The organism is Saccharopolyspora tripterygii (assembly GCF_054778355.1).
In genome coordinates this window covers 57,482-114,250 of record NZ_BAAGZP010000045.1, presented here as the reverse complement: position 1 = coordinate 114,250, position 56,769 = coordinate 57,482, and the positions used below count along the sequence as shown (strand labels likewise).

The 56,769-nt window shown below is 68.7% G+C and carries 51 protein-coding genes and 1 pseudogene (1 of these 52 running past the window's edge); 15 read left to right on the top strand and 37 right to left on the bottom strand.

Annotated features, from left to right (window positions below; all coding sequences use genetic code 11):
* The 3 genes from ACYVF3_RS30935 to ACYVF3_RS30925 all read right to left on the bottom strand — a co-directional run.
* Positions 1-304 carry the 5' portion of a hypothetical protein gene (locus ACYVF3_RS30935; protein ID WP_363795049.1) on the bottom strand. It extends 77 nt beyond the left edge of the window, so 304 of the gene's 381 nt are visible here — the first part of the coding sequence; the start codon lies at positions 302-304; the stop codon falls past the left edge of the window.
* A gap of 1,010 nt (positions 305-1,314) precedes the next feature.
* Positions 1,315-2,376, bottom strand: a complete 1,062-nt coding sequence (locus tag ACYVF3_RS30930) for a hypothetical protein (protein WP_363795047.1) — start codon at positions 2,374-2,376, stop codon at positions 1,315-1,317.
* 1,107 nt (positions 2,377-3,483) lie between these two features.
* Positions 3,484-4,275, bottom strand: coding sequence for an NAD(P)/FAD-dependent oxidoreductase (locus ACYVF3_RS30925; protein WP_461157822.1), 792 nt, complete (start codon positions 4,273-4,275; stop codon positions 3,484-3,486).
* Between the two features lie 139 nt (positions 4,276-4,414).
* Here ACYVF3_RS30925 and ACYVF3_RS30920 point away from each other — a divergent pair, with 139 nt between their 5' ends.
* Positions 4,415-5,248 (top strand): hypothetical protein, encoded by an 834-nt coding sequence (locus tag ACYVF3_RS30920; RefSeq protein WP_363795088.1) that lies wholly within the window; start codon positions 4,415-4,417, stop codon positions 5,246-5,248.
* Positions 5,249-5,393: 145 nt separating this feature from the next.
* Here the strand turns inward: ACYVF3_RS30920 and ACYVF3_RS30915 are convergent, their stop codons facing one another.
* The 9 genes from ACYVF3_RS30915 to ACYVF3_RS30875 form a co-directional block, all read right to left on the bottom strand.
* A complete protein-coding gene (locus tag ACYVF3_RS30915) occupies positions 5,394-6,188 on the bottom strand; it encodes a transposase family protein (protein WP_363795045.1) in 795 nt (264 codons plus the stop codon).
* A gap of 187 nt (positions 6,189-6,375) precedes the next feature.
* Complete coding sequence (locus tag ACYVF3_RS30910; protein ID WP_363795043.1) at positions 6,376-7,452, bottom strand: Rv2578c family radical SAM protein; 1,077 nt, start codon at positions 7,450-7,452, stop codon at positions 6,376-6,378.
* Positions 7,453-7,504: 52 nt separating this feature from the next.
* Entirely contained in the window at positions 7,505-7,825 is a 321-nt protein-coding gene (locus ACYVF3_RS30905) for a hypothetical protein (protein ID WP_461157817.1), read from the bottom strand.
* Between the two features lie 13 nt (positions 7,826-7,838).
* Positions 7,839-9,497 (bottom strand): FAD-dependent monooxygenase, encoded by a 1,659-nt coding sequence (locus ACYVF3_RS30900; protein WP_461157816.1) that lies wholly within the window; start codon positions 9,495-9,497, stop codon positions 7,839-7,841.
* Positions 9,498-9,656: 159 nt separating this feature from the next.
* Positions 9,657-10,811, bottom strand: coding sequence for a beta-ketoacyl synthase N-terminal-like domain-containing protein (locus ACYVF3_RS30895; protein WP_461157815.1), 1,155 nt, complete (start codon positions 10,809-10,811; stop codon positions 9,657-9,659).
* Positions 10,812-10,996: 185 nt separating this feature from the next.
* The gene (locus ACYVF3_RS30890) at positions 10,997-11,473 is read right to left on the bottom strand and encodes a (2Fe-2S)-binding protein (RefSeq protein WP_461157814.1); all 477 of its coding nucleotides are present in this window, start codon (positions 11,471-11,473) and stop codon (positions 10,997-10,999) included.
* A gap of 10 nt (positions 11,474-11,483) precedes the next feature.
* On the bottom strand, positions 11,484-13,751 hold the full coding sequence (locus ACYVF3_RS30885; protein ID WP_461157821.1) for a molybdopterin cofactor-binding domain-containing protein: 2,268 nt from the start codon (positions 13,749-13,751) through the stop codon (positions 11,484-11,486).
* 15 nt (positions 13,752-13,766) lie between these two features.
* Positions 13,767-15,002: an oxygenase MpaB family protein gene (locus ACYVF3_RS30880; protein WP_461157813.1), complete on the bottom strand. Its 1,236-nt coding sequence runs from the start codon at positions 15,000-15,002 to the stop codon at positions 13,767-13,769.
* A 43-nt stretch (positions 15,003-15,045) separates the two neighbouring features.
* On the bottom strand, positions 15,046-16,269 hold the full coding sequence (locus ACYVF3_RS30875; protein WP_461157812.1) for an oxygenase MpaB family protein: 1,224 nt from the start codon (positions 16,267-16,269) through the stop codon (positions 15,046-15,048).
* 128 nt (positions 16,270-16,397) lie between these two features.
* Here ACYVF3_RS30875 and ACYVF3_RS30870 point away from each other — a divergent pair, with 128 nt between their 5' ends.
* Genes ACYVF3_RS30870 through ACYVF3_RS30855 form a run of 4 tightly spaced genes read left to right on the top strand, consistent with a single transcriptional unit; the run spans position 16,398 to position 18,091 of the window.
* Positions 16,398-17,081: a TetR/AcrR family transcriptional regulator gene (locus ACYVF3_RS30870; RefSeq protein WP_461157811.1), complete on the top strand. Its 684-nt coding sequence runs from the start codon at positions 16,398-16,400 to the stop codon at positions 17,079-17,081.
* 32 nt (positions 17,082-17,113) lie between these two features.
* Complete coding sequence (locus tag ACYVF3_RS30865; RefSeq protein ID WP_461157810.1) at positions 17,114-17,431, top strand: dihydrofolate reductase family protein; 318 nt, start codon at positions 17,114-17,116, stop codon at positions 17,429-17,431.
* Positions 17,416-17,652, top strand: coding sequence for a dihydrofolate reductase family protein (locus tag ACYVF3_RS30860; protein WP_461157809.1), 237 nt, complete (start codon positions 17,416-17,418; stop codon positions 17,650-17,652). The genes ACYVF3_RS30865 and ACYVF3_RS30860 overlap by 16 nt, the downstream gene beginning before the upstream one ends.
* Before the next feature lie 49 nt (positions 17,653-17,701).
* On the top strand, positions 17,702-18,091 hold the full coding sequence (locus tag ACYVF3_RS30855) for a DUF6157 family protein (RefSeq protein WP_461157808.1): 390 nt from the start codon (positions 17,702-17,704) through the stop codon (positions 18,089-18,091).
* A gap of 143 nt (positions 18,092-18,234) precedes the next feature.
* On the opposite strand, the gene ACYVF3_RS30850 is transcribed toward ACYVF3_RS30855, so the two are convergent.
* Positions 18,235-19,626: a carotenoid oxygenase family protein gene (locus ACYVF3_RS30850; RefSeq protein WP_461157807.1), complete on the bottom strand. Its 1,392-nt coding sequence runs from the start codon at positions 19,624-19,626 to the stop codon at positions 18,235-18,237.
* Between the two features lie 73 nt (positions 19,627-19,699).
* On the opposite strand from ACYVF3_RS30850, the gene ACYVF3_RS30845 reads away from it, so the two are divergent.
* Positions 19,700-20,215 carry a PadR family transcriptional regulator gene (locus tag ACYVF3_RS30845; RefSeq protein ID WP_461157806.1) on the top strand — a complete coding sequence of 172 codons (516 nt, stop codon included), beginning with the start codon at positions 19,700-19,702 and terminating at the stop codon, positions 20,213-20,215.
* 131 nt (positions 20,216-20,346) lie between these two features.
* Positions 20,347-21,171, top strand: coding sequence for an SDR family oxidoreductase (locus ACYVF3_RS30840; RefSeq protein ID WP_461157805.1), 825 nt, complete (start codon positions 20,347-20,349; stop codon positions 21,169-21,171).
* 51 nt (positions 21,172-21,222) lie between these two features.
* Here the strand turns inward: ACYVF3_RS30840 and ACYVF3_RS30835 are convergent, their stop codons facing one another.
* Positions 21,223-22,080, bottom strand: a complete 858-nt coding sequence (locus tag ACYVF3_RS30835) for an SDR family oxidoreductase (RefSeq protein WP_461157804.1) — start codon at positions 22,078-22,080, stop codon at positions 21,223-21,225.
* Between the two features lie 95 nt (positions 22,081-22,175).
* On the opposite strand from ACYVF3_RS30835, the gene ACYVF3_RS30830 reads away from it, so the two are divergent.
* Positions 22,176-22,562 (top strand): winged helix-turn-helix transcriptional regulator, encoded by a 387-nt coding sequence (locus tag ACYVF3_RS30830; RefSeq protein WP_461157803.1) that lies wholly within the window; start codon positions 22,176-22,178, stop codon positions 22,560-22,562.
* A gap of 60 nt (positions 22,563-22,622) precedes the next feature.
* On the opposite strand, the gene ACYVF3_RS30825 is transcribed toward ACYVF3_RS30830, so the two are convergent.
* Positions 22,623-23,183: a TetR/AcrR family transcriptional regulator gene (locus ACYVF3_RS30825; RefSeq protein WP_461157802.1), complete on the bottom strand. Its 561-nt coding sequence runs from the start codon at positions 23,181-23,183 to the stop codon at positions 22,623-22,625.
* A 99-nt stretch (positions 23,184-23,282) separates the two neighbouring features.
* On the opposite strand from ACYVF3_RS30825, the pseudogene ACYVF3_RS30820 reads away from it, so the two are divergent.
* Positions 23,283-23,763 (top strand): annotated as a pseudogene (locus tag ACYVF3_RS30820) (DUF4188 domain-containing protein).
* 21 nt (positions 23,764-23,784) lie between these two features.
* Here ACYVF3_RS30820 and ACYVF3_RS30815 read toward each other — a convergent pair.
* Positions 23,785-24,456: a MerR family transcriptional regulator gene (locus ACYVF3_RS30815; RefSeq protein ID WP_461157801.1), complete on the bottom strand. Its 672-nt coding sequence runs from the start codon at positions 24,454-24,456 to the stop codon at positions 23,785-23,787.
* A 150-nt stretch (positions 24,457-24,606) separates the two neighbouring features.
* Here ACYVF3_RS30815 and ACYVF3_RS30810 point away from each other — a divergent pair, with 150 nt between their 5' ends.
* The gene (locus tag ACYVF3_RS30810) at positions 24,607-26,205 is read left to right on the top strand and encodes a YibE/F family protein (protein WP_461157800.1); all 1,599 of its coding nucleotides are present in this window, start codon (positions 24,607-24,609) and stop codon (positions 26,203-26,205) included.
* Between the two features lie 39 nt (positions 26,206-26,244).
* Positions 26,245-26,634 (top strand): hypothetical protein, encoded by a 390-nt coding sequence (locus ACYVF3_RS30805; RefSeq protein ID WP_461157799.1) that lies wholly within the window; start codon positions 26,245-26,247, stop codon positions 26,632-26,634.
* Between the two features lie 39 nt (positions 26,635-26,673).
* On the opposite strand, the gene ACYVF3_RS30800 is transcribed toward ACYVF3_RS30805, so the two are convergent.
* The 3 genes from ACYVF3_RS30800 to ACYVF3_RS30790 are packed head-to-tail and all read right to left on the bottom strand — an operon-like array spanning position 26,674 to position 29,273.
* On the bottom strand, positions 26,674-27,306 hold the full coding sequence (locus tag ACYVF3_RS30800) for a hypothetical protein (RefSeq protein WP_461157798.1): 633 nt from the start codon (positions 27,304-27,306) through the stop codon (positions 26,674-26,676).
* The gene (hisS, locus tag ACYVF3_RS30795) at positions 27,303-28,571 is read right to left on the bottom strand and encodes a histidine--tRNA ligase (protein WP_461157797.1); all 1,269 of its coding nucleotides are present in this window, start codon (positions 28,569-28,571) and stop codon (positions 27,303-27,305) included. The genes ACYVF3_RS30800 and hisS overlap by 4 nt, the downstream gene beginning before the upstream one ends.
* Positions 28,572-28,592: 21 nt before the next feature.
* Positions 28,593-29,273, bottom strand: coding sequence for an MBL fold metallo-hydrolase (locus tag ACYVF3_RS30790; protein WP_461157796.1), 681 nt, complete (start codon positions 29,271-29,273; stop codon positions 28,593-28,595).
* A 157-nt stretch (positions 29,274-29,430) separates the two neighbouring features.
* Here ACYVF3_RS30790 and ACYVF3_RS30785 point away from each other — a divergent pair, with 157 nt between their 5' ends.
* Positions 29,431-30,264: a peptidylprolyl isomerase gene (locus ACYVF3_RS30785; RefSeq protein ID WP_461157795.1), complete on the top strand. Its 834-nt coding sequence runs from the start codon at positions 29,431-29,433 to the stop codon at positions 30,262-30,264.
* Positions 30,265-30,445: 181 nt separating this feature from the next.
* On the opposite strand, the gene ACYVF3_RS30780 is transcribed toward ACYVF3_RS30785, so the two are convergent.
* The 12 genes from ACYVF3_RS30780 to pdxS all read right to left on the bottom strand — a co-directional run bounded on the left by ACYVF3_RS30780 (position 30,446) and on the right by pdxS (position 42,719).
* On the bottom strand, positions 30,446-32,761 hold the full coding sequence (locus tag ACYVF3_RS30780; RefSeq protein ID WP_461157794.1) for a RelA/SpoT family protein: 2,316 nt from the start codon (positions 32,759-32,761) through the stop codon (positions 30,446-30,448).
* Between the two features lie 218 nt (positions 32,762-32,979).
* The gene (locus ACYVF3_RS30775; protein ID WP_461157793.1) at positions 32,980-33,552 is read right to left on the bottom strand and encodes an adenine phosphoribosyltransferase; all 573 of its coding nucleotides are present in this window, start codon (positions 33,550-33,552) and stop codon (positions 32,980-32,982) included.
* The gene (secF, locus tag ACYVF3_RS30770) at positions 33,552-34,727 is read right to left on the bottom strand and encodes a protein translocase subunit SecF (protein WP_461157792.1); all 1,176 of its coding nucleotides are present in this window, start codon (positions 34,725-34,727) and stop codon (positions 33,552-33,554) included. The genes ACYVF3_RS30775 and secF overlap by 1 nt, the downstream gene beginning before the upstream one ends.
* Positions 34,724-36,277 (bottom strand): protein translocase subunit SecD, encoded by a 1,554-nt coding sequence (secD, locus tag ACYVF3_RS30765; protein ID WP_461157791.1) that lies wholly within the window; start codon positions 36,275-36,277, stop codon positions 34,724-34,726. Before secD ends, secF begins: the two co-directional genes overlap by 4 nt.
* Before the next feature lie 335 nt (positions 36,278-36,612).
* Complete coding sequence (gene yajC / locus ACYVF3_RS30760) at positions 36,613-36,993, bottom strand: preprotein translocase subunit YajC (protein ID WP_461157790.1); 381 nt, start codon at positions 36,991-36,993, stop codon at positions 36,613-36,615.
* Between the two features lie 163 nt (positions 36,994-37,156).
* Positions 37,157-38,224, bottom strand: coding sequence for a Holliday junction branch migration DNA helicase RuvB (gene ruvB, locus ACYVF3_RS30755; RefSeq protein ID WP_461157789.1), 1,068 nt, complete (start codon positions 38,222-38,224; stop codon positions 37,157-37,159).
* Between the two features lie 8 nt (positions 38,225-38,232).
* Positions 38,233-38,832 carry a Holliday junction branch migration protein RuvA gene (gene ruvA, locus ACYVF3_RS30750; protein WP_461157788.1) on the bottom strand — a complete coding sequence of 200 codons (600 nt, stop codon included), beginning with the start codon at positions 38,830-38,832 and terminating at the stop codon, positions 38,233-38,235.
* Positions 38,829-39,437 (bottom strand): crossover junction endodeoxyribonuclease RuvC, encoded by a 609-nt coding sequence (gene ruvC / locus ACYVF3_RS30745; protein WP_461157787.1) that lies wholly within the window; start codon positions 39,435-39,437, stop codon positions 38,829-38,831. The genes ruvA and ruvC overlap by 4 nt, the downstream gene beginning before the upstream one ends.
* A 193-nt stretch (positions 39,438-39,630) precedes the next feature.
* Entirely contained in the window at positions 39,631-40,098 is a 468-nt protein-coding gene (locus ACYVF3_RS30740; protein ID WP_461157820.1) for a DUF4262 domain-containing protein, read from the bottom strand.
* A 168-nt stretch (positions 40,099-40,266) separates the two neighbouring features.
* Positions 40,267-41,019 (bottom strand): YebC/PmpR family DNA-binding transcriptional regulator, encoded by a 753-nt coding sequence (locus tag ACYVF3_RS30735; protein WP_461157786.1) that lies wholly within the window; start codon positions 41,017-41,019, stop codon positions 40,267-40,269.
* 34 nt (positions 41,020-41,053) lie between these two features.
* Positions 41,054-41,698, bottom strand: coding sequence for a pyridoxal 5'-phosphate synthase glutaminase subunit PdxT (pdxT, locus tag ACYVF3_RS30730; protein ID WP_461157785.1), 645 nt, complete (start codon positions 41,696-41,698; stop codon positions 41,054-41,056).
* 118 nt (positions 41,699-41,816) lie between these two features.
* Positions 41,817-42,719 carry a pyridoxal 5'-phosphate synthase lyase subunit PdxS gene (gene pdxS / locus ACYVF3_RS30725; RefSeq protein WP_461157784.1) on the bottom strand — a complete coding sequence of 301 codons (903 nt, stop codon included), beginning with the start codon at positions 42,717-42,719 and terminating at the stop codon, positions 41,817-41,819.
* A gap of 201 nt (positions 42,720-42,920) precedes the next feature.
* Here pdxS and ACYVF3_RS30720 point away from each other — a divergent pair, with 201 nt between their 5' ends.
* Positions 42,921-45,029, top strand: coding sequence for an elongation factor G-like protein EF-G2 (locus tag ACYVF3_RS30720; protein WP_461157783.1), 2,109 nt, complete (start codon positions 42,921-42,923; stop codon positions 45,027-45,029).
* Between the two features lie 347 nt (positions 45,030-45,376).
* Here the strand turns inward: ACYVF3_RS30720 and pgsA are convergent, their stop codons facing one another.
* Positions 45,377-45,979 (bottom strand): phosphatidylinositol phosphate synthase, encoded by a 603-nt coding sequence (gene pgsA / locus ACYVF3_RS30715; protein ID WP_461157782.1) that lies wholly within the window; start codon positions 45,977-45,979, stop codon positions 45,377-45,379.
* 207 nt (positions 45,980-46,186) lie between these two features.
* Between pgsA and ACYVF3_RS30710 the strand changes: the two genes are divergently transcribed.
* Positions 46,187-46,711, top strand: coding sequence for a YceI family protein (locus ACYVF3_RS30710; RefSeq protein ID WP_461157781.1), 525 nt, complete (start codon positions 46,187-46,189; stop codon positions 46,709-46,711).
* A gap of 116 nt (positions 46,712-46,827) precedes the next feature.
* Here ACYVF3_RS30710 and ACYVF3_RS30705 read toward each other — a convergent pair whose 3' ends face one another.
* The 5 genes from ACYVF3_RS30705 to ACYVF3_RS30685 all read right to left on the bottom strand — a co-directional run bounded on the left by ACYVF3_RS30705 (position 46,828) and on the right by ACYVF3_RS30685 (position 54,895).
* Positions 46,828-47,385, bottom strand: a complete 558-nt coding sequence (locus ACYVF3_RS30705) for an HIT family protein (protein ID WP_461157780.1) — start codon at positions 47,383-47,385, stop codon at positions 46,828-46,830.
* Positions 47,382-49,418, bottom strand: a complete 2,037-nt coding sequence (gene thrS, locus ACYVF3_RS30700) for a threonine--tRNA ligase (RefSeq protein WP_461157779.1) — start codon at positions 49,416-49,418, stop codon at positions 47,382-47,384. Before thrS ends, ACYVF3_RS30705 begins: the two co-directional genes overlap by 4 nt.
* A gap of 200 nt (positions 49,419-49,618) precedes the next feature.
* Positions 49,619-51,733: a putative bifunctional diguanylate cyclase/phosphodiesterase gene (locus ACYVF3_RS30695; protein WP_461157778.1), complete on the bottom strand. Its 2,115-nt coding sequence runs from the start codon at positions 51,731-51,733 to the stop codon at positions 49,619-49,621.
* 114 nt (positions 51,734-51,847) lie between these two features.
* The gene (locus ACYVF3_RS30690) at positions 51,848-52,657 is read right to left on the bottom strand and encodes an SAM-dependent methyltransferase (RefSeq protein WP_461157777.1); all 810 of its coding nucleotides are present in this window, start codon (positions 52,655-52,657) and stop codon (positions 51,848-51,850) included.
* A 186-nt stretch (positions 52,658-52,843) separates the two neighbouring features.
* The gene (locus ACYVF3_RS30685) at positions 52,844-54,895 is read right to left on the bottom strand and encodes a putative bifunctional diguanylate cyclase/phosphodiesterase (RefSeq protein ID WP_461157776.1); all 2,052 of its coding nucleotides are present in this window, start codon (positions 54,893-54,895) and stop codon (positions 52,844-52,846) included.
* Between the two features lie 420 nt (positions 54,896-55,315).
* On the opposite strand from ACYVF3_RS30685, the gene ACYVF3_RS30680 reads away from it, so the two are divergent.
* Entirely contained in the window at positions 55,316-56,665 is a 1,350-nt protein-coding gene (locus ACYVF3_RS30680; protein ID WP_461157775.1) for an FAD-dependent oxidoreductase, read from the top strand.
* Positions 56,666-56,769 lie beyond the last annotated feature (104 nt).

Here is a 56,769-nt window from a genome sequence, read left to right as displayed (position 1 = left end):
GCAACAGGCGCTCGTCTTCCCCTGTGAGTTCGGATTCATTCAGCTTCGCTAGCAGCAGAAGCCCAGCTACTTGTTTGCCTTCGGCGTCATCCCATGTCAGTTCTGCCGCCCAGGTGAACCTCCGCCACCACTCCTCGCGCCGAGCAGCAAGTTCGCGCTGCTCAGTCTCGCGACGGGATGCGAGATCACGTTGGCCTGTAGCTCGGTCATTGCCCCTGACCGTAAATCGCACCCCCAAGAGCGCTCCGGTCGCCGTCAATAGCCCGACTACCAGTGACAACACGGCTTGGATCCAGGGGTTCACAACAGCCTGCCTCGGACCACGCACCAAATATTAGCGCGGGTGGGCGGTTCCGTGGGCGGGCTCATAGTGATCCGCACCCCCAGCTGGAAGACCGAGCGCACGATAGTCCTCGAAGGCCTCGTCACCGCCCCAGATATCCCGACTCTGCGGCGAGTGCGACCCGGTTGACTGTAGTGCTGCCCGATCCACACGAGCTCGCGGCGCTGACTTTCGCCGCGTCCGGCACAGCGGTTGTGACCGCGAACCTCGCGTTCAACTCCCGCGGTAAGAACGACCGCGGCGAGTGGGAAGACGACGCGGTGCACTTCCAGCGCTCCAAGGCTTCAGCCGGTTCACCGAGTACATCGAGCAATGGACCACCCAGCAGGGCGAAGAAGCGGTCCGCCGCCGTCCTGCTGCTCGACGGCGTCCGTACATAGGCCACCAGCGTGGAGAGCTGCACCCAACCCCCGGACGCTCTACAGCTTAGGGTTTTCGCTTCGCCACGTGTGCGCACGCGCAAGCACTTGTCGCCCCGCCGCAACCCGGCATCGCTTGACATGCAACGCGAGCTGTACGATTTACAGACGTTTACAGGTGTTGACTGCGAGTCATAACGTGGGACTCAGGTCTAACACCTCGAGCAGGGCGACGGCGGCTTCGAGTGCTGCCACACTCGTCGTGAACCAGCCGTCGCCCCGCCTTCTGAGACGCTGGTTAGGTCAGTGGCAAAGCGCCGCTGACCGCCAGCACCAGCCCATGTAGCAGCGATACGACCGCGATAATGGCGACGCGCATCGTGCGGTGCCACTCAACGCAGCACCCGCAGTGCCAATGCATTACAGCCAAGCCCTCCTTCCTTCTCATCGAGGATCTTGGCAGCAGAGGCTACCGACTCTGATCACACCAGTCGCCACTACCCCCGCTTTGACCTGCAGAAATGACAGTAAAGTGGCAAAACATAAGGACAGTGAAGCTGGTTATAGCAGGTCAGCCCATGAGCGCGAAGCTGGCGCGCGACCAGCGGGGGGTTATCCGACTTCGTCGTCCGGCTCCTCCAGGTCCGGCCGGTCGTCGATCTCGCACAGCACGGACGTGGCGATCGCCAACGCGATCACCGAGTTGATCCCGCTGTACTGCTGAAGGCTTACCCGGTGCGCGGTGTGGTTCCGGTTGTAAACCCTGGGATCTTCCACGTCCTTGATGTTGGCGAGCGCAGTGGGAACGGGCCAGTACGGCACGTTACGACGCAGAAGATCAATCGGATCACCGTGACTCTCCTCGATGGCCACCCTGACCCTCGCGTAGTAGCCGCGGGGTTTTTCTTCGGTGTGAGCTTTCCGTAGCAAGGTATCGAGGACGTTCGTTGCGAGCGCCTGCGCTGCTTCATGGTGTCCCGCTCTTGCGGATTCGAGAGCCCGCGCCAACAGAGCCGTCTCCTCCCCAAGCCAATCAACGTCGATGTCATCGACGAGCTGCTGCGCCTGCTGCAGGACACCGTGCCGGTGCTCGAACAGCACCCCAGAGCGGTCGTCATGGTCGGCGTCGATCAGGGCCCGAAGGATCGCTGCCTCCGGAATCCACGCGACCGGTATGCCCAGCTTCGCGATCTCCATCAGCGCCCGGTAGTCGGAGAGATCCTCCAGGTCTTGCCAGTTGGGAGGCGCACTTTTGCGCGCCAAGTTCCGAATGGCTTCCGGATCGACAAGGTGAGAAAGCATGTCCACCTGCCGAGCCAAGAATTCCTGTGCCCAGTCATTTGCGACGTGGGTGCTTGTGAGATACCGGATGAGCTGCTGGCGCTGCTTCGCCCGGGCTTCGAGGATCTGAGCAACGGGCGAGATCACGTGCTGCACCGACGTCATCGACTTCACCATGTCGTTGATCTGAGAAGCCACGGTGGGCACCATGCCCGTGATGAGGTCGAGCTTCGGCTGGGGCATCCCTACGTAGTCAATTGCCCTGAACCCAGGGTTGATTCCCAGAAAGTTTGCAGCGTTAATCTTCTGGCGCGGCGCAATTTCCTCAGGTTCCGGCTCCTGCTCGTCGTTTTCAGGTTCGTCGGGAACGCTAGAGGCGTTGAACTCGGGCATCTCAGCTCCGCATCTGGGCTAGAAGAGAAGGCACACGGAGTATCGCTGCGGGCGCCCCAAATGTGTCAATGCACCGTAGCGGCCTGATTCGGGCGCAGCTGGCGTAGGACGGCACCGTCACTCAGACCGTCGGCACCGACGTGGCTACGACACCTGCACCGTCGCGTCACTGCTCCGTTCCGGCCGGCTAGTCGGCTCCGACCACTGCCTCGGATGGTTCTTCGGCGCCCGGCAACGGCTGGGACAACACCGTCCGAGCAAGGGCGACGACGGCCCGTCCTGGGACCTCCGACGACAGCATCGACACCGGCCGTTACTCCAAGCCTTGCCGAGATCACAGCAGAGTGAGCTGGTGCTTCTGATGCCGGTCGGTATCAGTCTGCGGGACGTTGAGCCGGTTCTCCGGTCGATACGGATGCGTCAGCCCGTGACGACGCCTGGCCTGCTCCACCAGATCAACAACCTGCCGCTGGTAGGACTTAGGCGCATATGCATGCCGGGTGGGCGCCGCCTTCGCCGGCGGCCACGACCTCACCTGGCTCCCGGCAACCCGCGAACGTGGTGCAGCTCCCGGGTGAGGGGAGGGTTCAAGCAACGCGGCTACTGCACACGGAGTCTTCGCGACATCGTCTCGGCGCTGTTGCACGTCGACTGGGCCATGTTCGGCCAGCCCACCGACCCGGCCCCCCACCGTCGGTCGAGCGGCTCGGCAGTTTGGAGGGAATCGGCCGAGCCGCATCGACATTCGTCAAGGCTCGATCCTGCACCCCGGGTGGACCGGCGACCAGGCCGTTGACGAGGTCGACCGCGTCCACGCCGAGAACGCAAGTGAACCCGCTCCCAGCGGAAGTGAACCGAACAATCCTGGTAGCGAGCAGCTCTAAAGGCACCCGTACCCATCAAAGCTGAGCTTCGCGATCAGGGACGCCTGCATTTAACCCGCCGCTTGTGAACTCGGGTCGTCCCCGAGCTGACCTTTGATGCCGGAACGGTGGACCGCGTCAGCTGCGACAGCAAGATCATGCGCGCCACCACGGTCGTACACGTACCTGAGGAACGACAACCGAAGCGCGTAGGCGAACACGGAACCAACCACGCAAATCAGGGTTACACCCAGGACGAAGACGGCAAACACGACACACTCCAGCAGCCCCCGATCGGACGCGAGGCATGTCTGCACGAAGGTCGTTGCGTTCTTGCCGTTATTACCTCCCACTGGTCCGATCTGGGCAGCCAGCCCAGCAGTGGGGTCCCTGTTGAGAAGCCCACTCTACCGGCTCCATTTTTTGGCGGCTTAGCCCACCCCCCACCGCCAGACCTCCGAACCGGTTCGGGGTGATCTTGTGCCGACTGCCCCTTACTTCTTCCTACCTCGACGAAGTTGTCGCCACCGTCGCCCAGCTCGACCGCAAGGCCGAACCCGCGCTCGCCGCACCGATCGCCCGGCACCTCGAGGGCGAGGTCGTCGAACTTGTTGGTCAGCCACTTGATCTTGTCGTTGGCCCGCGCACGCTCCAGCATGATCTTGGAGGCGCGGAACTCCTCGCGGCGGTGGATGATGGTCACCGACTTCGCGAACCGGGTCAAGAAGGTGGCCTCCTCCATCGCCGAGTCACCGCCACCGATGACGGCGATGTCCTGGTCGCGGAAGAAGAACCCGTCGCAGGTGGCGCAGGCGGAAACACCGCGGCCGCGCAGGGTCTCCTCACCCGGGACGCCGAGGTAGCGTGCCGCGGCACCCATCGCGAGGATGACCGCGCGGGCCTTGTGCTCGACCCCGTTGGCGACGACCGTCTTGACCTCACCGGAGAGGTCGATGCGCTCGACGTCCTCGGTGCGCAGCTCCGCGCCGAAGCGCTCGGCCTGCGACCGCATCTGCTCCATCAGGTCGGGACCCATAAACCCGCCCTTGAACCCCGGGTATTCGGAATAGGTGGACGAAGGTGTCGTCAACGTCCTTATACCGCTCACTTGCGATGATGAGCGAAATATCCATATAGGCGTGGTTCTTCCAAGTCGCCACAGTATGATCATGAACATGCCCGAACTGGAGCCAGGCACTCTCTCATCGTGGGTCTCCGCATTAACGGCCCTTATGGCGCTCGCACTAACGTTTCTTACGGTGTTCATTGCCACCAGGCAATACAAAGTCATGAGGAGGCAGTACGAGATCGCGAGGGGGCAATACGAGGTTGCGCTCAATCAGATCCAACATCGAGACGAAAAGGACGACAAGGAGGAAGCAGCAAAGGTCGCAGCATGGCTTAATGTGCATGTCCAGGATGGATTTCCGAAAGTGTTCCTTCACTACGTAAACGACAATAACGTGCCTGTGTTTAACTTTGTAGCCAGCCTCGCACTGCGTCGGACTCGTGCGATTAAAATTCCAGTAGTCGAACCGACCGGTGATGATGTCAAAGTTATTCCGTTTGACGCGGCGTCCGAATGGGCGCGCAACTACATCGAAGCCGAGCTGACGACAGCGCTCAAACCTACCGAAACAACGATGCCACTTCCCCCAGTGGAAGCGGAGCAAGAAAAGGAATCACGGACACTTAGTCACCAGCTGCAATCCACCGGGGTTTTCATCCAGTTTCAGGACACCCGGAACGCAATCTGGCGTCGGGACCCTCGCGGGTTTCTCGACTACGCGGACATTAATACCGATCCAATCTGGAGAAAGATCTTCCTCTGGGAAGATAAGATGTACAGGTCAACGCCTCACTTAGAAGAGAGCGGGATTATTTGCGATATTTTCCATCCAGGCGGAGACGTTAAGGTCGATAGAATGAGCGCCCCCTACCGCAACAACCTGGCCGAGGAATCCAAAGCGAAACCATTGAAAAATAGCAACCACTTTCCACTTACCTAGCAGCGGCGTCCGATGGGGATTCGGCGTTCCGCTGTCGTGCTTCGACGGCGCTGCGGGAGGTGCACTGTGCGGCCTTGCCGCTGACACCGCTGGTCGCGGACCTCCAGAGGCCAGTACGTTGAGACTGAGCCTTTTCCACTTGGGTTCAGCCTGCGTGGATGAGGGTCTGCACCGCGTTGACGAGCAGTGTCGCGTGGTGCGGGCATCCGCGGATACGGCGGAGGATCTTCCAGGTTTTGAGCTGGGCGTTCGCGCGTTCGCCGGGGCCGCGTAGCCGGGCGTGCGCGACGTTGACGGCCTTCTGGTTCGCAGACAGGCGAGGACGGTCATCGAGTGTGTCCTGGCGTGTTCGGCGGCGTTGTGGGAGCTCGACATTCGCGCTTGCGCCGCGATAGGCGCTGTCGGCCACGGCACGGATCCCTGCGGTGTCAAGGGCGTCGATGATGCCGTGGTCTCGGGCCGCGCCCATGTCATGCCGGGCTCCGGGCAGCGCGGGTGAGGCCCAGATCAATCTCCCCGCCGGATCGGCGATGACCTGCACGTTGACCCCGTGTCTCTTGTGTTTTCCTGAGTAATACGGGCGATCCCGGCCGGTGGTCATCCCGACCCGGTCGATGCACAACAACGTGCCGTCGAGGGTGACGAACGCTTTCCGTGCTGCGACGGTGATCGCCTCGTCCAAGCTTCTCGCGCGGGCAGAAAGGACGCCCAGGGCTTCACGGATATAGCGGAACACCGTGGTCACGCCGATACCGAACCCGATCGCCAGGTCCGCGTAAGTTTCACCTTTGCGCAGGTAGGCCAGCACCAACAACGCCTGCTCGCCCGCGTCGAGGCGCCGCCAGCGAGTTCGGCGTGTTCGTCTTTCGTGCCGCAACGCTTCGGCCAGCATGTTCAACGCGCGATTGGACACCGACATCCCCGACGGGTAAGAAAGCACCCTGAAGCTCCTGGTAGTGGCCGAGTTGATCTAGTCAATCCACTCGTCTACCAGGAGCTTCACCCGTCTCCACACTCGGCCTCACCAGCGCCGAGGCCCTAACGAGCCAAGTGGAAAAGGCTCACTGTCGCAGACGGATCAGCAGACCTGGGCGAGTACTCTCCCTTCTGCGCGCAGCGCCCACCCGTCACAACAACGCGAGCTGGCGTTCTCGGTCCCGGTCTGCGTCGGACTGCGGCGGGTCATGCTGCTGAGTCCGGAAGCTCGTCGGCCGCTGCGGTGGCACCACGCCGTGACGCCGTTTGGCCTGCTCGACCAGATCAACAACCTGCCGCTGGTAGGACTTCGACGCATACGCACCGTTGCGGTACAGGCGTTCGTAGAGCGGCAGCAGGTCCGGACGCCGCGCACTCAGCCACTGGTGATACCACTCGCGCGCGCCCGAGCGCAGGTGCAGCACGATCGGTGTCAGGCTCACCGCACCCGCATCGGCGATCGCGGCCACCGTCGCGTCGATCTCCTCCGGCGAATCGCTGAGCCCCGGCAAGATCGGCGCCATCAGCACCGAGCACCCGATACCCGCCTCCGCGAAGCGGCGCACCACGTCCAGCCGCCGCAGGGGCGATGGCGTTCCCGGCTCCACCGCCCGCCACAACCCCTCGTCGACCGACCCGATCGACGTCGCGATCGACACCCGCGCCCGCCGCGCGGCCTGAGCGATCAGGTCCAGGTCACGCAGGATCAAGGTGCCCTTGGTCAGGATCGAGAACGGATTCGCCCGATCCCGCAACGCGGTGATGATCTCCGGCATCAGCCGGTAGCGCCCCTCAGCCCGCTGGTACGGATCGGTATTGGTGCCCATCGCGATCGGCTCACCCGCCCACCGCGGACTCACCAACTCCTTGCGCAACAACGCAGGCGCGTTCACCTTGACCACGATCTTGCTGTCGAAATCACTCCCCGAATCCAGATCCAAGTACGTGTGCGAGGCGCGCGCATAGCAATAAATGCAGGAATGGGTGCAACCCCTGTACGGATTGACCGTCCAACCGAACGGCATCCGAGACACCCCAGGCACACGATTGATGATCGACTTCGCGCGGATCTCGATCGCGTAAGCTCCATCCGTGCCCGCCTCAATCGGCACCGGATCCGGCAGACGCAGCCCCGCGCGCGGACGCTGCTCCGGCGATCCGGAGGCAGCGCGTTCGGGCAAGTCCAAAGGCAGTTCCGGCGAGCCCGCAGCTTCCTCCGGAGGCGTCACCCGCTGACGTTCCCACCGCATGACTCAAGCCCTCATTCCTCGGTAGCTGGCGTCAGTATTGACAGGCGTGGGTGCAGCCGCGGTAGGGGTTCACCGTCCAGCGGAACGGCACCTGCGACTCGCCCGGAACGCGATTGATGATCGACTTCGCCTGGATCTCGATCGCGAAGGCGTCCTCGGTCCCGGCTTCGATCGGCTTCGGCTCGGGCAACTTCAACCCGGCGCGGCCGCTCCCCCGCTCAGGCTCCGGCAACCCGAGCGGCAGCTCGAACCGCCCGTCAACCCGCTGCTCTTCCCAACGCATATCCACATTCGAACACAGTTTCGATCCGCTGTCGACCCGCGTCCACCCATCGAGCGACCCCGCGGACATCTGCGGACGACGGCTACGCGGCGAACAGGGACCGGAGGTGGGCGTCGAGGTCGTACGCGGACCGGCCTCGGAAGCCGAGGTGACCGTCCGGCCTCACCAGGAAGAACTCGCCGCCACGCGCTGCGCAGGTGGTTCGGAACTCGTCGCGGGCGTCGCGGACGACCGGTAGCGGTTGCTCACCGGCCTGCACGCCGGGGGCGGCGATCACGTGGACGTCCATCCGCCCGTTCGGTGGGGGTGGTGGGGAAGTTCTCATGAAAACTTCCCCACCCCCACCAGACCGCGCCCGAGCCACCTCCGCGACTCCCGGGAAGGCGGCAAGCTGGTCGGCATCGTCGGCGTAGAGCAGCAGCGAGTGGTCGATGCCCCGGAGGAGTTCGAACAGCCGGATCGGGAAGTTGACGAGGTCGCGCGCCAAACCCCCGCAGTCCGGCATCCGGGTTCCAGGGGCGGGACCGCCGCGCGGTGGGCCCGCCTGCTGCACGACCGGGCTGTCGCCGTAGTCGATCAGAAGTTGGGCTTCGCGCAGGAGAACCGTCGACGGATCGTCCGGGTCCGCCTCGATACCGGTGCGCGCGTGCCGCACGGTCCGGCCGACGACCTCTTCACCCACCGGCAAGCGCTCGGCGTCGTAGCTGTCGAGCAGCCCGTCGGCCGCGACCCCGTCGACGGCCAGGGCCACCTTCCACGCGAGGTTGTGGGCATCCTGGATCCCGGTGTTCATGCCCTGCGCCCCGGTGGGCGGGTGGATGTGGGCCGCGTCCCCGGCCACGAAAACCCGTCCGTCGCAGTAGTGGTTCACGATCCGGTGGCTGATGCGGAACACCGACGACCAGCGCAGCTCCGAAGCCGTCGTGCGTTGCGGCGCGAGGCGGTCGAGCACGGCTTGGAGGTGGTGCAGCTCCGGCGCGCGGTCGGCTTCCAACCCGTGGGTCACGTCGTTCCCGCCGGTCGCCGGCATCGCCAGCTCCGGCGGCACGAGCATCGACATCCGGTAGCGGTTCCGGCCGGGAAGCGGCACGCAGACCAGGACGTCGGTCGTCTCGCCCTCGTCCTCGCGCGTCGACCGGATCACGTACCCAGCGGGCATCGACCAGTCGACCTCGACGTCCCCGAGCATGTACTGCTCGGGGAACGCCGCACCTTCGAAGCTGAGCCCGAGCCCGCGCCGGACGGTGCTGTGCGCGCCATCGCACCCGATCAGGAACCGGCTGCGGATCTCCTCCTCCCCAGTGGAGGTCCGCACCCGAGCCCGCACCTCGTCGGAGTTCTGGGTGAACCCGGTGAGCTCAGCGCGCCGTTCGACCGATGTGCCCCAGCTCGCGAGCAGTTCGGCGAGCAACCGCTCCGTTTCGAACTGGGGCAGCGCGGCGAACCCGAAGGGCACGTTCGGCGGGACCGACAGCTCCGTTCTCGCCACCTGTTCGCCGTTGACGTACACCAGCTGGCCACGCAGCGGGACGGCGACGTCGAGGGCCGCGCGGTCCATGCCCATCGACTCCCACACCTCCCACGTGCGCGGCTGGATCCCGACCGCCTTCGCGAACGGCCTCCGCTCGGGCAACTCATCGATCACCCGGCAGACCACACCTCGGCGGCGCAGCTCCACGGCCGCGGTCAGCCCGACCGGCCCGGCGCCCACCACCAGCACATCGACCTCGACCACGGACATCCCGACCCCCTAGGACACCGCCCGTCCGGAATGCCACCGGGAGCGGCTTCTCCCAGCGTGCGTCCGACCGCGCCCGGCGGCAAACGAACGGGCTCCTCACCCCGCGACGCGACCGCCGGGATGGCCGAGAACCGCGGTTCTCGTTCGCGTCCCGCCCGCTCAGGCGGCGCTGAGCAGGACCACCGAGTTGTGGCCTCCCATGCCGAGGGAGGACTTGACCGTGATGCCGCCGCTCATCGGGGTGGCGCCGTCGAGCAGGCGCGGGTGTCCTGGTGCGACCGCAGGTGCGGCCGGTAGGACGCCTCGGTCGTAGGCGAGGGCGGAGGCGGCGAGCTCCACCGCGGACGCCGCGCCCTGGCAGTGGCCGACGAGCGGCTTGACCGAGAACAGCTCCGCATCGGCCGGGAACAGGGCGTCGAACACCGAGGACTCCGCGCGGTCGCACTGCTGGGTGCCCGGCCCGTGCGCGTTGAGGTAGCGCAGCTGCGAGGCCTCGACGCCGGCGTTCTCGACCGCTTCCTCGAAGCAGCGGGTGATGTCGGTCAGGCTCGGGTCGATCGAGGTGACGTGGTGCGCGTCGTGCGACATGGCACCGCCGAGCAGCTGAACGTAGGCGTCGCCGCCGCTCTGGCGGGACAGGACCATCGCGACCGACGCCTCACCCATCGAGAAGCCCCGGCTGCCTTCCTGGAACGGCCTGCACACATCGGTCGGTTCGGCGTCGCTGAACGCGACTCCGAGCCGCTCGAAGTGCAGCACGTTCTCCGGGTTCGCCGACACGTCGGTGGCCACGAACACGACGTCGTCGACGATTCCCGCGTCCAGCCACGCCTTCGCGGTGAGCAGGCCCGCGTTGCCCGAGGAGCACATCGCCGAGACGTTCATCGCCGGACCGTGGAACCCGAACTCCTGCATCAGCAACGACATCGGCGTCGACGGCATCAACCGCAGGTACTCGCGCTTGGAGACGTCGCCGCCGCGTTCGTGGAAGTCCCGCCACAGATCCACTTCGCCGAGCACGACCGCGTGCAGCAGACCGACCCGGCGTCCTTCGCGCCACCCGCGCGCCCGGGCGTCGGTCACCGCCTCGCGGGCCGCACCGCGCATCGCCCGGCCGAACCTGCTCGGCCCGTCGGACTCCTCACCGCCGGGCGGGACCTGGGCCACCCACGCGTGCTGGTCCGCGTCCGCTCCGTAGCCGTCGACCAGCGAGGCCGCGTGCTTGCCGTTGAGCAGCCCGTCCCAGAACGGTTCCACTCCCCAGCCGTAGCCGGTCACGACTCCCAGACCCCGGATTCCTATGTGGGACTCCATCTCGATCACCTCGAACGCGCCATCAGCCCTGTTCAGGGCACGGATCCTGACACCCGTCAGATCGCGGTGATCAGGCGGTGCGCTACGCGTGAAAGGCGTGATGGGGAGCCGAATCACAAGCGCCCTCACCCGTGCGGCGGCGCGCGTGACCGACTGTCGCGGAACGATTTCGGTGCGTGCGGGGATCAGAAGTGCACGGCCGAAGCTCTGATCGCCTCCCGGATCCGCGCGTAGCTGCCGCAGCGGCAGATGTTGCGGATCCCGTCGAGATCGGTGTCGGTGATCGTGCGGCCCTCGCCGGCGACCCGGCGCAGCAGCGCCACCGCGGCCATGATCTGGCCCGGCTGGCAGTAGCCGCACTGCGCGACGTCGTGCTCCAGCCACTCCCGCTGCACCGGGTGCAGCTCCTCGCCGACCGTGGCCGGAAGACCTTCGATCGTGGTGACCTCGTCGTCGGGGCCCAGCTCCCCCACCGGGATCGCGCAGGGGCTGACGGCGTCACCGTTGAGGTGGCTGGTGCACGCCTTGCAGACGTTGATGCCGCATCCGTACTTCGGTCCGGTGATGCCCAGGACGTCCCGCAGGACCCACAGCAGGCGAACGTCGTCGGCGACGTCGACGGTCACCTGCGCACCGTTGACGCGGAAGGTGTGCTCGGGCACGACGTGCTCCTCACCAGGCGTGATCTCTGCCGTCGGTCGGCGATTGCGGGATGGGTGGCACGGTCGGCTTCGGGTCGAAGGACAGCGTGCCGTGGTTGATCGGGAAGCTCGTCGGCATGCTGCCGGTGGCCCTGCCGTAGGCGCACGCGACGGCCGCCATCGACGCCGCGACCCCGAGCTCGCCCGCGCCACCGGGCTCGTCACCGGTGTCCGGCAGCACGACGATCTCCATCTCCGGCGGGGTGTTCCACTGCCGCGTGTAGAAGTAGTTGTCCCAACTGGCTTCCAGGAAGTGCCCGTCGCGCAGGTGCAGGCTGGAGGTCAGCGCCAGGGCGATGCCGTCCGAGATGCCGCCCATCATCTGCGCTTCCAGGCCGCGCGGGTTGACCGCGAGGCCGACGTCCACCGCGAACACGGCCTTCGTCACGCGCGGACCCGCGACGCCGTCCCGGATCGGGCGGTCGACGGTCTCCGGCCGGCAGTCGAGTTCGACGAGGCACGCGCTGACCGACTTGTACTCGGCGTGGAACGCGATGCCCTGCGCGACCCCGTCCGGCAAGGACCTGCCCCACCGGCCGATCTCGGCGACCTTCTCCAGCGCCGCCCGCGAGCGGTCGTCGCGCAGGAACGCGCGGCGGAACTCGCAGGGGTCCGCGCCCATCCGGTCGGCGAGCTGGTCGACAACGAGCTCCCGCGCGCAGGTGACGTCGGGCGAGTAGACGTTGCGCATGCTCCCGGTGTTGAAGCCGTCGTCGGTCTCCGACAGCAACCGGGTGCTCGCGCCGAAGTCGTAGGACATGGTCTGCGACAGCTGGAAGAACGTCTCGGCGAACCCGATGTCGCCCACCGGCAACTGCGCGGCGAAGGCGGTGATGATCTCGCCGAGCCCGTGGCCGAGGTCGGTGGACACGCTGGTGTGCCGCTGGTCGTAGCCGAGCACCGCACCGTTCGCGTACGTGGCGCGCACGCGGGAGGTCGCCATCGGGTGGGTGCGGCCCTGACGGGAGTCGTCGGCGCGGTGCCACATGAGCTTGACCGGTGCGCCGAACGCCTTCGACGCCTCCGCCGCTTCGAGCGCGGCGTCGAAGAAGAGCTTGCGGCCGAAGGAACCGCCGCCCTCGGTGACGTGGACGGACACCGCGCTCGGCGGGAGGCCGAGCCGGGCTGCGATGGTCTGCTTGGCCACGATCGGCGATTTCAGCGCGGACCAGATCTCGGCCCCGTCCGCGCTGACGTCGGCAACCGCGCAGTTGGGTTCCAAGGCGCTGTTGCTGCGGAAGTGGAAGGTGAACGCGGCCTCCACGGTCGGCAGCGGCGGCTCCGGACCGAGCGGGAGTTCCGCGGCCCGCAGCTCGTCGAGCACGGTCGCATCGGATTTCCCCTCGGCCGTACCGGGTTTCCACGACACCCGCAGCGCGTGAATCGCGTCGATGCACTGGCCGAACGTGCGCGCGCGGACCGCAACACCGGTCGAGATGGTCGCGACGCCGGTGACGCCCGGCATCGCCCGCACCTCGGCGAGGTTGGCCACCGAGCCGACCCCGCCGTTGATCGTCGGCGGCCGGCACACCATGGTCGGCAGTGCGCCCGGGACATCGAGGTCGAGCGCGAAGGTCTTGCGCCCGGTCACCGCCGCCAGGGCGTCGACGCGGTTGTGCGGCTCACCGACCACGGTGAACGACTCGCGCGAACGCAGTGGCACCGCAGCGGGTTCCGTCCGCGCGCTCGCGGCCTTCGTCGCGAGCGCACCGATGTCGAGGGAACCACGCCCGCGAGCCGACACCCTCCCGCCGTCCAGGACCAGGTCGGCGATGGGCGTGCCGAACTCGGCCGACGCCGCCGCGAGCAGTCGCTGCCGGGCGAGGGCCGCTGCCACCCGGATCGGGCCGTAGGTGGCGATCGTGGTGTTGGATCCGCCGGTGAGCTGGTTGAACAGCAGCTCGGGCCGGGCGTCGGCGAGGGTGACCCGCACCCGGTCCAGCGGCAAGCCCATCTCCTCGGCGATGAGCATGGCGGTCAAGGTGGTGATCCCCTGCCCCACCTCGGCCCTCGGCAGCGCGAGCGAAGCGGTCCCGTCGGTGCCGACCTGCACGGAGATCAGGTTCGAGGTCGGCAGCGCGGCGACGGTCATCAGGTCGTTGAGGTCGACGATTTCGGTGATCTCGGGTGAGGGGAGGGAGTTCGGCCGGGCGCTTGCCGGGGTCGCCCGGCCGAACTCGGCAGCGGTCACCAACGTGGGTGCCGCCAGCACGTACCCGAGGAACCGCCGCCTGCCCATGGCGTCTGGCACTTCTCACTCCGGGCGGTTGTGGACGGGGATCTCGATCTTCGTCTGCTGACCCTTGGTGAGGTAGAACAGGATGTACTGCCGCACCGCTTCGTCGATGGCCCACGCGGCTTCGGGCACCGCGGGCAGCGGGATCAGCCCCTCGCGGAACTTCACCAGCAGCGGCCACACCTCGGGAATCAGCTCGTCCCACACGGGTTCTCGCTGGATCCCGTCCCACTCGGCCACCTCCTGCCCGACCAAGTAGCGCGCGAGCGCGTTGCACAGCGGACGGCTGATGCTGGCCGGGCTGGTCTGCTCGGCCAGCTGCCCGAGCAGGACGTCGGTGAGCTTCACGCCCTCCGGCGTCGGCCCCATGTTGCGCGCCATGATCTGGTCCGACTGCGCGTAGGCCGCCTCCCAGGTCGCCGGGATGTACTCGTCGGCGATGCCGAGCACGTGCGCGCTGACCTGCCACACGTGCAGGTACGCCTCGGATTCGTCGTCGGTGATCGGCACCTCCCACTCGCGCATCTTGCGCATCGCGAAGGTCGGCAGCGTGTGCCAGGTGACCAGCATGTCCTCCTGGCTGATCGGGATCTCCTTCTCCTCGGTCGCGGCCTGCCAGTGCGGCGACTGCGGGAGGAGGTGGCGCACGGCCGCGTGCACCAGCCGGGTCTTGACGCACTCGACGACGCACGTGCCCTCTGGCCGGTAGGCGTTGAGCGAGCCGACGGCGAAGCCGAACAGGCTCGTCTTGGCGACCCGGTCCTCCATGTCGGCGCCACCCGCCGAGTAGTAGACCGACTGGGCTTCCTTGGGGATGGCCGTGGCCAGGATCCCGCCGCCCGGCCCGTTGCACAGGTTCAGGTAGATCCCGCGGCTCTTGTTGAACTCGGCGGCGAGTTCGAGCTTGTCGGGATCGGCCCACGACGGCATCCGCCGCGCCTGCTCCATGAAATCGCGCAGATCCGCGGGCAGACCGTCGGGGAGCGGCTGGTCGTTGCGCTCCCAGTTCCACAGCAGCTCGTTGACCCTCGGGATCTCCCCTCGCTCGAAGAGGGACGCGAGCAGCCGATCGGCCTGCTCATCCCACACCCAGTGCGGGTCGGCACCGGCTCCGCTGCCTGCGACCGAACCGCTCGGCGACCACGTCCACCCGATCAGCGACCGCGCTTGCGCCGGGGACGCCGCGACGAGCGCGCCGAGCGCTCCCAGGGCACCGCCCGAGATGAGCGCCCGACGCCTGCTCATTCCCACCATTTTCGGTGTGCTCCTTTCGAATTCAGTTGTGTCCGTGACGTACTCAGGACGGGCGGTTGGTCGTCGGGATCTCGATGCTGATGGGCTTCCCTTCGTTCAGGTAGATCAGCACGACCTTGCGCAGGAACTCGTCGAACAGGTAGTAGGTCTCCTGCGATCCGGGGAAGTGGAGCCCGGTTTCGCGGGCGATGATGAACGGCCGCCACAGGGTTTCCAGCAGCGGGCTCCAGACCGGTTCGCGGGGGATCGAGAGCCATTCGGCGATCTCGTCGCCGAGCGTGTACCGGGTGAACGCGCCGAGGACGGGCTTGCTCAGCAGCGCGCTGTCGATCTCGGCGCCGAGGTTGAGCAGGATGTCCGCGAGGTCCACACCCTCGGGCGTGGGGGCCAGCGCCGGGGTCAGCACCTGCGCGGCCTGGCTGTTGGCCTCGTCCCAGGAGGCCGGGATGTACTCGTCGCTGACGCCGAGCATGTGCCCGGTCACCTGCCAGGAGTGCAGGTAGGCTTCCGAATCCTCCTGCGCCACGGGCACTTCCCACTCGGCGAGCTTCTGCCGGACGGTGGTGGCCAGGCTGTGCCAGGTGACCATGATGTCGGCCTGGCTGATCGGGATGTCCTCCGGAGCGGCCTCGTTCCAGTGCGGCGACTGCGGCAGCAGGTGTCGCACGGCGGCGTGCACCAGACGAGTTTTCACGCAGGTGACGCCCATCTCGCCATCGGGGTCGTAGGCGTTGCGGGTGCCGATGTCGTAGCCGAGCTTGGCGGTCTTGGCGATGCGGTCCTTCATGTTCGCGCCGCCGTAGGAGTGGTAGACCGCCCGCGCCTCCTTGGGGATGACCGTGCTCATCATGCCGCTGGCCATGCCGTAGAGGACGCCGAGGTAGAGGCCGCGTCGTTCGTTGAATTCGTAGGCCTGGCCGAGCTTGTCGAAGTCCGTCCACGCGGGGACCCGGCGGGCGTGCTCGATGAAGTCGCGCAGGTCCGGGGGAAGACCGTCGGGCAGCTGCTGGCCGTTCTTGGTCCAGCTGCGCAGGAGCTCGTTGACGCGGGGCACCTCGCCGCGCTCGAAGAGGCCCTTCACCACGGGGTCGGCTTCTTCGTCCCACAACCAACGCGGGTCGACGCCCGCGCCGCGGCCGGCCACCGAACCCTGCGGCGACCAAGTCCACACCCTGCGCGCGTGGGCCGGTGCCGCGAAGCCCAGAGCGCCCAGCGCGCTCAGTGCTCCGCCGGAGAGCAACGCCTTTCGCCTGCTGAGTTCGTCCATGCTTCGTACTCCTCCTTGAGCTACGAGCAACCTGGTTGATACTCTGATACGAGTTGTGCTTCCTTGTATCAAGGAAGCACAACTCGAGGCGAAACACCAGCCCCACCCGCACCGAGAAGAGGCGATCCGTGGATCCCGCACTGCCCGACCTGATCGCGCGCGACGAGAACTCGAAAACGTTGCTGGAACGCGCTTTCTCCGATGCCGTGGAGTCCGTCGACGACAACGACGGGGCCACCGCGCGCGTGCTCGACGCGGCCTACGAGCAGTTCTGCCGCATGGGCATCCGGCGGTCGACGATGGAGGACGTCGCCAAGCGAGCGGGCGTCTCGCGGATCACGGTCTACCGCCGGTTCGCGAACAAGGACACCCTCGTCGAGCACGTGGTCCGGCGTGAGTTCCGCCGCTACTTCGACCAGTTCCTCCTCGACATCGGGGAGGCGAGGACCCTCGCCGAGCGGCTGGAGCTGGGATTCGCCAGCTCGCTGCGCACGATCCGGCGGAACCCGCTGATCGGCGGCCTGATGGACGCCGAGCCCGACGTCGTGGTCCCGTCCATGATCAGCGACGGCGGTCGCACCATGACCACGGTCAGCCGGTTCCTCGCCGAGCGGCTGCGGATCGAGCAGCGCGCGGGGCACGTCTCGAAGGACGTCGACGTGGCCCTGGTCGCCGAGATGATGGTCCGGGTCTCCACGTCGTTCCTGCTGACCCCGAGCGACCTGGTCGACCTCGACGACGAGCAGCAGATCCGCCACATCGCCCGCAGGTTCCTGCTGCCGATGCTCGACCCCTCCAGCACGTCGGGCTGAGGACGCCCGGCGATCGACGTACGCTCGGCGACGTGCTGCTGTACACGATGAACGTGTCCGCGGACGGCTTCATCGCCGACCGCGAGGGAGCTTTCGCGTGGAGCGAGCCCAGCGAGGACCAGTTCCGGCGCCACCTCGCGGAGACGCGCGAGCTCGACGGATTCCTCTGCGGCCGCAAGCTCTACGAGACCATGCTGGTGTGGGAGACCGATCCCGCGATGCGCTCCGACGAGCTCGGCGCCGCGTTCGCCGACGCCTGGAGCGCGCTGACGAAGGTCGTCTTCAGCCGCACGCTCGACACCGTTCAGGGCAACGCGCGCCTGGCGGAGGGACGGTGCAGGACGAGGTGAACGCGACCGCCGGCTCGACCGTCGCGATCGGCGGCGCCGGGCTGGCCGCAGCAGCGATCGAGCTCGACCTCGTCGACGAGTTCCACCTCTTCCGGCACCCGATCTTCGTCGGCGGCGGCACCCCCTACCTGCCCCCGGTCACCGAGGACAGGCACCTGCGCCTGCGGGAGACCACCACCTTCCGAGACGTGATCTACGAGAGCTACGCGCGCGCCCGCTGACGCCCCTGGCGGACGAGAAATCGTCGGCCCAACGGCCTACATTCGTGCCATGACCGTGCACACGACCAACTACGCGACCGCGTTCATCGCCGTCTCCGAGGACTGCCCGGTGGCGAAGGCCGAGGAGCCGCCGCTGCGGGAACCACCTTCGGTCGCCCGCATCCAGTACGACATGCTCATCGCCGCGCCGTACCGGCACACCTCCGACGACGTGATCTACGAGTCCCAGGGCAAGCGACGAGGCCTGAGCCGGGAGGAGTTCTTCTCCAAGGGCCAGCCCTGCTTCCGAGCCTCACCGCTGACCAAGCGGTACGGGTGGGGCGTCCACTGCGACGCGGAAGGCCGCATCGCCCTCATCCCCTCCGGCACGCAGGAGTACCGGGAACTCGCCGCCGACCCCGCCCTCACCCACACCTCAGCCATGCGCTCCAGGCGCTAGGAGACGTGCTGGTCCACACCACCACTGCCGGCACTCACTGAACACACGAGCGAGCCGGTCCCTGACGTTGTGGACGATCACCACTTCAGCGCACGGCCCCACGACTGTTCGCCGCCCTCCGGGGCCACCCCTCCTCTGCCGATCTACGTCCTGCTGAACTGGCCGTGGAAGTGGTGCGGGATGTGGTGCGGTACGGCTGCGCGGGCGAGTGGCCGCAGCGTCTCGGCGTCGAGGATCAGCAGGGCGGAGTGCGCGCGCCGGGTGTCGAGCACGACGGACAGCAGGACCCCGTCGTCCTCGCGAGTGGCCTCCGGGTTGCTGACGAAGACCGGTTCGCCCGGGTACTGGCCCGGTTCGTGCCAGGTGCGTGATGATCCGTCCGCGGTGTCGATCCGGACGATCTCGTCGATCCAGCCGTGGCGAGTGCCGGCTCCCCAGACGTAGCGATGGGGCTGTCGGTTGCGCCGGCCATTGATGCGCGGCAGCTCGATGGTGGCGTCACCGATCTGCTCGCTGCTGGCACCGTTCTCGTTCAGCCGCAAGCGTTTCAAGTACGAGCGCTGGATGTGCCGCGCGTCGTCGCGCATCGCTTCGTGGATCCGGTCGAGGTAGAGGTCCTGGATGATCCGCGCGTCCGGGTAGGCGCACAGGTCCACCACGACGTCGGAGCCGTCCTCGTAGGCGTTGACGTGGTGGAACGCGAAGAACGGTTCGAGCGTGCAGCGTGCTCCGACCTCGCCGCTCCGGCGGTCGACCAGGGTGACCCGGGTACCGCGCTCCGGTTCCCAGCGGTAGTTCTCGATGAACGGCTTGCCGGAGAGCACCATCGCCGAAGGTTCCACGACGAGCGGGAATTCGACGAGCACGAACCAGTTCTCGGTCATCCCGAACGAGTGCATGTACGAGGGATGCCGGACCGGAATCGAGGCGAGGACCTCGATTCCGGTCTCGTCGACGCGGTAGAAGCGGTACGAACTGCGCGGCCCGAGCTTTGCCGCGTAGTTGAGCATCGCGCCGGACTCGTAGTGCGGATGCGCGGTGGTGATCTGCCCCGGGGCGCGGTACGGGACACCTGCGGTGTCCAACGTGCGCTGGTCGAACTCAACCGGGATGGAACTCTCCGTCAGCGCGACGAATCGCTCGCCGAGCTGGGCGATGTTGACGTTGGCGTTGTCGGTGGAGGCGCCCGAGAAGGCTGCCTGGATGCGCTGGAAGATCGACCGGCACGGGTCGGTGGCGAACTGGCCGTAGGCGAGCTTCCCGGCCTTCGTTGCGGAGCGGTAGGTCTGGCTGTCGAGGTACTTGTTCGCGTAGGAGACCGTGCCGTCCGCGACGGTGAAGCTGTGCAGCATCGCGAGCCCGTCGAACCAGTGGCGCAGAGCCGTGCTGCCCACGTCCCACGTAGCAGGCCCTGTGCGCAGCAGGTTCCCGGAGAGCCACGAGGGGATCTCACCCTCGATGGGCAGTTCGTCGACGGTGATCTCGTCGTCGAGCGTGGTGAGTCCGAGTTCGGCGGTGGTATGAGCGGTGACCATGTCGTTCACCTCGAATGATTCGAGTCGAATGGTTCGATCCGTACGGTTCGAAAGGTACGGTAGGGTCTCCGGCATGTCAACGGTTCGCCTCACGAACGCGTCGTACGTGGTGCTGGGCTTGATCGAGGCGTTCCAGCCCGCCACCGCCTACGACCTCAAGCGGGCGGCCGGGCAGAGCGTCGTCAACTTCTGGGCGCTGCCTCACACGCAGCTCTACAGCGAAACCTCACGCCTGGCCGAAGCAGGACTCCTGCACGAGGACCGAGAGGAATCGGGCCGCCGCCGACGCAGATACACGCTCAGCGACGAGGGGAAGGCCGAGCTGGACCGCTGGCGAGCCGAGCCCGTGACGAGCCTCTACGAAGTCCACGACCAGGCCACGCTCAAGCTGTTCTTCGGCGCCGACCCCGAAACCCTGGCGGCCGACCAGATCGCGCTGCACGAGGAGAAGCTGCGCGAGTACGAGGAAACCCGCGCGAGCCTGGACGAGGACACCCCGCGCGGCATCATCCTGGCTCTGGAGATGGGCATGGGCCTCGAACGCCACTTCCTCGACTTCTGGCGCACAACGGTGAAGCAGACGAAGTGACGTCGATGCTGGCGGCACAACCGCTCACCGGCCGGGCTCCCGCTCGGCGAGGACCTGGTGGCGGAGCCGTTCTTCGAAGCCGATGACCTGATCGACCGGAAACGATTCGTCAAGAGAGAAGGAGTGCGCGCATGGGCCCCGACGTGGTGGTCGTCATCGGTGTCGGCGGGATGGGGCGGAGCATCGCCCGGAGGCAGGGCTCGGGCCGGAAGGTGGTGCTCGCCGACTTCGACGAGGACCTGCTGGCCACCGCGGCCGAAGCACTGCGCGGCGAGGGGTACGACATCGCCGCGCACCACGTCGACGTTTCCTCCCGCGCGTCGGTGACAGCTCTCGCCGAGGCGGCGGCGAACCTCGGCCCCGTCACCGAGATCGTCCACACCGCAGGCCTCTCCCCCGCCCAAGCACCGGCTGCCGCGATCCTGTCCGTGGACCTGCTGGGCGTCGCCCTCGTCCTGGAGGTGTTCGGCGGAGTCGTCGCGCCCGGTGGGGCGGGTGTGGTCATCGCCAGCATGGCCGGCCACGGCCTGCCTCCGCTGGACGCCGAGCAGGAGCGAGCCCTTGCCCTCACCCCCGCTGACGCACTACTCGACCTCGCCTTCCTCGACCAGTACCCCGGCCCGGCGAGCTACGGACTCGCCAAGCGCGGCAACCAGCTGCGCGTCCAGGCGGCCAGCGCGGAGTGGGGCGACCGAGGAGCGCGGATCAACTCCCTCAGCCCGGGCATCATCTCCACCCCGATGGGACAGCAGGAGCTGGCAGGCGAATCCGGCGCCGACATCCGCGCGATGGTCGACGCTTCCGCGCTCAAGCGCGTGGGCACACCGGCCGACATCGCCGACGCCGTGTCGTTCCTGCTCGGCCCCACCGCTTCCTTCATCAGCGGAACGGACCTGCTGATCGACGGCGGCGTCATCGCCGCCGCGAAGACCGGTCGCTGGAGCTCGACCCGCTGACCACGACGATCTCGCCCGCCGGCATCGGAACGCCACGCGCTCCAGACGTGCTCAGCTCTCCAACGCGACTGCGATCGACTGGGCGATCGGGGTCGTCGGGCGGCCGATGAGGCGGGCGAGATCGCCGCTGCCACCCTGCAGCAGACCGTTGGCGATGGCCGAGACGTCCACGTCGACGAGGACGTCGGCGACCGCGTCCGGGACTCCGGCACCGGTCAGGATGCCCTTGAGGGTTTCCGGCGGGACATCGGTGTAGGTGATGTCCCGGCCGGACTGGCGGGAGAGCTCCGCCGCGTACTCCGCGAGCGTGAAGGCGTGGTCGCCGCTGAGCTCGTAGCTGCGGTTCTCGTGCCCCGACCCGGTCAAGACGGCGACCGCCGCGTCCGCGTAGTCCTCGCGCGCCGCCGAGCCGATCTTGCCGTCACCGGCGCTGCCGACGACGCCGTTCTCCAGCTGGACCGGGATCTGGGCCGCGTAGTTCTCGCTGTACCAGCCGTTGCGCAGGAACGTCCAGGTGAGACCCGAGTCGAGGATGGCCTGCTCGGTGCCCTTGTGGTCGTCGGCGAGCGCGAAGTCCGCGTTCGGGCCGCCGAGCACTCCCGTGTAGACGATCCTGACCACGCCCGCTCCCTTCGCCGCGTCGATCACCGCGCGGTGCTGCGGGAGCCGCCTGCCCACGTCGGGGCTGGAGATCAGCAGGACGACATCGCCGTCGCGGAACACCTCGCTGAAGGTGTCGGGTGCGTCGTAGTCGGCGATGCGCAGCTCGACGCCGCGCGCGGCCAGCGGAGCCGCCTTGGCCGCATCGCGGACCACCGCGGCGACCTGGTCGGCGGGAACCTCGCGGAGCAGTCCTTCCACGACGAGCGAGCCGAGCTTTCCAGTGGCTCCGGTGACGACGATGCTCATGTCCACGTCCTCCAGCAGGTGTGATTGCGCTTCGCGCTCACCGTACCGACGAAACTAACTTCTGGTTAGTACCCACTTCCGGGTAAGGTAGTGGCATGGCGGTAAGCAACGAGGTCACGGTCACCGAGCAGCCGAACGTGAATGCGGCCACCTGCCCCTCGCGCAGCGTGCTGGAGCACATCACGAGCCGGTGGGGCGTGCTCGTCCTCGCCGCCCTGCTGGAGGACGGGCGGCGGTTCAGCGAACTGCGCCGGATCATCGGCGGAGTCAGCGAGAAGATGCTCGCCCAAACGCTGCAGACCCTCGAACGGGACGGGTTCGTCCACCGCGAAGCCCACCCGGTGATCCCCCCGCGAGTCGACTACTCGCTGACCGAGGTCGGCGAGCAGGCCGCGCGGTTGGTGTCCGGACTCGCCCGGTGGTCCGAAGCGCACGTGACAGGCGTGCTGGCCGCGCGGGAGGAGTACGACAACCGGACGTGAGACGAGACGAGCTCGTTCACGTCTCGATGAGCTCCGCCGGCAGCGCTCCCGCTGGAACGACTACCGAGCGAGCCAGCCGCGGAGGTTGGCCGTGATCACCGCTTCGTACTGCTCGGCCGGGTCGAGCCCGTCGGGCAGGTTCCCCTGCAGTTCGAGCGTCACCATGCCGTGCACGATCGCCCACAGGCCCATGGCGACCGTTGCCGGTTCACCCACCACGCGGCCGGACTCGATCGCCGCGCGCACCAGGTCGCTCAGCGGCGAGAAGTTGTCCAGCGATTCCCGCTTCGCCTCGTCGTCGGGCTCGAAGTCGGGCATCGGCCGGGAGAACAGCACCGCGTAGAGGTGCGGGTTGGCCACGGCGAATTCGCGGTAGGCGATCCCCAGCCTGAGCACGTCCTCGACGGGGTCGGGCCCGTGCTCGACGGTCGCCAGCTGCCGACCGAAGCGCCGCGAGGCCTCCAGGAAGAGCGCGCGCATCAGCTCGGGTTTGCCCCCGAACAGCGAATACACCGCTGACGTCGACGTGCCCGCGTCGGCGGCCAGCCGCCGCAGCGAGAGGGCCGCGGGCCCTTCATCGGTCAGCAACCGGCCCGCTCCTTCGAGCAGCCGCTCTCTCAAGTTCTCATCGTGGATTCTCGGCCTCGGCACTTGCTCATCGTACCGTAACAGTGTTTCATAACAGTGTTTGTAAATCCGTGGTGTTGGAGGGAGCACACGATGGCAGCGATCGACAAGGGCCGGTGGACCGCAGAGCTGGGGGACGAGGAAGGCGTGGTGCTGTTCCTGATCGGCATGCGCCTCAACAAGGTCTGGAGACTCGACCAGTGGCTCTGGATGGCTCTCGCGATGGGCAGCATGCTCACCTACCTCGCGAAGCATCCGGAGCGGAATGATCAAGGCGCGCAACTGGTTCGGCCGGACGACCGTGCAGGTCGGCTACTGGCGCAGCATGGACCACCTGGTCGCCTTCGCCGCCGAGGAGAACGCGCCGCACGTTCCGGCGTGGCGCAACTACTTCCGGCGCGTCGGCAAGTCCGGCGCCGTGGGCGTCTGGCACGAGACCTACGTGGTGAAGCCCGGATCCACCGAATCGGTCTACACGAACATGCCGGCGTTCGGGCTCGCCGAAGCGACCAACAAGGTCCGGGTCGGCCGGAACACCTCCTCCGCGCGGCAGCGGGTCCGCAAATCCGCATGACGCGGTGGAACACCCGACCGGTCAGGCGCTTTCAGCCTGGCCGGTCTGTTCGATGAGCTCCGCCAGCAGCGCTCCCGCCCGCAGCAGCGCGAGCCCGCGCCGCCCGATCGCGAGCAGCCGGGCGTCGAGAGCGGCGAGCGAACCGCTCACGTCGCGCAGCTCGCGGATCGCCCCGACCGCCTCGCGCACCTCCGGAACCCGGTAACCCCCGGCCCGCAGCGCCGCGGTGATCCGCGCTTCCCTGATCGCGGGCAGGCCGTAACGCCGGGCGGTGCCGGCTCGGGTGACGACCCGCTCCGGCGCGACCAGGCCTTCGCGCTCCCAGAAGCGCAGGGCGGAAGACCTGACCCCCAACGCCTGCGCGAGTTCCGTGATCGTCATCGAGTCCGCCTCGACCGCCTCGACCTCGACCCTCTGCTCGGCGTCGATGGCTTCCAGAGCGCGGCGGGCCGCCACCGCCTGCTCGCGTTCGTGGTTGAGCCCGGTGTGCAGCGAGGAGATCAGCGCGACCCCGGCCTCCGACGAGCAGCGGCGGATCTCCCGCATCGCGCGCCGGGCTTCGACCGGCCCCACCGCGTGCGCCAGATCGCGGTAAGCGCACAGGGCGCGCACGTGGACCTCGGAGAACCGCCGGTACCCGTTGTCCGCCCGGCCGGCCTCCGGTATCACCCCTCGTTCTTCGAGGTCGCGCACCTGCTGGAGATGTCTGGTCAGTGGGTGGGGGAAGTTTTCATGAAAACTTCCCCCACCCCACTGACCAGACCTCTCAGGCACGAAAGGGTCCTGATCAGGACTAAAACCGGGGGTGGCCGAGGGCTTCGGGGCGACCCGCATAATTGCCGGGTGACCGAGCCGCCCGAGAATCCCGGACGTCGGCCTCGACATCAGCAGCCGGGACAGCGCGCGTGGCAACCGCCGCCTCCCCAGCAGCCCGTCAACAGGCCGCCCCAGCCTCCCCGGAACCAGCCGGGTGGTGACGACCAGCCTCCCCGGAACCAGCCTGGTGGTGACGATCGGCCGGCTCAGGACGCTCGGCCGCCCCGGCAGGCGCCGCCGCAGCGGAGGGACCCGCAGCGCACCCGACCGCCGCGTCCGCAGCCCGCTGCCCCGCGCTCGCAGGACGCTCCCACGCAGGTGGAGAGCGCTCCGCCGAGGCCGGAGGAGCCGACTTCCCACCGGCGCCGTCGCCGCGACGAACCCGCAGGCCACGGGCACGGACACGGGCATGGCCCGGCCGCTCCGGCGTCAACGCAGGTCAAGCGGCTGCTGGCGTTCCTGCTGATCCCGTTCGCGGTGGCCGCGGTCGTCGGGATCCTCGTGCTCTACCCGTGGGGCCACGACCAGAAGAGCGGCGCCGACATCGGGTTCGGGCAGTCCCCTGTCAACGGCGAGGTCGTCTCGGCCGGATCCACCTCGTGCAGCGAGGGCGAATCCGGGCAGGGCTGCGTCGAGCTCGCCGTGAAGATGCAGGACGGCCCGCGCCCGAACCAGACCATCGAGCAGGTCGTGCCCACCGACCCGGGCAGTCCGCGCTTCGCCGTCGGCGACCGGGTGGTGCTCTCCTACGCCGGCGAGTACCCGGACGAGCCCACGTCCTTCCAGGTCGTGGACTTCCAGCGCGGCGCGCCGCTGATCGTGCTGGCGCTGGTGTTCGCCGCCGCCGTCCTCGTGCTCGGACGCTGGCAGGGCCTGGCCGCGCTGGTCGGCCTCGGCCTGAGCCTGGTGATGCTGGTCGGGTTCGTGCTGCCCGCGATCCTCGCCGGCGAGGATCCGCTGCTGGTGGCGGTGGTCGGCGCCGGGCTGATCATGTTCGTCGTGCTGTACCTGACCCACGGGTTCTCCGCGCGGACCTCCACCGCCGTGCTCGGCACGCTGCTGAGCCTCGCGCTCATCGGCGGGCTCAGCGCGGCCTTCTCCGCCGCGACGAGCCTGACCGGGCTGGACGACAACACCTCCAGCCTGATCGGAGCGCTGGGCGCGCCCATCGACGCGCGCGGACTGCTGCTGGCCGGGATCGTCATCGGCGCGCTAGGCGTCCTCGACGACGTCACCGTCACCCAGACCAGCGCCGTGTGGGAGCTGCGCGCGGCCAACCCGGCGTTGTCCTGGCGGCAGCTCTACGGCGCCGGGCTGCGCATCGGTCGCGACCACGTCTCCTCGGCGGTCAACACGCTGGTGCTCGCCTACGCGGGCGCGGCGTTGCCGATGCTGCTGGCCTACACCCTCTCCGGCCGGACCTTCGGCGAGATCATCAGCTCGCAAGCCGTCGCCCAGGAGGTCGTGCGCACCCTCGTCGGCAGCGTCGGCCTGGTGGCGGCGGTCCCGATCACCACGGCCATCGCGGCGCTGGTGGCGGTTCGCGAGCCCGCCGATCGGCCTGGCGACGAGGGTGCCGAACGGGCGAAGAAGCAGCGACGACCGGGTAAACCAGCCCTGGGTTAGGGCTGCGCGGCGAGGCCGACCTGCCGCAGACTGGCGGACATGCCCACGCCGTTACCGGATTTCGGCAGCGTCCTGACCGCCCCAGGTCGTCTGCTCGGCGGTCTGACGTCCCTCGGCGGAGCAGCGCTCCGCGAGGCGGCGGCCGTGCTCACGGCGATCCACGCCCTGCCGCGCTTGGTGGTCGCGCTGGAGCGGCTCGGCCCGCTGGCCGACACGCTCGCCGAGACCAGGGACGCGCTGCAGGAGCTCGCCGAGGGCAAGGACGAGCTCAGCCTGGCCTCCGACCAGCTGCGAGTCCTGCACGAGCAGGTCGTCCAGCTGGCCTGCGACCTCCGCGTCCTGGAACCGGACGTCGAAACCCTGACCAAGACCACGGCCCAGCTCGACCAGACGGCTCACCTGCTCATCGAAACCCTCAACCGCGCCTGAACGTCGCCTCGTCGAGCGGGCTGTTCGAATGCCCTGCGGTCAGAGGGTGGCGACGAACTTGGAGACCGCCTCCGGTTGGAGGCGCTGGGCCATGCGGCCCTGCGGGGCCAGGGACGCGAGCTGGTAGAGCGGCCGGTTGGGCGGGGCCTCGCCGCGGGCCTCCGCGCGCAGCTGCGCGACGACCAGCTGGGACAGCACCAGTGCCCGTGTGTCGGGGTTGCCCGCCAGCGCGTCGGCCAACCGGCGCAGGGAGTAGACGCCGAGCTCGCGACCACCGGTTCCGGCGTACATGGCCAGCGACACGCTGATCGCCTTGCCCTTGGGCGCGCCACCGACGAGGACGTTGATGGTGCGGGCACCGCGCAGGTCGGTGACGAACAGCTCCAGCTTCGTCGCCTGGTGCACGTCGACGACGCGGCTGCCCAGCGCGCGGGCCACGACCTCGTGCCCGCGGAGCGTGAGGGTCTTGCGCGACTCGGTCCAGGCCAGCAGCAGCAGCGGCACCGCGACGATCACCAGCGTGGTCACGAACCCGACCGGCCCGGCGAACAGGCTGACGACACCGCCGAACGCGGCGGCCACGATGACCGCCGCGATCGCCACGTTGCGGGCCCTGACCCGCACGGTGCGCCGGTCCAGCAGGTCCAGCGGCACCGTCTCGACGTCGCTCATCTGTCCTCCGCGACCGCCGCGCGCACCTCGTCGACCAGCGAGTCCAGTTGCACCGCGCGCTGCTCGCCGGAGGTCAGGTCCTTGAGCTGCGCGCTGCCGGACTCCAGGTCGCGCTCGCCCAGCACCACCGCGAAGCGCGCACCCGAGCGGTCGGCGGACTTCATCGCGCCCTTGAGGCCCTTGCCGCCGTAGGCGAGGTCCACCCGCACGCCGTGCGCGCGCAGCTCGCCCGTGGCGGCCACCAGCCGACGCTTGGCGGTCTCCCCCATCGGCACGAAGTAGACGTCGCACCGGGCCTGGTCACCGACCGACAGGCCCTCGGCCTGGCACGCCAGCAGCGTGCGGTCGACGCCGAGGCCGAAGCCGATGCCGGAGAGCTCCTGGCCGCCCAGCTGGGCCATCAGGCCGTCGTAGCGGCCACCGCCGCCGATGCCCGACTGCGCGCCGAGCCCGTCGTGCACGAACTCGAAGGTCGTCTTGGTGTAGTAGTCGAGGCCGCGCACCAGCCGCGGGTTCTCCACGAACTCCACACCCAGGTCCACCAGGTGCGCCTTGACCGCCTCGTAGTGCTCCTTGGCCTCCACCGAGAGGTGGTCGACCATCAGCGGCGCGTCGGCGACCAGCTCGCGGACCTCCGGGCGCTTGTCGTCGAGCACCCGCAGCGGGTTCAGCTCGGCCCGGCTCTGCGTGGCCTCGTCCAGCGGGAGCCCGCGCAGGAACTCCTGCAGCTTGGCGCGGTAGGCGGGGCGGCAGGTCTCGTCGCCCAGCGAGGTCAGCTCGATGCGGTGCCCGGTCAGCCCGAGCCGCCGGTAGCCCTCGTCGGCGATGGCGATGACCTCGGCGTCCAGCGCCGGGTCGTCCACGCCGATGGCCTCCACACCGACCTGCTGCAGCTGCCGGTAGCGGCCGGCCTGCGGGCGCTCGTAGCGGAAGAACGCGCCGTTGTAGTACAGCTTCACCGGCAGCTGGCCGCGGTCGAGGCTGTTCTCGATGACCGACCGCATGACGCCTGCCGTGCCCTCCGGGCGCAGCGTCACCGACCGCCCGCCGCGATCGGCGAAGGTGTACATCTCCTTGCTGACCACGTCGGTCGACTCGCCCACGCCGCGGGCGAACAGCGACGTGTCCTCGAACAGCGGGAGTTCGATGTAGCCGTAGCCGGCCCGGCGGGCCGCGTCGGCCAAGGTCTCGCGAACGGCGAGGAAACCCGCCGACTCCGGCGGGAAGTACTCCGGGATGCCCTTGGGGGCGTTGAACGTGCTCATCTGATGTGGGTTCAGTCCTCGTCAGTGGGCGTCGGAAGCGGGCAGTTCCTGCAGGAACGGGTTGCCCGCGCGCTCGCGCCCGATGGTGGTGGTGGGTCCGTGGCCCGGCAGCACGACGGTCTCGTCGTCCAGCGGCAGCACCTTGGTGCTCAGCGACTCGAGCATCTCGCCGTGGTCTCCGCCGGGCAGGTCGGTGCGCCCGATGGCGCCGGCGAAGAGGGTGTCGCCGGACAGCAGCAGCCGTCCGCCCTCCTCGGTGCCGACGCCGAACATCACCGACCCGCCGGTATGACCGGGGCTGTGCGTGACGTCGAAGCTCAGACCCGCCAGTTCCAGCACGTCGCCGTCGGCGATCTCGCGGACCTCGGCCGGTTCCTCGGCGGTCATCCCGTCGCCGAACAGCTGGCGGCCCGCCGGCCCCAGCGCGGCGCCCGGGTCGGCCAGCATGAACCGGTCGGTCGGGTGGACGTGGGCGGGCACGTCGTGCTCGGCGCAGATCGGCGCGGCCGAGAGCACGTGGTCGAAGTGCCCGTGCGTCAGGAGCACCGCCGCAGGCGTGAGCCGGTGCTTGGTCAGCTGCTCGGCCAGCGGCTCGACGGCGTCCTGACCCGGGTCGACGATCACGCAGGCGTCGTCCTCACCGCGAGCGAGCACGTAGCAGTTCGCCTGCAGCGGTCCTACCGGGAAGCCGAGGACAAGCACGTCAGAAGGGCCTTTCGTCGAGGATTGACCACCCCAGGTTATCGTCCGCCGCCGACCCGCCCGCGCACACCGGCGCGGGCTCTCAGGAAGCGGTCCCGAGGCACCTCATAAACTCCGCTGAACAACATCAGATCATGAAGTGCGGGGAGGGGAGCAAGTGCCCAGCAACGAGCAGCGTCGTCAGACGGCCAAACGGAAGCTCGAACGCCAGATGCAGCGCCGTGAGGAGCAGGCCAAGCGACGCCGGGTGATCACCATCGGCGCGACGATCGTCGTGGTCATCGCGATCGTGGTCGGGGTCTTCTACTTCAGCCGGAGCGGCAGCGCGCCCGCGGCCCAGGAGCAGCAGCCACCTCAGCCGCAGGTCAACATCCCGACCGAGATGGCACCGCCGCCGGCCCGTCCCACCCCGCTGGCCGACCCGGTCTCGTGCAACTACCGCCCCGACGGTCAGGCGAGCAAGCCGGTGGACCCGCCCGCCAACGGCGAGGTGCCGTCGAAGGGCACCGTGCAGGCCACCATCGAGACCAACCAGGGCGCCATCCCGCTGACCCTGGACCGCTCGCTGGCCCCCTGCACCGTGAACAGCTTCGTCAACCTGGCGCAGAAGTCGTTCTACGAGGGCACGAACTGCCACCGGATCAGCACCGAGGGCCTGCAGATGCTGCAGTGCGGTGACCCGACCGGGCAGGGCTCCGGCGGTCCCGGCTACGCCTTCGACGACGAGACGTTCCCGGAGCTGAAGTACGGCCGCGGCTACCTGGCGATGGCCAACTCGGGCCCGAACACCAACGGCAGCCAGTTCTTCATGGTCTTCGGCGACGCGCAGCTCTCGCCGGACTACACCGTCTTCGGCACGATCTCGCCGGAGGGCCTGAAGGTCATCGACGACGTCGCCCGCGCGGGCCACGACGGCGCCTTCGACTCCTCCGCCGGTGGCGGCCACCCGAACAAGCAGGTCACCTTCAACAAGATCAACGTCCAGGCCTGACCTGCCGCAGCACCACGAGAAGGGCACCGCTCCACCCGGAGCGGTGCCCTTCTTCTGCGCTCACCCGGGGAGCGCACCTCGCCCGGGGACGGTTTTGGTCCGAATTGACCGGGCAAAAAGGACATCGATCATGGACGGTTCGGACCAAAACCGTCCGCCACCCGAGCGCCCCCGCCCGAGGTCAGGTGGCTGAGGTGACTCGGTAGACGTCGTAGACGCCCTCGATGTTGCGGACCGCCTTGAGGACGTGGCCGAGGTGCTTGGGATCGCCCATCTCGAAGGAGAAGCGGCTCACCGCCACCCGGTCCTTCGACGTCGTCACCGACGCGGAGAGGATGTTGACACGCTCGTCGGCCAGCACCTTGGTGACGTCGGAGAGCAGCCGGTGCCGGTCCAGCGCCTCGACCTGGATGGCCACCAGGAACACCGACGAGGACGACGGTGCCCAGTGCACCTCCACCAGGCGCTCGGGCGTCTTGCGCAGGTCGTCGGCGTTGGTGCAGTCGGTTCGGTGCACGCTGACCCAGCCGCCGCGGGTGACGAAGCCCAGGATCTCGTCGCCGGGGACCGGGGTGCAGCAGCGGGCGAGCTTCGCCCACACATCGCCCGCGTCCTTGACCACGACACCGGAATCACCGCTGCTGCGCCGCTTTCCACCACCCTCCAGAGTGGACGGAGTCGAGCGCTCGGCGATCTGGTCGGCGGCCTGCTCGGGCCCGCCGATGTGCGCCACCAGCTGCTGGACGAGGTGCTGCGCGGAGAGCTGCTTCTCCCCCACCGCGGCGTAGAGCGCGGTGACGTCGACGTAGTGCAGCTCGCGGGCGACGTTGCCCAGCGCCTCGGCGGAGACCAGGCGCTGCACCGGGAGACCGAGCCGCCGGATCTCCTTGGTGATCAGCTCCTTGCCGGTCTCGATGGCCTCTTCGCGGCGCTCCTTGGCGAACCACTGCTTGATCTTGGCCTTCGCCCGCGGCGAGGCGACGAACGACAACCAGTCGCGGCTCGGCCCGGACCCCTCCGCCTTGGAGGTGAAGATCTCGACGACCTCGCCGTTCTCCAGCTTGCGCTCCAGCGCCACCAGCCGGCCGTTGACCCGGGAGCCGATGCAGCGGTGCCCGACCTCGGTGTGCACCGCGTAGGCGAAGTCCACCGGCGTCGAACCGGACGGCAGCGTGATCACGTCGCCCTTGGGCGTGAACACGAAGATCTCGCGGGTGGCCAGGTCGTAGCGCAGCGACTCCAGGAACTCGCCCGGGTCCGCGGCCTCGCGCTGCCAGTCCAGCAGCTGCCGCATCCAGGCCATCTCGTCGACCTCGACGCCACCGCCGCTGTTGCGCCCCTTGGTCTCCTTGTAGCGCCAGTGCGCGGCGATGCCGTACTCGGCGGTGCGGTGCATCTCCTGGGTGCGGATCTGCACCTCCAGGGGCTTGCCCTCGGGACCGATGACCGTGGTGTGCAGCGACTGGTAGACGCCGAAGCGAGGCTGGGCGATGTAGTCCTTGAAGCGGCCGGGCATCGGCTGCCACAGCGCGTGCACCACGCCCATCGCCGCGTAGCAGTCGCGGATCTCGTCGACCAGGATCCGCACGCCGACCAGGTCGTGGATGTCGTCGAAGTCGCGGCCCCGGACGATCATCTTCTGGTGGATCGAGTAGTAGTGCTTCGGCCGTCCCTCGACCTTCGCGCCCAGCCGCGCGGCGTCCAGCTGCGTGGACAGCTCGTCGGTCACGGTGCGCAGGTAGGTGTCGCGCGAGGGCGCGCGGTCGGCGACCAGGCGCACGATCTCGTCGTACTTCTTGGGCTGCAGGATGGCGAAGGCCAGGTCCTCCAGCTCCCACTTGATCGTGGCCATCCCGAGCCGGTGGGCCAGCGGCGCGAGCACTTCGAGGGTCTCGCGGGCCTTGCGGGCCTGCTTCTCCGGCGGCAGGAAGCGCATGGTGCGCATGTTGTGCAGCCGGTCCGACAGCTTGATCACCAGCACCCGGGGGTCCCGGGCCATCGCGATGATCATCTTGCGGATGGTCTCGGCCTCCGCCGCCGCACCGAGCTTGACCTTGTCCAGCTTGGTGACGCCGTCGACCAGGTGGGCGACCTCGTCGCCGAAGTCCGAGCCCAGCCTCTCCAGCGAGTAGTCGGTGTCCTCGACGGTGTCGTGCAGCAGCCCGGCGACCAGCGTCGTGGTGTCCATGCCGAGCTCGGCGAGGATCGTGGCCACGGCCAGCGGGTGGGTGATGTAAGGATCGCCCGACTTCCGCTTCTGGCTGCGGTGCTTCTCCTCGGCGACGTCGTAGGCGCGTTGCAGCAGCGTCAGATCGGCCTGCGGGTGCAGCTCGCGGTGGACCACGGCCAACGGTTCCAGGACCTGTTTGACCTGGGCTGCGCGTTGCGCCGTGATCCTCCTGGCCAGTCTGGCGCGGACTCGGCGCGTGGCCGAAGTCGCACGCGGCTCGGCAACCGGATCGGTTGCCGAGGCAGGAGAATCAACGTGGTGGCTCACCGCACGCTCCCGGGCTCAGGCGTTGCTTAGTCCCAGGTCCGGGGGACCCGGACACTGAGAATAACGCCGACGGGTCAACGACCCATCCCTGGTGTGGTGGTTGATACGCCCAACGGTCACCTTCTGCAGTCGAGACGGCCTTGGAAGTTCGGCCGAACCGATCACCGACGGTTGTCACGCTGCTGACCGTGACGGTCCCCGCCGGCAACTTCCGCTGCTCACGAGCGCAGCAGGGCCCGCAGGTGCTCGTCGACGATCTTGTCGCGGCCACCCAGGGCGACCAGCTCCATCACCACGGTCGCCGCGGTCACCTCAGCACCCGCTTGGCGGATCAGCCGGCACGCGGCACCCAAGGTGCCACCCGTGGCGAGCACGTCGTCGACCACCAGCACCCGCTGCCCGGCGCCCAGCGTGTCCGCGGGCAGTTCCAGGGTCGCCTGGCCGTACTCCAGCTCGTAGGAGATGCGGTCGGCCACCTCGGGCAGCTTGCCGGGCTTGCGCAGACCGATGACGCCGGTGCCGAACGCGTGGGCGACGGCGGCGCCGAGCAGGAAGCCGCGAGCCTCCACCCCGGCGACGACGTCGAACTCCAGCCCCCGGCCCAGCGCGTCGGTGATCGCCCGCAGGGCGGCCGGATCGGCCAGCATCGGGCTGATGTCGCGGAACAGCACGCCCGGCTCCGGGAAGTCGGGGACCTCCCGGATCAGCCGGATCGCGCTCTTGAGGGCGACGTCGTCGCCGTCTGTGACCTCGACGCCGGGACTTTCCACGGCGGTGACTTCCTCGGGCATCAGCGACGACGCTTCCCGCTCGGGCGCGACGACTTGCCCACCGGGCGCGCGGCGGAGGGCTGGCGACCGTTCGCACCGGCCGCGACCGGCTTCTTGGGCTCCTCCGGAACCTCCTCGCCCGCCTCGCGGGCGGCGGCCTTGGCCCGGCGCTGCTCTACCTTCTTGGCGTGCGAGCGGTACTTGGACTCGCGCATCTTGAAGTCCACCAGCAGCGGCGTCGCCAGGAGGATCGAGGACAGGACACCGGCGATCATGCCGACCATCTGCACCAGCGCCAGGTCGCGCAGCACGCCGACGCCGAGCAGCCAGGCACCGACCACGAGCAGGCCGATCACCGGCAGCAGCGCCACGATCGAGGTGTTGATCGAGCGCATCAGCGTCTGGTTGACCGCCAGGTTCGCCGCCTCCGGGTACGTGCGGCGGGTCATGCTCAGCAGGCCCCGGGTGTTCTCCTTGACCTTGTCGAACACCACCACGGTGTCGTACAGCGAGAACCCGAGGATCGTCAGCAGACCGATCACGGTGCTGGGCGTGACCTCGAAGCCCACCAGCGAGTAGATGCCCGCGGTGATCACGACGTCGTGCAGCAGCGCGATCAGCGCGGCCACCGCCATCCACCTCTCGAAGTAGAACGCCAGGAAGATCGTCACCAGCACCAGGAACACGCCCAGCGCGAGCAGCGCCTGGGAGGTGATCTCCCCGCCCCAGGTGCCGGATACCGCGCTGTCGCTGATCACCTGCTGGGTGGGCTGCCCACCCGCGCCGAGCGGCTGGGTCTGCTCGAAGATCTGCTGCTTGACCTTGAGGACTTCGTCCACGGTCAGCGAAGAGGACCGGACCTGGATGCTCTGGTTCGCACCGGCGCCCACGACCTGAACGGTCTCGGCCGGGTGGCCGAGCGCCTCGCTGAACGCGGACTGGACCTGATCGGTCTGGATCGGGCCCTGGGCGCCGACCGCGGGCATCGAGATCTTGGTGCCGCCCTCGAAGTCGATGCCGAGGTTGAAGCCCTTGAACCCGATCGCGCCGACGCACACCAGCAGCAGCAGACCGAACGCGATGTACCAGCGGGAGCGCTTGCCGACGATGTCGAAAGCACCGGTACCGGTGTAGAGGCGGTGGAAGACGCTCTCGCGCTCCTGGGCCCCTTCGGTGGCGGGAGTCGTCACCTTCACGCCTCCTTGGAGGTGGTCGCGGCGGCCTTGCGCGCGGCGCGGTTCCGGTTGCCGATGCGCTGCACCGCGCCCAGCCCGGAAACCGACGGCTTGGACAGGAACTTGTTCTTCGAGGCCAGCGCCACCAGCGGGTGGGTGACCAGGAAGACCACCACGAGGTCGAGCACCGTGGACATGCCGAGGGTGAACGCGAAGCCCTTCACCTGGCCGACGGCCAGCACGTAGAGCACCGCGGCGGCCAGGAAGCTGACCGCGTCGGCGGACAGGATCGTGCGCCGCGCCCGGACCCACGCCCGGGGCACCGAGGACCTGAAGGTCCGGCCCTCCCGGATCTCGTCCTTGAGCCTCTCGAAGAACACGATGAACGAGTCCGCGGTGATGCCGATGGCCACGATGAACCCGGCAACACCGGCGAGGTCCAGGGTGAAGCCGATCCACCTCCCGAGCAGCACCAGCACCCCGTAGACCACGCCACCGGACAGCACCAGCGACAGCACGGTCAGGATGCCCAGCAGCCGGTAGTAGGCCAGGCAGTAGACGGCGACCAGAAGCAGACCGATGCCGCCGGCGATCAGGCCCGCTTCCAGCGAGGCGATGCCCAGCGTCGCCGACACCGTCTCGGCCTCGGACTGGTCGAAGGCCAGCGGCAGCGACCCGTACTTGAGGATGTTGGCCAGGTCCGTGGCGGACTGCTGGTTGAACTGGCCGCTGATGCTGGCGTTGCCACCGGGCAGCGGTTGGTTGATCTGCGGTGCGGAGACGACCTCACCGTCGAGCACGAACGCGGCCTGCTGGCCGACGTTGGCCGAGGTGAAGGCCGACCAGACCTTGGCGCCCTCGGACTTGAAGTTGAGGTTGACGGTCCAGCCCGGCGAACCACCCTGCGGGTTCGGCGGCTGGGCCATCGAGTCGGAGATCTCCTTGCCCTCCAGGAACACCGGTTCGAGGAGGTACTTCGCCGTGCCCTCCCGGTCGCAGGCGACCAGCGGGAGCTTCGGGTCGTCGTTGCCGCGCAGCGGGTCCTCGGCCTTGCAGTCCAGCGCCTGGGCGGCCTGCATCTGCACGTTCGGATCCGTGCTCTGGCGGGTCGCCTTCGCGGCCTCGATCGCCTGCTGCGAATCACCCGGCGGCTGAGCCTGCTGCGGGGTCGTCGGAGCCGGCGGCTGCGTGGCCGGGAACTGCTGGACGACCTTGCGGAAGCCCAGCTCCGCGGTCTGGCCCAGCTGCTTGGCCTCCTCGCCGCCCTCACCGGGAACCGTGATGACCAGGTTCGACCCGTCGAGGGCGACCTCGGAGCCACCGATGCCCATGCCGTTGACGCGGGTCTCGATGATCTGGCGCGCCTGGTCGAGCGATTCCTTGCTGGGAGGCTGCCCGTCGGGAGTGCGCGCGGTGAGCGTGACCCGCGTCCCTCCCTGCAGGTCGATGCCCAGTTTGGGACTGGGCTTGCCATCACCGGTGAAGAACACCAGTGCGTACAGCGCCATCACGATCAGCGCGAAGATCGCGAGATAACGCCCTGGGCGCAGCTGCCCGGCCGGAGGTGCCACGGTGCGTCGGTCTCCTGTTCAGGGTCTGTTCGGACGCGCGACCCGGCCGGAGCCGAGGACGCGAGCGACGAGCGGTTTCGCCCTCGACAACGTACCGCCGGTTGTACCGCGTTCCGCTGAACGATGCGATCTTGTGGCGATGTTCGCCACCTCCGCGTGCCACGTACGACTTTCCAGTCTCGCAGGCCCGGTGCCGACCGCGACTACATGGGGTGGCCGAAACGCAGCGACGCGGGACCGGAGCGGCTCGGCTCCGGCGCCCGCGTCGCTGTGACGGCGTGCTGTCCCCTGGCGGGTCGCCGCCGCGCGGCGCCCGTCGGGGTCGACCAGGTGCGTCAGCTGGTCTTCTGCTTCTCGATGGGCTCGGCGACCTCGGCCTCGGTCTTGGTCTCCTCGGCCTTGGGCTCCTCGGCGGCCGAGGACTCGTCCTCGGTGGCCTCGGCCGTCTCGGCCTCGGTCTCGACCTTCTCGCGGACCGCCTGGCGCACCCAGGTGGTGGTCATGCCCGGGGCGATCTCGATGTCGATCGTGTCATCGCTGGTCGACACGACGGTGCCGAAGACACCCGAGGTGGTCATGACCCGGTCGCCCGCGGTGATCGAGTTCTGCAGCTTCTGCTGCTCGGCCATCGCGCGCTTCTGCTTGCGGGCCTGCAGGAACAGCGGGACCGCCAGCAGGACGATCAGCAGCGGCAGGATCAGGGATTGGAGTTGCATCATGCTCCGTTCAGCGGGCGCACGACAGGACCAACCACGCAGTCCGCGCCCGGTTTGTTCGGATGTTCTAGCCCCCAGTCTGCCAGGTCAACGAAAGTGCCAGGTTGACGCGTGGCAGCCGGCTGGTCCGCCGCCACCGTAACGGCGGATTGTCACCATTCGGTCACTCCCCGAAGAGCGAGGGCTGACCATCGCCCGGAGCGTTGTCCGGAGGCGTCATGCCCAAGTGGAACCACGCGGCTGCGGTGGCCACCCGGCCACGCGGCGTGCGGGCCAGCATCCCCGCTCTGACCAGGTACGGCTCGCACACCTCCTCCACCGTGGTGGGCTCCTCGCCCACCGCCACGGCCAGCGTGGAGATGCCCACGGGGCCGCCGTGGAACGATTTGATCAGCGCGCGCAGTACCGCCCTGTCGAGGCGGTCGAGGCCCATCTCGTCGACGTCGTAGACCTCCAGCGCGGCCCTGGCCACCTCGCGGGTCACCGCTCCGTCGGCGCGGACCTCGGCGTAGTCACGCACACGGCGCAGCAGCCGGTTGGCGATGCGCGGCGTTCCCCGGGAGCGGGCCGCGATCTCGGCGGCGCCGTCGTCGCGCAGGTCCACGCCCAGGATTCCGGCCGAGCGGCGAACCACCTGATCGAGTTCGTGCGGAGCGTAGAACTCCATGTGCGCGGTGAAGCCGAACCGGTCGCGCAGCGGCCCGGTCAGCGCCCCGGACCGCGTGGTGGCCCCGACCAGCGTGAACGGCGCGATTTCGAGCGGGATGCTGGTCGCCCCCGGTCCCTTGCCCACGACGATGTCGACGCGGAAGTCCTCCATCGCCAGGTAGAGCATCTCCTCGGCGGGGCGGGCGATCCGGTGGATCTCGTCGATGAACAGCACGTCGCCCTCGGTGAGGTTGGAGAGCATCGCGGCGAGATCACCCGGCTTCTCCAGCGCCGGCCCGGACGTGACGCGGATGGCCGAGCCCAGCTCGGCGGCGATGATCATCGACAAGCTCGTCTTGCCCAGCCCGGGCGGGCCGGAGAACAGCACGTGGTCGGGCTGATCACCACGCCGCAGCGCGCCGTGCAGCACCAGCTCGAGCTGCTCGCGCACGCGCGCCTGACCGACGAACTCGCTGAGCTTGCGCGGGCGCAGCGACGTCTCGACGTCGGTCTCGCCCTGGTCCTCGTGCGGGGCCAGCGAGACCGCCTCCGCCGGGATCGACCAGTCCTCTTCCTCGTGCATCGGTCACCTCACTTGGGCCCGAGGGTGGCCAGCGCCTTGCGCAGCACCGCCGAGGTATCCAGGTCGCCGCCGCCGTTGGCGAGCACGGCCTCCACGGTCTGGTCGGCTTGCTTGGTCGAGAAGCCGAGGCCCACCAGGGCTTCGGAGACCTCGCTGCGGATCCGGCCGCGATCGAGGGTGGCGGTCGGCTCGACGGTCGTGCCCGCGACCACGCCGACCTTGTCGCGCAGTTCCAGGATCAGCCGCTCGGCGCTCTTCTTGCCGATGCCCGGGACCTGGGTGAGCACGGTCAGGTTGCCGTCGGCCAGTGCCGTGCACAGCTGGTCCGGCGAGAGCACCGCCAGCGTCGCCAGGGCCAGCCGCGGCCCGACACCGGAAGCGGTCTGCAGCAGGCCGAACAGGTCGCGCGCCTCGGCGTCGGCGAAGCCGTAGAGGGTCAGCGAGTCCTCGCGCACGATCAGCGAGGTCCACAGCCGGGATTCCTCACCGCGCCGCAGCCCGGCGAGGGTGGCCGGGGTGGCGTGCACCGCCATGCCGACGCCGCCGACCTCGACCACGGCGTGGTCCAGGCCGATCGACAGCACCGGTCCGCGCACCGTGGAGATCATCGGGTCCTGCCTCCTGTTCCCGGCGCGGCATTCGTGTCCGCGCCCTGCTTGCGCTGCGCCTCTTTGAGCTTCGCGCGGTGGTTGCGCGCGAGTTCGGCGGCCCGCGCCTCGGCCTGCGCGAGCCGGTCCATCATCGGCGCCCGCCACAGGTGGCAGACGGCCAGGGCGAGCGCGTCGGCGGCGTCGGCCGGCTTCGGCGCCTCGGTCAGCCCGAGGATCTTGGTGATCATCGCGGTGACCTGCTTCTTGTCGGCCCGGCCGGACCCGCTGATGGACGCCTTGACCTCGCTGGGCGTGTGGAAAGCGACCGTCAGGCCGCGCCGCGCCGCCGCTAGCGCGACGACGCCGGAGACCTGGGCGGTGCCCATGACCGTGCGCACGTTGTGCTGGCTGAACACCCGCTCGATGGCCACGACCTGGGGTTGGTGGACGTCCATCCACCGCTCGACCTCGGTGGAGACCGTCAGCAGCCGCGAGGCGAGCTCGTCCTCTTGCGGGCTCCGCGCCACCCCGACGGCCACGCTCGTGACCGAGCGGGCCTTGCCGCCGTCGACCACGCCGAGCCCGCAGCGGGTCAACCCCGGGTCGACTCCCAACACGCGCACGACGCCACCCACCAAGCCGAAGCCACCAAGAACACTCGTTCGAACCCTAACCAATCCAGGCCCGCGCACCACACCCGACACGCCTTCCCCATCACCCACGTGGGTGGTGGTGTCAATTTCTTAAGTATTTGAACGACACCCGGGTGAGCCTCAAATACTTAAGAAATTGACGCCAACGTGAGGCGAGTGTGGGTTACGGGCCGTTGACTCCGGGGGTCCAGGACTCGGGGAGGCCGGAGTCCGTCAGGATCGGTTGGTACTCGCGGAAGCCGCCGGGGGCGTCGGGCTGCCAGGGGAACTTGGCGTCGTCCGGGCTGGAGACGATGAGCTGCACGGCCGGGAAGTCCGGGCCGCTGTAGACCAGGAAGGCCGAGCCCAGGTACTCCGGGTAGTGCTGCAGGGCGATCTTCTCGAACGTCACCGGGCAGCCCTGCAGGAATCCCTCGTAGAGCCGGCCGGGCTGCAGCCGCTCGCCCTGCCCCACGCGCTGCACGTAGGTGTTGACCACCGAGTGCGCGACCTCCTGCGGAAGTCCGATGACCACGACCTCGGGCTTGCCGAACCGGCGCCAGGCGCCCACCGAGAACGCGTAGGCCGGGCCGTCGTCGTCCCCGGCGACGTGCATGACCGCCGCGCCGTGCTGCTCGGCGGTGTTGACCATCCACTTGCGCAGTGCTTCATCGGTGTCGACCACGGCGTCATTCTGCACGTCCAAGCAAGAACCGCTCCCCCCGACGCCCGGAATCCGGACGCCGAGAGGAGCGGCACTTGATCCGCGTTCCGCGCGAAGCGTGACCGGGAAACCGGCCCACCGCGGAACCTCAGAAGATCAGGAGTTGATCTCTGCCATGACCTCGTCGCTGACATCGAAGGCCGGGTAGACGTTCTGCACGTCGTCGCAGTCCTCCAGCGCGTCGATCAGCTTGAAGATCTTGCGCGCGCCTTCGGCGTCGAGCTCGACGTTGACGGCGGCCAGGAAGTTGGTCTCCGCCGAGTCGTACTCGATGCCCTCGGCCTGCAGCGCCTTGCGCACGTCGACGACGTCCGAGGCGTCGGACAGGATCTCGTAGCTCTCACCGAGGTCGCTGATCTCCTCGGCGCCGGCCTCCAGGACGGCGGCGAGGACGTCGTCCTCGCTGAGGCCGTTCTTCGGCAGCAGCACCACTCCGCGGCGGGTGAACAGGTACGAGACCGAGCCGGCGTCGGCCATCGAACCGCCGTTGCGGGTCATGGCCGTGCGGACCTCGCCCGCAGCCCGGTTGCGGTTGTCGGTGAGGCACTCCACCAGCACGGCGACGCCGTTGGGGCCGTAGCCCTCGTACATGATCGTCTGCCACTCGGCGCCGCCGGCCTCTTCGCCGGCTCCGCGCTTGCGAGCGCGCTCGACGTTGTCCATCGGGACCGAGTTCTTCTTGGCCTTCTGGATCGCGTCGTAGAGGGTCGGGTTGCCCTCCGGGTCACCACCGCCGGTGCGGGCGGCGACCTCGATGTTCTTGATCAGCTTCGCGAAGAGCTTGCCGCGCTTGGCATCGACGGCGGCCTTCTTGTGCTTGGTGGTGGCCCACTTGGAGTGGCCGCTCATCTCTCCTCCGTCTTTCCACGCCCGGAGCGGCGCGTCACCGCCCGCGGACGATCTGTACGAAATAGCGGTGCACCCGCTCGTCCCCCTCGACCAGCTCCGGGTGGAAGGCCGTGGCGAGCACCGCTCCCTGCTGAATTGCGACGATCCTACCGGCGAGCCCCTCCCCCTCGACCGCATCGGGGGTCGTGGCGCCGTCGGACCTGTGAGGAACCGTGGCCAGCACGGACACCTCGTCGCCGATTTTCTCGACCCAGGGCGCGCGGATGAACACCGCGTGGACCGGGTCCTCGATCCCCTGGAAGTCGAGGTCGGTCTCGAAGGAGTCGACCTGCCTGCCGAAGGCGTTCCGGCGCACGACCACGTCCAACGCCCCCAGCGGGCGGACCGCCGCGGCCCTGTCGTCCTCAACGCCGGAGGCCAGCATGATCATTCCTGCGCAGGACCCGTAGGCGGGCAGACCGCCGGCCAGCCGGGCGCGCAGTGGCTCGTGGAGCTCGAAGGTGTCCAGCAGCCGCGTCATGGTCGTCGACTCACCGCCCGGCAGCACGATGCCGTCGACCCGGTCGAGTTCCTCGACCCGTCTGACCAGGATCGACCGAGCGCCGCAGCGCTCCAGTGCGGCCAGGTGCTCGGCGACCCCACCTTGCAGCGCCAGCACCCCGATGAGGGGCTCGTTCATGATCATTCTCCTCCCCCGTGAGATGGGAGTCCGAGAGTTCGGTTCGTGGGGGTGGGGGAAGTTTTCATGAAAACTTCCCCCACCCCCACGACCGACCAACAGGACCGCGGTTCAGTTCTCACCAGCCACGAGTGGCGAGGCGGTCCTTGTCCGGGATGTCGTTGATGTTGATGCCGACCATGGCCTCGCCCAGACCGCGCGAGACCTTGGTGACGACGTCCGGGTCGTCGTAGAAGGTGGTGGCCTTGACGATGGCCTCGGCACGCTTGGCCGGGTCGCCGGACTTGAAGATGCCGGAGCCGACGAAGACGCCCTCGGCGCCGAGCTGCCGCATCATCGCCGCGTCGGCGGGGGTGGCGATGCCGCCGGCGGTGAACAGCACGACGGGGAGCTCGGAGGTGCGGGCGACCTCGCGGACCAGGTCGATCGGGGCGCGCAGCTCCTTGGCGGCGACGTAGAGCTCGTCGGTCTCCAGCGTGGAGAGCTTGCGCATGTCCGTGCGGATCTGGCGCATGTGCCGGGTGGCCTCGACGACGTTGCCGGTGCCGGCCTCGCCCTTGGAGCGGATCATCGAGGCACCCTCGGCGATCCGGCGCAGCGCCTCGCCGAGGTTGGTCGCGCCGCAGACGAACGGCACGGTGAAGGCCCACTTGTTGATGTGGTTGGCCTCGTCGGCGGGCGTGAGGACCTCGGACTCGTCGATGTAGTCGACGCCGAGCGACTGCAGCACCTGGGCCTCGGCGAAGTGGCCGATGCGGGCCTTGGCCATCACCGGGATGGACACCGAGTTGACGATGCCCTCGATCATGTCCGGATCGGACATCCGCACCACGCCGCCCTGCGCGCGGATGTCGGCGGGGACTCGTTCGAGCGCCATGACGGCGACCGCGCCAGCCTGCTCGGCGATCTTGGCCTGCTCCGGGGTGACCACGTCCATGATCACACCGCCCTTGAGCATTTCGGCCATGCCCCGCTTCACGCCGTCGGTGCCGGTGGGTGCGCTGTCCGCTGCGGTAGTCACCTTTGATCTTCCTTCACATTCCGGTGTTGTTCCCGTAACCAACCTAGACACGAACTGGACCACCGACACGGTCCACTGAACCTCGATTTCAGTAGTCCACTTCACGCTCGCGTCCCACGGGCGCGGCCTTGCACGAGCACAACTCCGGGTGTGTGATCGGAGACACATCTCGTCTTCGCCCGGGTAGTGCAGGAGCTCGCCATGGGAAGCAAACAAGCCGGAGCGGCAGGCGGGCCGGGTGTCCCGGCCCCCTCAGATCCCGCTCAGATCCGCAACGTCGTCCTGGTCGGCCCCTCCTCGGCCGGCAAGACCACGCTCGTCGAGGCGCTGCTGGAGGCCACCTCGGTCATCCCCCGCCCGGGCGCGGTCGCCGAAGGCACCACGGTGTGCGACCACGAGCCGGCCTCGATCGAGCAGCAGCGCTCCATCGCGCTGTCGATCGCCCCCGCCCAGCACGGCGACACCAAGATCAACCTGATCGACACCCCCGGCTACGCGGACTTCGTCGGCGAACTGCGCGCGGGACTGCGCGCGGCCGACGCCGCGCTGTTCGTGGTGGCCGCGACCGAGGGAGTCGACGCCTCGACCCGCGCGATCTGGCACGAGTGCGCGGCGGTGGGGATGCCGCGCGCGGTGGTCATCTCGCGGTTGGACCAGCCGCGAGCCGACTTCGACACCGCACTGCTGACCTGCCAGGACGCCTTCGGAGAGGGCGTCCTTCCGCTGTACCTGCCGCACGTCGAGGGCGGCGAGCCCACCGGCCTGATCGGGCTGGTCACCGAGAGCGTCTACCGCGACGGCGAAGTCCTGCCCGCCGACGACGCCCTGCGCGCGAGGTTCGAGCAGCCCCGCGGTGAGCTGATCGAGGCGATCATCGCCGAGAGCGAGGACGAGTCCCTGATGGACCGCTACCTCGCCGGCGAGCAGATCGACGAGGACACGCTGATCGGCGACCTCGAAACGGCGGTCGCGCGGGGCGGCCTGCACCCGGTGCTGCCGGTAGCGGCGCTGACCGGCCTCGGCGTGCCCGAAGTCCTCGACGGCATCCGGCGCGGCTTCCCGTCGCCGCTGGAGCACGAGCTGCCGGAGTTCACCGACCCGGAAGGCGGCAACGCCCGCCTGCTCACGCCCGACCCGGACGGCCCGCTGGCCGCCGAGGTCGTGCACACCTCGGTCGACTCCTACGTCGGGCGCGTCTCGCTGGCCAGGGTCTTCTCCGGCACCATGCGGCCCGAGCGTCCGGTGCACGTCTCCGGTCACGGGATGGCCGAGCGCGGCCACCCCGACCACGACGAGGACGAGCGCGTCGCGCACCTGTACTCACCGCTGGGACCGCACCTGCGGGAGGTGTCCCACTGCGTGGCCGGCGACCTGTGCGCGTTGACCAAGATCGGTTCGGCGGAGACCGGCGACACGCTCTCCGACCCGTCCGATCCGATGCTGCTCACCCCGTGGCCGATGCCCGAACCACTGCTGCCGATCGCGGTCATCGCCCACAACCGCAGCGACGAGGACGCGCTGGCCCGCAACCTCAACCGGCTCATCGCGGCCGACCCGAGCCTGCGTCTGGAACGCGACAGCGAGACCCACCAGCTTGTCCTGTGGTGCATGGGCGAAGCGCACGCCGACGTCGTCCTGCAGCGGCTGCGCGAAGGCGGCGCCGAGGTGGACACGGTGCCCGTGCGGGTCGCGCTGCGGCAGACCTTCACCAAGCCCGCCAAGGGGCACGGGCGGCACGTCAAGCAGTCCGGCGGGCACGGGCAGTACGCGGTGTGCGACCTGGAGATCGAGCCGCTGCCCGCCGGCTCCGGGGTCGAGTTCGCGGAGAAGGTCGTCGGCGGCGCCGTGCCCCGCCAGTTCATCCCCAGCGTCGAGAAGGGCGTGCGCGCCCAGCTGGAGAAGGGCATCACCGAGGGCTGCCCCATCGTCGACGTCCGAGTCACGCTGGTGGACGGCAAGGCGCACAGCGTCGACTCCTCGGACGCGGCGTTCCAGGCGGCCGGGGCGCTGGGCGTGAAGGCCGCCGCCGAGCAAGGGGGCCTCACCACGCTCGAACCGGTCGACGCGGTCGCCGTGCACATCCCGGACGAGCACCTGGGCGCCGTCCTGGGCGACCTGTCGTCCCGGAGGGGCAAGGTCGTGGGCACCGAGCCGGAGGACGGCGGCTGGACGGTCGTGCGGGCGCACGTGCCGGCCAGCGAGCTGACCCGCTACACGGTCAACGTCCGCTCACTGACCTCGGGCAGCGCCACCTACACCCGCCACTTCGAGACCTACGAACCGATGCCGGAGAACCTCGTCCCCAAGTGACGGGCAGTTTTGGTCCGAATTGACCGGGCAAAACGGACTTCGATCATGGACAATTCGGACCAAAACCGCCCCACACCCGAGATGCGGAAGCGCGGGTAGCGGCAGCTCCCAGTTTTAGTCCTAATTGAGCCGACATTTCGGACATGATCATGGCTCGGTTTGGACTAAAACTGCGCGTTGCCAACGGACGATGTCAACGTCACCATCCACCGCACCCAGGTCCCCGGCCCGCGTTGCGGCCTCGCCTCGCGGCCGGCGGAGACCGGCGGCGTGCGGGGTGGACGTCAGGGCGGACGGGTGGAGGTCAGGGCGTGCGGGGTGGAGACCGGCGCGTGCGGGGGTGGAGGTCAGGGGCGGGCTGAGGTGTGCACTGCGTGGAGGCGTTGGGCGATGGTGGCGAGGGTGAGGGCCGCCAGGAGCCAGATGGCGATGTCGAGGACGTGCGGTACGCCGAGCCCGTGCAGGCCCGTGCCGGTGAGGATGATCAGGAACCGCTCGGCCCGCTCGGCGAGACCGCCGTCGGCCTGGAGGCCGTTGGCCTCGGCGCGAGCCTTCACGTAGGAGATCACCTGGGCGCCCGCCAGGCAGATCAGCAGGCCCAGCCCGCGGTCCTGGTCGACGTCGACGACCAGCGCCCACCAGACCAGCGACCCGAACAGGGCGCCGTCGGCGATGCGGTCGCAGCTGGCGTCGAGCACTCCCCCGAAGCGCGTGACGCGACCGCCGACGCGGGCCATCGCGCCGTCGAGGATGTCGAAGAGCAGGAAGATCGCCGTCACCACCGTGCCCACGAACAGCGATCCGCGCGGGAAGAACCACAGCGCCGATGCGACCGAGGCGACGGTTCCGATGACCGTCACCGCGTTCGGCGTGAGGCCGATGCGGACCAGGCCGCGGCCGATCGGATTGGTCAGCCGGGACAGCGATGCCCGCGCGAAGATGTTGAGCATGTGCCTTCAGGTGCCAGCGGTGGGTTTGCAGTGGTCGCCGCGAGGCGGCTCGGTGCAGATTAGCCGGAATTCGATCGCCCCCGGCCGCTGGTGCGCCCACGTCCGCAGCTCGGCGTGATCTACCGCACATCGGGAATGGTTGAAGCTTCAACATAGTTGGTCCATGGTGAGAGCAACACCAACAACCCCTTCAGGAGGTACGCGACCATGACGGCCACCGCGCAGATCCCCGGCTACACGACCGGCACCTGGGACATCGACCCGGTGCACTCGGACGTCACCTTCTCCGTGCGCCACATGGGCGTCGGCAAGTCCCGGGGCCGCTTCGGTGCCTTCTCGGCCGAGATCGTCACCGCCGAGGACCTGCTGCAGTCGTCGGTGAACGCGACGATCGACGTCTCGTCGATCGACACCCGCAACGCCGACCGCGATGCTCACGTGCGCAGCGCCGACTTCTTCGACGCCGAGCAGTTCCCCACCGCGACCTTCCGCTCCACCGGGATCCGGCAGGACGGCGAGGACTACCTGATCGACGGTGAGTTCACGCTCAAGGGCGTCACCAAGCCGGTCACCCTGACCGCCGAGCTCAACGGGTTCTCCGACAACCTGCTCGGCATCTCGGCGACCACGACGATCAACCGGAGCGACTTCGGCGTCGGCCCGGCCGGCGGTGCGGTCGTGGGCGAGAAGATCGCCATCACCCTCGACATCGAGGCTCAGCTCCGGGGCTGACCTCTTGTGGTGGTGGGGAAGTTTTCATGAAAACTTCCCCACCACGACGTCACCTCAGCAGCGAGAAGGGGCAGGACCACGTCGGTCCTGCCCCTTCTCGCTGCGGGTTCGGGAAGTCAGTTCCACGCCTCGGAGAGCAGCTTCCAGGTGTCGCCCAGCAGCTGCGGGAGCACCTTCGTGTGGCCGATCACCGGCATGAAGTTGGAATCGCCGCCCCAGCGCGGCACGACGTGCTGATGCAGGTGCGCGGCGATGCCCGCACCGGCCACCGGCCCCTGGTTGAGGCCGATGTTGAAGCCGTGCGGCGACGAGATCGAGCGGATCACCCGCATCGCGCGCTGGGTGTACTCGGCGACCGCGACCGTCTCCGCCGCGGTGAGCTCGGTGTAGTCCGCGACGTGCCGGTACGGCAGCACCATCAGGTGCCCCGGGTTGTACGGGTACAGGTTCAGGATCGCGAACACGAGCTCGCCGCGGGCCACGATCAGCGAATCCGAGTCCGGCTGACCGGATTCCAGCAACCTGCAGAACGGGCAGCCGTCGCTGTCGTCGCCCTCCGGCTTGTTCTCGCCCTGGATGTAGGCCATCCGGTGCGGGGTCCAGAGCCGCTGCAGGGCGTCGTCGACCCCGGTACCTTCCTGCCGCGTCAGCTCGACGCCCTCGGATTCGCTCACGCCTGACCCGCCTGGAAGTTCTCCGCGGTCGGCGAGGCGTTCTCGCGCCGCTGCACCCAGTCCACGAGCGCGTTGACCGCGTCGTCGACAGGGACGCCGTTGATCTGCGTGCCGTCGCGGAACCGGAACGACACCGCGTCGCCCTCCACGTCCTTGCCGCCGGCCAGCAGCATGAACGGGACCTTCTGGGTGGTGTGGTTGCGGATCTTCTTCTGCATCCGGTCGTCGCTGGTGTCGATCTCGACGCGAATCCCCAAGGCGCGCAACGCCTTGCGCACCTTCTCCAGGTGCTCGACGTGCTCGTCGGCGATCGGGATGCCCACGACCTGCACCGGCGCCAGCCACGCCGGGAACGCGCCCGCGTAGTGCTCGGTGAGCACGCCGAAGAACCGCTCGATCGAGCCGAACTTCGCCGAGTGGATCATGATCGGGCGCTTCCGCTCACCGTCGGCCGCCTGGTACTCCAGCTCGAAGCCCTCGGGCTGGTTGAAGTCGTACTGCACGGTGCCCATCTGCCAGGTGCGGCCGATCGCGTCCTTGGCCTGCACCGAGATCTTCGGCCCGTAGAACGCCGCACCGCCCGGGTCGGCCACCAGCTCCAGGCCGCTGTCGTGCGCGACATGTTCGAGGACAGCGGTCGCCTCGGCCCAGTCCTCGTCCGAACCGGCGAACTTGTCGGGCTTGGAATCGTCGCGAGTGGACATCTCCAGGTAGAAGTCGTCCATCCCGAAGTCGCGCAGCACCGACAGCATGAAGTTCAGCAGGTGCTTGACCTCGTCGGGCGCCTGCTCCTTGGTGCAGTAGCTGTGCGAGTCGTCCTGCGCGAACCCGCGCACGCGGGTCAGGCCCTGGATGACGCCCGACTTCTCGTACCGGTACACGTGCCCGAACTCGAACAGTCGCAGCGGCAGCTCGCGGTAGGAACGCCCGCGGGAGCGGAAGATGAGGTTGTGCATCGGGCAGTTCATCGCCTTGAGGCGGTACTGGTACCCGTCGAACTCCATCGGCGGGAACATCGTGTCCGCGTAGTACGGCAGGTGACCCGAGGTGTGGAACAGCTGCTCGTGCGAGATGTGCGGAGTGCCGACGTACTCGAAGCCCTCGTCGATGTGGCGCTCGCGGACGTAGTCCTCCATCTCGCGCTTGATGATCCCGCCCTTGGGGTGGAACACCGGCAGACCGGAACCGATCTCGTCCGGGAAGGAGAACAGGTCCAGCTCGGCACCCAGCTTGCGGTGATCGCGCCGCTCGGCCTCGGCCAGCCGCTCGACGTACTCCTCCAGCTTCTCCTTGGACTCCCACGCGGTGCCGTAGACGCGCTGGAGCTGCTGGTTGGCCTGGTCGCCGCGCCAGTAGGCGGCGGCGACGCGGGTCAGCTTGAAGGCCGGGATGAACCGGGTGTGCGGGACGTGCGGGCCGCGGCACAGGTCGCCCCAGACGCGCTCGCCGTGCCGGTCGATGTTGTCGTAGACGGTGAGCTCACCGCCGCCGACCTCCATGACCTCGGAGGTGTCCACCGAGTCGTCGCCGGACTTCAGGTCGACCAGTTCCAGCTTGTACGGCTCGTCGGCCAGCTCCTCCTTCGCTGCCTCGATCGAGTCCAGGCGGCGGCGGGAGAACTTCTGGCCGGACTTGAGGATCTGCTTCATGCGCTTCTCCAGCGCCTGCAGGTCCTCCGGGGTGAACGGCTTGTCGACGTCGAAGTCGTAGTAGAACCCGTCGCGGACCGGCGGGCCGATGCCCAGCTTCGCGTCCGGGAACAGGTTCTGCACCGCCTGCGCGAGCACGTGCGCGGCGGAGTGGCGGATGACGCTGCGACCCTCTTCGGTCTCAGCGGCCACGGCCTCGACCTCGGCGTCCGATTCGGGCGCCCAGTCCAGGTCGCGCAGGGCGCCCTCGGCGTCGCGGACGACCACGACGGCGTCCGGGCCCTTGGACGGCAGCCCCGCCTCGGCGACGGCCGCGCCCGCAGTAGTGCCCGCCGGAACCTTCACCCGAGGTGCTTGCTGGGCGTGGGAAGGCTGTACGGACACGATCACTCCTAGACTGGGCCGGTCCACCGGCGCGGATACGCTTCGCAACCCGATGCTATCGGTGGGCACCAAGCAATTAACGCCCAGCCCACGACCTTGATGGCGTTCCAGTGGTCACCTCGCTCGGCGGTGCGGGTAGCGGAACCTCATCGGCCGTGCGAGCTGCGCAGGTGGTCGCAGCGGCTGGGGGTGCTCGCAGTTCAGCCCGACGCCGCGATGAGCTCCTCCAGCTCCAGCGCGGACACCCGCTCACCTGCGAACGGGCCGATCGCCGCGCACACGCCCAGGGCCCGCAGCCGCTCGGCCTGCAGCTCGTCGCGGACCTCGCCCGCGACCACCGGCAGGTTCATCAGGTCAGCCGCGCCGGTCGCCGCGCCGAGCAGGTACTCGTCCAACGGGTCGGGCCCGTCGGGATCGGCGAACCCGGCCAAGTGCGGGCCGCCGATGTGCACCCCGAACAGCGGCAGGCCGCGCAGCCTGGCGACCCGCGCGTAGTCGTCCCCGAACTGGTAGACCACCAGCCGGATGCCCATCTCGGCGAAGATCTCGACGGTGTCCACGGTGTCGCCCTGGTGGTCGAACAGCGCGGACTCGGGCATGCCCAGCGCGAGCGACGGCGCGGGCAGGCCGGTCTCGCGCAGGATCCGCTGCACGTCGTTGACCAGCTCGGGGTCCCTGCAGTGCCGGTGCGAGAGGTTCATCGCCGCGATCGGTCCGCGCTCGCCGAAGCGCTCGGTCCAGTGCGCGGCGTGCCTGCACACCTCCCCGAGCGCCCAGCTGCCGAGCCGGGTGATCAGCCCGGTCTCCTCGGCCAGGTCCAGGAACGAGTCCTGCCCCAGCTCGCCGAACTCGGGGTGGTCCCAGCGGATGTCGGCGGCCGCGGCGAACAGCGAGCGGTCGCCGAGCAGCCGCATCGGCTCGTACTCGACGAACAGCTCGCCCTGGTCCAGCGCGGCGGGCAGGGCCGCGGAGAGCTTGAAGCGGTCGCGGGCTTCGGCGTTGAGGGCGGCGTCGAACAGCACCCACTGCGCCCGCCCGTCCTGCTTGGCCCGGTAGAGGGTGATGTCGGCGTCCCGCAGCAGCGATTCGGCGTCGGTGCCGGCCACCGGCCGTTCGACGATGCCGACGCTGGCGGAGGCGGCGAGCTCGTGGGCGCCGATGCGCGCGGGCCGGGTGACCTCGGCGAGCATCTTCTCCACCTGTCCCACCAGTCCTGCCGCGCCTTCGGTGTCGGGCACGAGCACGACGAACTCGTCGCCGCCCATCCGCGCCGCCAGCGCGCCGAACTCGGAGGTCAGGGCCTGCAGGCGCTGGGCGACGGCGCGCAGCAGCTGATCGCCGACGGGATGTCCGAGGCTGTCGTTGACGGCCTTGAAGCCGTCCAGGTCGAAGAAGCACAGGCCGACCCGGCGCTCGGGGTGGGTGCGCTCCAGCGCGCGTTCCATGCTGGTCTGCAGCTGGGTCCGGTTGGGCAGCCCGGTCAGCGGGTCGTGCACGGCCTGGCGCCGGAACTGCTCCTGGAGCATGTGCCGGTCGGTGATGTCCTCGTAGAGCATCACCAGGTAGTCGGGCGCACCGTCGGCGGCGCGCACCAGCGAGGCCGACAGCTGCGTCCAGATGTGCGAGCCGTGCTGCTCGGTGAAGCGGGTCTCCAGCTGGAAGCGGTCCACCTCACCGCGCACCAGGTCCGCGTTGGCCGCCGTCAGCTCGCCGATCCACGAGGTGTCGGCGAGGTCGAAGATCGTCCGGCCCACCAGCGAGTCCTCGCCGAGCCGGAAGATCCTGGTCATCGAGTCGTTGATCTCGTCGATGACGCCGTCGAGCGTGACGATCGCGATGCCCAGGGCGGAGGAGGTGAACACGGCCCGCGACCGCGCCTCAGACGCCCGCAACGCCTCCTCGGCGGCGTCCCGGGCGTCGAGCACGGACTGCTTGATGATCTCCTGCTCGTCGAGGGTCTGCTCGCGCAGCGCCCCGGCGAAGCCCGACCCGACCGCGCCGAGCACGTCGACCAGCCGGGCCGGGTCCACCTCGCGGTGGCCCGGGAGCGCGGAGGCCAGGTGGTTGAGCGTTCTGTGCACGACGACGGGGTTGGTGAAGTGCACTCCGACCAAGCGCTCACCGGTCCGCCGCGCGGGTTCCAGCGGCCCGTCGCACGCGGTAAGCACGTCGTCGAAGCACTTCTCCAGGAACGCCTCGATCTCGGGACGGCCCATCGCCACGTAGCTGGTGTGGATGATCTCGCGCGTCCACTGCGCAACCACGTGCCGACGTTCGGCCGCCCCGGTGTCGGGGCTTCCGTCGGTTTCAGGCATCGCTCACACCTTCTGCCCGGCGTTGCCGGTCGCATCGCGCACCGGCCGGGGGCCGGCCGGTGCGAAGTCGGTGATCAGTCTGGCCACAACGTCGCGAGCTCGCACGACGACGCCTCAGACCTTGCGCCCGACCAGTCCGTAGACGATGGACTCCTCGGGTCGTTCACCGACGTCCTCGGGCGAGTCGGGGTGCCACTCCGGGACGTAGACCACCCTCGGCTCGACGAGCTCGAAGTCGGAGACCAACTCGGCGACCTCGGCGCGGGTGCGCAGGGTGACCGGGTTGGAGCTGTTCTCGTAGAGCTTGACCAGGCCCTGCACGCCTTCCGGGAAGTCCTCGCCGGTGACGTGCGAGAAGCCGAGGTAGCTGCCGGGGGCCATCTTGTCGTAGTACTGGCCGATGATCTCGCGCGGCTTGGCGCTGTCCGGGACGAAGTGCAGCAGGGCCACCATCATCACCGCGACCGGCTGCGAGAAGTCCAGCAACCGCTGGGTCTCCGCGGATTCCAGCACCGCGGGCACGTCCAGCAGATCGGCTTGCACGATCGTGGCGTTCTCGTTGCCGTCGAGGATCGAGCGGCTGTGCGCCACGGCGACCGGCTCGTTGTCCACGTAGACCACGCGCGCCTGCGGGTCCACCGCGTGCACGATCTCGTGCACGTTGCCCGCCGTCGGGATTCCCGAGCCGATGTCGAGGAATTGGCGGATCCCCCGGTCGAGGCAGTAGCGCACCGCGCGGCGCAGGAAGGCGCGGTTGTTGAGCGCGACCTCCTTGACGTTGGGCACGACGCCCAGGACCTGGTTGCCGAGTTCGCGGTCCACGGCGAAGTTGTGCGCGCCACCTAAGTAGAAGTCGTAACAGCGGGCGGCGCTGGGCTTGTCCAGGTCGACTCCCTCGGCCAGCCAGTCGGGTCGCTGCTCCATAGAATCCAGCCTCCTGCACGTGGTTTTCAGTTCGACACCCGGGAAAAGGTGATCAACAAGGCCATCGTACTGTCACGCACAGCGTCTGGTCATGCGCCGTCAGTGGTCCGACCAATGTGCTCGTGCGCGGGCCCCTCTCGCGGAATCCTGTTTCTCCTTCGGGGTTTTCGAGCCACTTGAGATCAACTACGCGCCGCCCACGAGATCGACGACCTCCATCGCCGACACCCGATCGCTGACGTGCGGCCCCTGGATCAGACTCACCCCGATCTCCGACAACCGGTTCGCCTGCTCCGCACTCGTCACACCGGTGGCCAGCACCGGGAGGTCCATCAGGTGCGCCGCGCCGACCGCGCTGCGCACCAGGTACTCGCTGATCGGCTCCGGTCCGCCGGGGTCCGCCAGGCCCTCGATGTGCGGTCCGTCGATGAGAACCCCTGCCAGCGGCAGATCTTTGAGGCGGTCCACCCGGGAGTAGTCCGAGCCGAACTCGTGCACGAACAGCTGGATGCCCATCTCGGCGAAGATCCGCACGGTGTCGACCGGTTCCCCCTGGTGGTCGAACAGCGCGGATTCCGGCAGGCACAGGACCAGCGATGCCGCCGGAAGCCCCGTGGTCTCCAGCGATTCGCGCAGATCGCGGACCAGCTCGGGATCACGGCAGTGGCGCGCCGAGAGCGTCACCGCCAGCAGCGGCGCGTGCTCGCCGAGCTCGCGGGTCCAACGGGCGGCGTGGCTGCCCGCCTGCTCCAGGGTCCAGCCGCCCAACCTGGTGATCAGGCCGGTTTCCTCGGCGAGACCGAAGAACCGGCTCGCCCCCAGCTCGCCGAACTCGTCGTGGTCCCAGCGCACGTTGGCCATCACGGCCAGGATGCCGCCGGTCTCGACGTCGGCGACCGGGTCGTACTCGACGAACAGCTCGTTCTTCTCCAGCGCCGAGGGCAGCGCGGCCGAGAGCCGGAAGTTCTCGTGCGCCAAGGCGTTCCGCTCGGGGTCGAAGAGAACCCACAGCGCTCGCCCGTCGCGCTTGGCGCGGAACAGCGTGATGTCGGCGTCGCGCAGCAGCGAACCGGTGTCGGTGCCGATCACCTCGCGCTCGACGATCCCGACGCTGGCGGAGGCGGTCAGCTCGTGGGCGCCGATCCACATCGGCTTGGTGATCTCCCGGAGCAGCAGGTCGACCAGGTCGATCACCCGGGCGGCGTCGTAGGAATCGGGGATGACGACGGCGAACTCGTCGCCACCGGTGCGCGAGACCACCGCGCTCTCCTGCGCGGCCAGCGCTTGCAGCCTGCGTCCGACCTCGCGCAGCATCCGGTCGCCGATGCCGTGACCGAGGCTGTCGTTGACGGCCTTGAAGCCGTCCAGGTCGAACAGGCACAGGCCCACGCGGCGACCGGGGTAGACGGGCGTGAGCGCGGCGTCGATGCGGGATTCGAGCTGGGCGCGGTTGGCCAGCCCGGTGAGCGGGTCCTGAACGGCCTGCTTGCGGAACTGCTCCTGCAGCAGGTGCCGGTCGGTGATGTCCTCGCAGAGCACCACGAGGTGGTCGGGCCTGCCGAGGTCGTCGCGGACCAGCAGCGCCGTCATCCGCACCCACACCTGCGCGTCGTCGGCAGCGGTGAAGCGGGCATCGAGGTTCACCCGCTCTCCGGCCCCGTCGGAGAGGTCGGCGAGCGCTCCGGTCAGCTCCGGGCGCCACCGGTCGTCGACCAGTCGCAGCACCGAGGCGCCGATCAGCTCGGTCTCGGAGAGCCGGAACATGCGGCGCAGCGCCGCGTTGGCCTCCTCGATCACGCCGGCGGTGCTGACCGCGGCCACGCCGGTGGTGGGGGTGTTGAACAGCACCTCCGCCCGTCCGCGGTGGTTGCGGGCCGGGCGCTGCACCACGGCCGAGCTCGCGCGCAGCTCTTCGGCGAACCCGGCGGAGAGGTTGCCGAGGGCGGTCACGATCCGGGCGGGCGGGACGTCGGGCAGGATCCGGGGCAGTTCGGCGGCGAGCAGCGTGAGCGTGCTGGGGAGGACGGCGGGGTCGTGCCGGTGCAGCGCGACGAGTTCCGCGCCCGCGGTCTTGGCCGCGCCCTCGCGATCAGGGCAGGAGAGTTCGCCGAGCAGGTGCTCCAAGCAGCCGCTCAGCAGCTCTTCGGCTTCACCGCGGCGCAGCGGCACGTAGCCGGTGTGCGCGATCTCGCGCTTCCACCGCTGGATGAACTCCTCGCGAACCAGCTTGGCGATCACGGTTCGGCTCCGGCGGTACTCCGGTGTGGCGTTCGACGCACGCGCCCACCCTGTCCTCGACATAGTCAACACCGCGTGTAACCGGCCCTGCACGTTGAGCACCGACGCGGTTGATCAATTGCCGATCCTACTGTCACTCACCGCGTCCGGTCACGTACTCAGCGGTGAAGAAATGCGCCTAGTACGCCCTCGCCCGTAGACCGGACGGTGGAAATGATCTTCAGCCGTCCGGTTCCCCGAGGTAGTGGCCGAGATCGGTTATGAGCATTGTCACCAGCCCGCATGGCGGGATCGGGGGTAAGGCAGACCTAAGCTTGGGGTTGATTCCGCGCATGGCCCAAGGCCCGGTCCATTTCGGGTCCGCTGTCGCGCGGCTTCGCAGTCGAGCGCGCCGAGCCAGGCGCACCTGGAGGAGAGTGCATGACCCGCCCGTTGCGAGTCGCGATCGTCGGGGCCGGCCCGGCCGGCGTTTACGCCGCCGACATCCTGACCAAGTCCGAGACGCCGGTCGAGATCGACCTGCTGGACCGGATGCCGGCACCCTACGGGCTGATCCGCTACGGCGTGGCCCCCGACCACCCGCGCATCAAGGGCATCATCAACGCGCTGCAGCGCGTGATGGAGAAGCCCGAGATCCGCTTCCTCGGCCACGTCGAGTACGGCGTGGACGTCAAGCTCGAAGACCTGCAGCGCTACTACGACTCGGTGATCTTCTCGACCGGCGCCGACCAGGACCGGCCGCTGGACATCCCGGGCATCGACCTCGCGCACAGCTACGGCGCCGCCGAGTTCGTCTACTGGTACGACGGCTACCCCGAATCGCCGCGCGACTGGACCCTCGACGGTGAGCACGTCGCCGTGATCGGCGCGGGCAACGTCGCGCTGGACGTGGCCCGCGTGCTGGCCAAGCAGGCCGACGACATGCTCAGCACCGAGATCCCGGACAACGTGTACCGCGGCTTGTGCGACTCCGCGGTCACCGACGTGCACCTGTTCGCGCGTCGCGGACCGGCGCAGGCCAAGTTCACGCCGCTGGAGCTGCGCGAGCTCGACCACCAGGACGAGGTCGAGATCATCGTGCACCCGGAGGGCTTCGAGCTCGACGAGGCCAGCGAGCAGGAGATCACCAGCAACAACCAGGTCAAGTCCATCGTCAAGACCTTGCAGGACTGGGCGCTGCGCGACCCCAAGCACAACACCAAGCGCCGCCTGCACCTGCACTTCCTGCGCGGACCGGTCGAGGTCACCGGCACCGACCGCGTGGAGAGCTTCAAGGTCGAGGTCATGGAGCTCACCGGCGACGGCAACGTGCGCGGCACCGGCGAGTACGAGACCTACCCGGTCCAGCAGGTCTACCGGGCCGTCGGCTACCTCAGCTCGCCGATCGCCGACCTGCCCTTCGACACCAAGAAGGGCACGGTGCCCAACGACGGCGGCCGCGTCCTGGACCTCGACGGCGAGCACATCCCCGGCGTCTACACGACCGGCTGGATCAAGCGCGGTCCAGTCGGCCTGATCGGCCACACCAAGGGCGACGCCCTGGAGACGATCAACCACCTGCTGGAAGACCTCGACCAGCTCCCCGAGCCCGAGCAGCCCGACTCCGACAGCATCATCAACGTGCTGGAGGAGCGCGGCATCCAGTACACGACCTGGGAGGGCTGGGCCCGCCTGGACACCCACGAGAAGTCCCTCGGCGAGCCCCACGGCCGCGAGCGCATCAAGGTCGTCGCCCGCGACGAGATGGTCAAGATCTCCCGAGGCGAGTGACGACCAGTTCCACCGTCACCAACGGAACCCGAAGCCACCCGAAGGCCCCGGCCCGGCCGGGGTGGGGTGGGGTGGGGTGTGTGGTGGGGGTGGGGGTGGGGGTG

Excerpts from the sequence above, each read along its gene's own strand:
- ACYVF3_RS30895 (WP_461157815.1), bottom strand. The coding sequence starts at position 10,811 with ATGGAGTCCCACATAGGAATCCGGGGTCTGGGAGTCGTGACCGGCTAC.
- ACYVF3_RS30830 (WP_461157803.1), top strand. The coding sequence starts at position 22,176 with ATGGCGGTAAGCAACGAGGTCACGGTCACCGAGCAGCCGAACGTGAAT.
- ACYVF3_RS30925 (WP_461157822.1), bottom strand. The coding sequence starts at position 4,275 with ATGGGTCCCGACCTGATGGAGCAGATGCGGTCGCAGGCCGAGCGCTTC.
- ACYVF3_RS30695 (WP_461157778.1), bottom strand. The coding sequence starts at position 51,733 with ATGCCTGAAACCGACGGAAGCCCCGACACCGGGGCGGCCGAACGTCGG.
- hisS (WP_461157797.1), bottom strand. The coding sequence starts at position 28,571 with ATGAGCACGTTCAACGCCCCCAAGGGCATCCCGGAGTACTTCCCGCCG.
- ACYVF3_RS30690 (WP_461157777.1), bottom strand. The coding sequence starts at position 52,657 with ATGGAGCAGCGACCCGACTGGCTGGCCGAGGGAGTCGACCTGGACAAG.
- ACYVF3_RS30775 (WP_461157793.1), bottom strand. The coding sequence starts at position 33,552 with ATGCCCGAGGAAGTCACCGCCGTGGAAAGTCCCGGCGTCGAGGTCACA.
- ACYVF3_RS30905 (WP_461157817.1), bottom strand. The coding sequence starts at position 7,825 with ATGTCCGCGGGGTCGCTCGATGGGTGGACGCGGGTCGACAGCGGATCG.
- ACYVF3_RS30740 (WP_461157820.1), bottom strand. The coding sequence starts at position 40,098 with ATGGTCAACACCGCCGAGCAGCACGGCGCGGCGGTCATGCACGTCGCC.
- ACYVF3_RS30840 (WP_461157805.1), top strand. The coding sequence starts at position 20,347 with ATGGGCCCCGACGTGGTGGTCGTCATCGGTGTCGGCGGGATGGGGCGG.
- ACYVF3_RS30850 (WP_461157807.1), bottom strand. The coding sequence starts at position 19,626 with ATGGTCACCGCTCATACCACCGCCGAACTCGGACTCACCACGCTCGAC.
- ACYVF3_RS30880 (WP_461157813.1), bottom strand. The coding sequence starts at position 15,002 with ATGGTGGGAATGAGCAGGCGTCGGGCGCTCATCTCGGGCGGTGCCCTG.
- pgsA (WP_461157782.1), bottom strand. The coding sequence starts at position 45,979 with ATGCTCAACATCTTCGCGCGGGCATCGCTGTCCCGGCTGACCAATCCG.
- ACYVF3_RS30845 (WP_461157806.1), top strand. The coding sequence starts at position 19,700 with ATGTCAACGGTTCGCCTCACGAACGCGTCGTACGTGGTGCTGGGCTTG.
- ACYVF3_RS30710 (WP_461157781.1), top strand. The coding sequence starts at position 46,187 with ATGACGGCCACCGCGCAGATCCCCGGCTACACGACCGGCACCTGGGAC.
- ACYVF3_RS30805 (WP_461157799.1), top strand. The coding sequence starts at position 26,245 with ATGCCCACGCCGTTACCGGATTTCGGCAGCGTCCTGACCGCCCCAGGT.
- ACYVF3_RS30900 (WP_461157816.1), bottom strand. The coding sequence starts at position 9,497 with ATGTCCGTGGTCGAGGTCGATGTGCTGGTGGTGGGCGCCGGGCCGGTC.
- ACYVF3_RS30920 (WP_363795088.1), top strand. The coding sequence starts at position 4,415 with ATGCCCGAACTGGAGCCAGGCACTCTCTCATCGTGGGTCTCCGCATTA.
- pdxT (WP_461157785.1), bottom strand. The coding sequence starts at position 41,698 with ATGAACGAGCCCCTCATCGGGGTGCTGGCGCTGCAAGGTGGGGTCGCC.
- yajC (WP_461157790.1), bottom strand. The coding sequence starts at position 36,993 with ATGCAACTCCAATCCCTGATCCTGCCGCTGCTGATCGTCCTGCTGGCG.
- ACYVF3_RS30680 (WP_461157775.1), top strand. The coding sequence starts at position 55,316 with ATGACCCGCCCGTTGCGAGTCGCGATCGTCGGGGCCGGCCCGGCCGGC.
- ACYVF3_RS30930 (WP_363795047.1), bottom strand. The coding sequence starts at position 2,376 with ATGCCCGAGTTCAACGCCTCTAGCGTTCCCGACGAACCTGAAAACGAC.
- ACYVF3_RS30835 (WP_461157804.1), bottom strand. The coding sequence starts at position 22,080 with ATGAGCATCGTCGTCACCGGAGCCACTGGAAAGCTCGGCTCGCTCGTC.
- ACYVF3_RS30735 (WP_461157786.1), bottom strand. The coding sequence starts at position 41,019 with ATGAGCGGCCACTCCAAGTGGGCCACCACCAAGCACAAGAAGGCCGCC.
- ACYVF3_RS30855 (WP_461157808.1), top strand. The coding sequence starts at position 17,702 with ATGACCGTGCACACGACCAACTACGCGACCGCGTTCATCGCCGTCTCC.
- ACYVF3_RS30720 (WP_461157783.1), top strand. The coding sequence starts at position 42,921 with ATGGGAAGCAAACAAGCCGGAGCGGCAGGCGGGCCGGGTGTCCCGGCC.
- ruvB (WP_461157789.1), bottom strand. The coding sequence starts at position 38,224 with ATGCACGAGGAAGAGGACTGGTCGATCCCGGCGGAGGCGGTCTCGCTG.
- ACYVF3_RS30800 (WP_461157798.1), bottom strand. The coding sequence starts at position 27,306 with ATGAGCGACGTCGAGACGGTGCCGCTGGACCTGCTGGACCGGCGCACC.
- ACYVF3_RS30875 (WP_461157812.1), bottom strand. The coding sequence starts at position 16,269 with ATGGACGAACTCAGCAGGCGAAAGGCGTTGCTCTCCGGCGGAGCACTG.
- ACYVF3_RS30885 (WP_461157821.1), bottom strand. The coding sequence starts at position 13,751 with ATGGGCAGGCGGCGGTTCCTCGGGTACGTGCTGGCGGCACCCACGTTG.
- ruvA (WP_461157788.1), bottom strand. The coding sequence starts at position 38,832 with ATGATCTCCACGGTGCGCGGACCGGTGCTGTCGATCGGCCTGGACCAC.